The 56,308-nt window shown below is 69.1% G+C and carries 50 protein-coding genes and 5 pseudogenes; 34 read left to right on the plus strand and 21 right to left on the minus strand.

Annotated features, from left to right (window positions below; genetic code table 11):
• The first annotated feature begins 100 nt into the window (after positions 1-100).
• The 5 genes from dnaA (at position 101) to recQ (ending at position 7,008) form a co-directional block, all read left to right on the plus strand.
• Entirely contained in the window at positions 101-1,606 is a 1,506-nt protein-coding gene (gene dnaA, locus MSPGM_RS00005) for a chromosomal replication initiator protein DnaA (RefSeq protein ID WP_003598298.1), read from the plus strand.
• Between the two features lie 322 nt (positions 1,607-1,928).
• Positions 1,929-3,050, plus strand: coding sequence for a DNA polymerase III subunit beta (gene dnaN, locus MSPGM_RS00010; RefSeq protein WP_003598299.1), 1,122 nt, complete (start codon positions 1,929-1,931; stop codon positions 3,048-3,050).
• A gap of 40 nt (positions 3,051-3,090) precedes the next feature.
• Positions 3,091-4,248 carry a DNA replication/repair protein RecF gene (recF, locus tag MSPGM_RS00015; protein WP_012751942.1) on the plus strand — a complete coding sequence of 386 codons (1,158 nt, stop codon included), beginning with the start codon at positions 3,091-3,093 and terminating at the stop codon, positions 4,246-4,248.
• A 7-nt stretch (positions 4,249-4,255) separates the two neighbouring features.
• Complete coding sequence (locus MSPGM_RS00020) at positions 4,256-4,870, plus strand: LysE family translocator (RefSeq protein ID WP_003598302.1); 615 nt, start codon at positions 4,256-4,258, stop codon at positions 4,868-4,870.
• Between the two features lie 290 nt (positions 4,871-5,160).
• Positions 5,161-7,008 carry a DNA helicase RecQ gene (gene recQ, locus MSPGM_RS00025; RefSeq protein ID WP_003598304.1) on the plus strand — a complete coding sequence of 616 codons (1,848 nt, stop codon included), beginning with the start codon at positions 5,161-5,163 and terminating at the stop codon, positions 7,006-7,008.
• Between the two features lie 56 nt (positions 7,009-7,064).
• Here recQ and MSPGM_RS00030 read toward each other — a convergent pair whose 3' ends face one another.
• Positions 7,065-7,403: a hypothetical protein gene (locus MSPGM_RS00030; protein WP_003598305.1), complete on the minus strand. Its 339-nt coding sequence runs from the start codon at positions 7,401-7,403 to the stop codon at positions 7,065-7,067.
• A 315-nt stretch (positions 7,404-7,718) separates the two neighbouring features.
• On the opposite strand from MSPGM_RS00030, the gene MSPGM_RS00035 reads away from it, so the two are divergent.
• From MSPGM_RS00035 to MSPGM_RS00075, 9 genes are all read left to right on the plus strand, one after another.
• Positions 7,719-8,405 carry a hypothetical protein gene (locus tag MSPGM_RS00035; protein ID WP_003598308.1) on the plus strand — a complete coding sequence of 229 codons (687 nt, stop codon included), beginning with the start codon at positions 7,719-7,721 and terminating at the stop codon, positions 8,403-8,405.
• A 107-nt stretch (positions 8,406-8,512) separates the two neighbouring features.
• A complete protein-coding gene (locus MSPGM_RS00040) occupies positions 8,513-10,714 on the plus strand; it encodes an ATP-dependent RecD-like DNA helicase (protein ID WP_003601039.1) in 2,202 nt (733 codons plus the stop codon).
• 143 nt (positions 10,715-10,857) lie between these two features.
• Positions 10,858-12,042, plus strand: a complete 1,185-nt coding sequence (locus MSPGM_RS00045) for a hypothetical protein (RefSeq protein ID WP_003601038.1) — start codon at positions 10,858-10,860, stop codon at positions 12,040-12,042.
• Between the two features lie 190 nt (positions 12,043-12,232).
• Entirely contained in the window at positions 12,233-14,458 is a 2,226-nt protein-coding gene (purL, locus tag MSPGM_RS00050) for a phosphoribosylformylglycinamidine synthase subunit PurL (RefSeq protein ID WP_261926052.1), read from the plus strand.
• Between the two features lie 27 nt (positions 14,459-14,485).
• Positions 14,486-14,722, plus strand: coding sequence for a BolA family protein (locus MSPGM_RS00055; RefSeq protein ID WP_003601036.1), 237 nt, complete (start codon positions 14,486-14,488; stop codon positions 14,720-14,722).
• 73 nt (positions 14,723-14,795) lie between these two features.
• The gene (gene grxD / locus MSPGM_RS00060) at positions 14,796-15,131 is read left to right on the plus strand and encodes a Grx4 family monothiol glutaredoxin (RefSeq protein WP_003601035.1); all 336 of its coding nucleotides are present in this window, start codon (positions 14,796-14,798) and stop codon (positions 15,129-15,131) included.
• A gap of 72 nt (positions 15,132-15,203) precedes the next feature.
• Positions 15,204-16,106, plus strand: coding sequence for an NAD(P)/FAD-dependent oxidoreductase (locus MSPGM_RS00065; protein WP_012605201.1), 903 nt, complete (start codon positions 15,204-15,206; stop codon positions 16,104-16,106).
• Between the two features lie 108 nt (positions 16,107-16,214).
• Positions 16,215-17,099 (plus strand): SMP-30/gluconolactonase/LRE family protein, encoded by an 885-nt coding sequence (locus MSPGM_RS00070; protein ID WP_003601033.1) that lies wholly within the window; start codon positions 16,215-16,217, stop codon positions 17,097-17,099.
• Between the two features lie 185 nt (positions 17,100-17,284).
• A complete protein-coding gene (locus MSPGM_RS00075) occupies positions 17,285-17,500 on the plus strand; it encodes a hypothetical protein (RefSeq protein ID WP_003601032.1) in 216 nt (71 codons plus the stop codon).
• A gap of 27 nt (positions 17,501-17,527) precedes the next feature.
• Here MSPGM_RS00075 and MSPGM_RS00080 read toward each other — a convergent pair whose 3' ends face one another.
• From MSPGM_RS00080 to MSPGM_RS00090, 3 genes are all read right to left on the minus strand, one after another.
• Complete coding sequence (locus tag MSPGM_RS00080) at positions 17,528-18,376, minus strand: hypothetical protein (protein ID WP_315974124.1); 849 nt, start codon at positions 18,374-18,376, stop codon at positions 17,528-17,530.
• 369 nt (positions 18,377-18,745) lie between these two features.
• A complete protein-coding gene (locus MSPGM_RS00085) occupies positions 18,746-20,791 on the minus strand; it encodes a PAS domain-containing hybrid sensor histidine kinase/response regulator (protein WP_003601029.1) in 2,046 nt (681 codons plus the stop codon).
• Positions 20,791-22,317 (minus strand): ATPase domain-containing protein, encoded by a 1,527-nt coding sequence (locus MSPGM_RS00090; RefSeq protein WP_012751946.1) that lies wholly within the window; start codon positions 22,315-22,317, stop codon positions 20,791-20,793. Before MSPGM_RS00090 ends, MSPGM_RS00085 begins: the two co-directional genes overlap by 1 nt.
• Between MSPGM_RS00090 and MSPGM_RS00095 the strand changes: the two genes are divergently transcribed.
• Both MSPGM_RS00095 and MSPGM_RS00100 read left to right on the plus strand, forming a co-directional pair.
• On the plus strand, positions 22,253-22,675 hold the full coding sequence (locus MSPGM_RS00095) for a hypothetical protein (RefSeq protein ID WP_209688736.1): 423 nt from the start codon (positions 22,253-22,255) through the stop codon (positions 22,673-22,675). The genes MSPGM_RS00090 and MSPGM_RS00095 overlap by 65 nt on opposite strands.
• A gap of 28 nt (positions 22,676-22,703) precedes the next feature.
• The gene (locus tag MSPGM_RS00100; protein WP_003601025.1) at positions 22,704-23,909 is read left to right on the plus strand and encodes a DUF2252 family protein; all 1,206 of its coding nucleotides are present in this window, start codon (positions 22,704-22,706) and stop codon (positions 23,907-23,909) included.
• Positions 23,910-23,939: 30 nt separating this feature from the next.
• On the opposite strand, the pseudogene MSPGM_RS00105 reads toward MSPGM_RS00100, so the two are convergent.
• The 3 genes and pseudogenes from MSPGM_RS00105 to MSPGM_RS00115 all read right to left on the minus strand — a co-directional run.
• Positions 23,940-24,937, minus strand: a pseudogene (locus MSPGM_RS00105) (SDR family oxidoreductase).
• 122 nt (positions 24,938-25,059) lie between these two features.
• Positions 25,060-25,746 (minus strand): GntR family transcriptional regulator, encoded by a 687-nt coding sequence (locus tag MSPGM_RS00110; protein ID WP_012751948.1) that lies wholly within the window; start codon positions 25,744-25,746, stop codon positions 25,060-25,062.
• A 5-nt stretch (positions 25,747-25,751) separates the two neighbouring features.
• A pseudogene (locus tag MSPGM_RS00115) lies at positions 25,752-26,123 on the minus strand (malonate transporter subunit MadM); the annotation flags it as partial.
• A 270-nt stretch (positions 26,124-26,393) separates the two neighbouring features.
• Between MSPGM_RS00115 and mdcA the strand changes: the two are divergent.
• The 7 genes from mdcA (at position 26,394) to MSPGM_RS00150 (ending at position 32,422) form a co-directional block, all read left to right on the plus strand.
• The gene (gene mdcA, locus MSPGM_RS00120; RefSeq protein WP_261926054.1) at positions 26,394-28,040 is read left to right on the plus strand and encodes a malonate decarboxylase subunit alpha; all 1,647 of its coding nucleotides are present in this window, start codon (positions 26,394-26,396) and stop codon (positions 28,038-28,040) included.
• Between the two features lie 7 nt (positions 28,041-28,047).
• Complete coding sequence (gene mdcC / locus MSPGM_RS00125; RefSeq protein ID WP_003601015.1) at positions 28,048-28,356, plus strand: malonate decarboxylase acyl carrier protein; 309 nt, start codon at positions 28,048-28,050, stop codon at positions 28,354-28,356.
• A gap of 2 nt (positions 28,357-28,358) precedes the next feature.
• Complete coding sequence (locus MSPGM_RS00130; RefSeq protein ID WP_003601014.1) at positions 28,359-29,291, plus strand: biotin-independent malonate decarboxylase subunit beta; 933 nt, start codon at positions 28,359-28,361, stop codon at positions 29,289-29,291.
• Positions 29,278-29,994: a biotin-independent malonate decarboxylase subunit gamma gene (mdcE, locus tag MSPGM_RS00135; RefSeq protein ID WP_003601012.1), complete on the plus strand. Its 717-nt coding sequence runs from the start codon at positions 29,278-29,280 to the stop codon at positions 29,992-29,994. Before MSPGM_RS00130 ends, mdcE begins: the two co-directional genes overlap by 14 nt.
• On the plus strand, positions 29,987-30,646 hold the full coding sequence (gene mdcG, locus MSPGM_RS00140; RefSeq protein WP_012751949.1) for a malonate decarboxylase holo-[acyl-carrier-protein] synthase: 660 nt from the start codon (positions 29,987-29,989) through the stop codon (positions 30,644-30,646). Before mdcE ends, mdcG begins: the two co-directional genes overlap by 8 nt.
• 61 nt (positions 30,647-30,707) lie before the next feature.
• Positions 30,708-31,502: a triphosphoribosyl-dephospho-CoA synthase MdcB gene (mdcB, locus tag MSPGM_RS00145; protein ID WP_261926422.1), complete on the plus strand. Its 795-nt coding sequence runs from the start codon at positions 30,708-30,710 to the stop codon at positions 31,500-31,502.
• Complete coding sequence (locus MSPGM_RS00150) at positions 31,499-32,422, plus strand: acyltransferase domain-containing protein (RefSeq protein WP_003607003.1); 924 nt, start codon at positions 31,499-31,501, stop codon at positions 32,420-32,422. The genes mdcB and MSPGM_RS00150 overlap by 4 nt, the downstream gene beginning before the upstream one ends.
• A 137-nt stretch (positions 32,423-32,559) precedes the next feature.
• On the opposite strand, the gene gspD is transcribed toward MSPGM_RS00150, so the two are convergent.
• From gspD to gspG, 9 genes are all read right to left on the minus strand, one after another.
• Positions 32,560-34,938: a type II secretion system secretin GspD gene (gspD, locus tag MSPGM_RS00155; protein ID WP_012751951.1), complete on the minus strand. Its 2,379-nt coding sequence runs from the start codon at positions 34,936-34,938 to the stop codon at positions 32,560-32,562.
• Positions 34,939-35,029: 91 nt separating this feature from the next.
• Positions 35,030-35,899, minus strand: a complete 870-nt coding sequence (locus tag MSPGM_RS00160; RefSeq protein WP_158022349.1) for a general secretion pathway protein GspK — start codon at positions 35,897-35,899, stop codon at positions 35,030-35,032.
• Positions 35,900-35,913: 14 nt separating this feature from the next.
• Complete coding sequence (locus MSPGM_RS00165) at positions 35,914-36,525, minus strand: prepilin-type N-terminal cleavage/methylation domain-containing protein (RefSeq protein WP_012751953.1); 612 nt, start codon at positions 36,523-36,525, stop codon at positions 35,914-35,916.
• Positions 36,518-36,913, minus strand: coding sequence for a type II secretion system protein J (locus MSPGM_RS00170; protein WP_012751954.1), 396 nt, complete (start codon positions 36,911-36,913; stop codon positions 36,518-36,520). Before MSPGM_RS00170 ends, MSPGM_RS00165 begins: the two co-directional genes overlap by 8 nt.
• Entirely contained in the window at positions 36,910-37,383 is a 474-nt protein-coding gene (locus tag MSPGM_RS00175) for a Tfp pilus assembly protein FimT/FimU (RefSeq protein ID WP_012751955.1), read from the minus strand. Before MSPGM_RS00175 ends, MSPGM_RS00170 begins: the two co-directional genes overlap by 4 nt.
• The gene (locus MSPGM_RS00180; protein WP_012751956.1) at positions 37,380-37,958 is read right to left on the minus strand and encodes an SCO family protein; all 579 of its coding nucleotides are present in this window, start codon (positions 37,956-37,958) and stop codon (positions 37,380-37,382) included. The genes MSPGM_RS00175 and MSPGM_RS00180 overlap by 4 nt, the downstream gene beginning before the upstream one ends.
• A gap of 167 nt (positions 37,959-38,125) precedes the next feature.
• The gene (locus MSPGM_RS00185) at positions 38,126-38,395 is read right to left on the minus strand and encodes a hypothetical protein (protein WP_003603858.1); all 270 of its coding nucleotides are present in this window, start codon (positions 38,393-38,395) and stop codon (positions 38,126-38,128) included.
• A 122-nt stretch (positions 38,396-38,517) separates the two neighbouring features.
• Positions 38,518-42,396 carry an RICIN domain-containing protein gene (locus tag MSPGM_RS00190; protein WP_261926055.1) on the minus strand — a complete coding sequence of 1,293 codons (3,879 nt, stop codon included), beginning with the start codon at positions 42,394-42,396 and terminating at the stop codon, positions 38,518-38,520.
• Between the two features lie 486 nt (positions 42,397-42,882).
• Positions 42,883-43,326: a type II secretion system major pseudopilin GspG gene (gspG, locus tag MSPGM_RS00195; RefSeq protein ID WP_003603860.1), complete on the minus strand. Its 444-nt coding sequence runs from the start codon at positions 43,324-43,326 to the stop codon at positions 42,883-42,885.
• Positions 43,327-43,523: 197 nt separating this feature from the next.
• Here gspG and MSPGM_RS00200 point away from each other — a divergent pair, with 197 nt between their 5' ends.
• Together MSPGM_RS00200 and MSPGM_RS00205 are read left to right on the plus strand one after the other, a co-directional pair.
• Positions 43,524-44,420 carry a hypothetical protein gene (locus MSPGM_RS00200; protein WP_012751959.1) on the plus strand — a complete coding sequence of 299 codons (897 nt, stop codon included), beginning with the start codon at positions 43,524-43,526 and terminating at the stop codon, positions 44,418-44,420.
• On the plus strand, positions 44,410-44,886 hold the full coding sequence (locus tag MSPGM_RS00205) for a prepilin peptidase (RefSeq protein WP_003603862.1): 477 nt from the start codon (positions 44,410-44,412) through the stop codon (positions 44,884-44,886). The genes MSPGM_RS00200 and MSPGM_RS00205 overlap by 11 nt, the downstream gene beginning before the upstream one ends.
• A gap of 31 nt (positions 44,887-44,917) precedes the next feature.
• On the opposite strand, the gene MSPGM_RS00210 is transcribed toward MSPGM_RS00205, so the two are convergent.
• From MSPGM_RS00210 to MSPGM_RS00220, 3 genes and pseudogenes are all read right to left on the minus strand, one after another.
• Positions 44,918-45,625: a type II secretion system F family protein gene (locus MSPGM_RS00210; protein ID WP_410007718.1), complete on the minus strand. Its 708-nt coding sequence runs from the start codon at positions 45,623-45,625 to the stop codon at positions 44,918-44,920.
• A pseudogene (locus MSPGM_RS00215) lies at positions 45,614-46,131 on the minus strand (type II secretion system F family protein); the annotation flags it as partial. The pseudogene MSPGM_RS00215 and the gene MSPGM_RS00210, both read right to left, overlap by 12 nt.
• Entirely contained in the window at positions 46,131-47,864 is a 1,734-nt protein-coding gene (locus tag MSPGM_RS00220; RefSeq protein ID WP_003603864.1) for a GspE/PulE family protein, read from the minus strand. The pseudogene MSPGM_RS00215 and the gene MSPGM_RS00220, both read right to left, overlap by 1 nt.
• 191 nt (positions 47,865-48,055) lie before the next feature.
• On the opposite strand from MSPGM_RS00220, the gene MSPGM_RS00225 reads away from it, so the two are divergent.
• From MSPGM_RS00225 to MSPGM_RS00235, 3 genes are read left to right on the plus strand one after another with little or no spacing between them, the layout of a single operon-like run.
• Positions 48,056-49,147, plus strand: a complete 1,092-nt coding sequence (locus tag MSPGM_RS00225; protein ID WP_012751961.1) for a hypothetical protein — start codon at positions 48,056-48,058, stop codon at positions 49,145-49,147.
• 2 nt (positions 49,148-49,149) lie between these two features.
• The gene (locus MSPGM_RS00230) at positions 49,150-49,674 is read left to right on the plus strand and encodes a GspMb/PilO family protein (protein ID WP_012751962.1); all 525 of its coding nucleotides are present in this window, start codon (positions 49,150-49,152) and stop codon (positions 49,672-49,674) included.
• Positions 49,671-50,174, plus strand: a complete 504-nt coding sequence (locus tag MSPGM_RS00235; protein WP_012751963.1) for a hypothetical protein — start codon at positions 49,671-49,673, stop codon at positions 50,172-50,174. The genes MSPGM_RS00230 and MSPGM_RS00235 overlap by 4 nt, the downstream gene beginning before the upstream one ends.
• 263 nt (positions 50,175-50,437) lie before the next feature.
• On the opposite strand, the pseudogene MSPGM_RS00240 reads toward MSPGM_RS00235, so the two are convergent.
• Positions 50,438-50,779: pseudogene (locus MSPGM_RS00240) on the minus strand (DUF4186 family protein); the annotation flags it as partial.
• A 762-nt stretch (positions 50,780-51,541) separates the two neighbouring features.
• Here MSPGM_RS00240 and MSPGM_RS25445 point away from each other — a divergent pair.
• From MSPGM_RS25445 to MSPGM_RS00260, 6 genes and pseudogenes are all read left to right on the plus strand, one after another.
• Positions 51,542-51,912 (plus strand): annotated as a pseudogene (locus MSPGM_RS25445) (hypothetical protein).
• A gap of 88 nt (positions 51,913-52,000) precedes the next feature.
• Positions 52,001-52,432, plus strand: coding sequence for a universal stress protein (locus MSPGM_RS00245; RefSeq protein WP_261926058.1), 432 nt, complete (start codon positions 52,001-52,003; stop codon positions 52,430-52,432).
• A 138-nt stretch (positions 52,433-52,570) separates the two neighbouring features.
• On the plus strand, positions 52,571-52,741 hold the full coding sequence (locus tag MSPGM_RS25325; RefSeq protein ID WP_315974125.1) for a hypothetical protein: 171 nt from the start codon (positions 52,571-52,573) through the stop codon (positions 52,739-52,741).
• Positions 52,742-52,950: 209 nt separating this feature from the next.
• A complete protein-coding gene (locus tag MSPGM_RS25450) occupies positions 52,951-53,304 on the plus strand; it encodes a GCG_CRPN prefix-to-repeats domain-containing protein (protein WP_410007701.1) in 354 nt (117 codons plus the stop codon).
• Positions 53,305-53,669: 365 nt separating this feature from the next.
• Entirely contained in the window at positions 53,670-54,035 is a 366-nt protein-coding gene (locus tag MSPGM_RS00255) for a PRC-barrel domain containing protein (RefSeq protein WP_209688138.1), read from the plus strand.
• Positions 54,036-54,164: 129 nt separating this feature from the next.
• Positions 54,165-55,046 carry a DUF4344 domain-containing metallopeptidase gene (locus tag MSPGM_RS00260; protein ID WP_209688137.1) on the plus strand — a complete coding sequence of 294 codons (882 nt, stop codon included), beginning with the start codon at positions 54,165-54,167 and terminating at the stop codon, positions 55,044-55,046.
• Positions 55,047-55,272: 226 nt separating this feature from the next.
• On the opposite strand, the gene MSPGM_RS00265 is transcribed toward MSPGM_RS00260, so the two are convergent.
• Complete coding sequence (locus MSPGM_RS00265; protein WP_261926059.1) at positions 55,273-56,178, minus strand: adenylate/guanylate cyclase domain-containing protein; 906 nt, start codon at positions 56,176-56,178, stop codon at positions 55,273-55,275.
• Positions 56,179-56,308 lie beyond the last annotated feature (130 nt).

Consider the following 56,308-nt stretch of genomic DNA (forward strand, 5'->3'; position numbering starts at 1 on the left):
ACTCTCGGCGCCGCCCCGATCGGGCGGCGCCTCCTCTCGTGTGGCGTATGCGTACGCGTCCCCTCCGGTCTGCCGGCTGAGGATGCGAGGAGACACGGTGATGCACCTCGACGGCAGCATGTCGGACGGCGATGGCGGAAACGGCAGAGGAAGCGTCGATCTTCCCGCCGCCTGGACGCGGGTGAAGCGGCGGCTGCGGGCGGAGCTTGGCGAGGACGTCTTCGCAAGCTGGTTCGCCCGCCTCGAACTGGAGACTGTGGACGGGGGGGTCGCCCGCCTCACCGTTCCGACCCGGTTTCTCAAGAGCTGGATCGAATCGCATTACATCGACCGGGTGCTGACGACCTTCCGCGCCGAGGCCGATGGCGTCAGCCGTATCGAGGTCGGCGTGCGCGGCCCCTCCGGCCCGGCCCGGCCGACTGCCGGCGTGCCGGCGAAGCCGAACGCGACGAGCGGGCCGCTGAACCGTCTCCACGCGATCGCGACGCCCGCGGCCCTCCAGGGGCCCGGCCCGATGATCGAGACCGAGATCGCCTCGCCCCGCGGCGATTCGGCCTCGGTCGATCTCAACGGCGCGCCGCTCGATGCGCGGCTCTCCTTCGCGAACTTCGTGGTGGGCCGCTCCAACGCGCTGGCCCATGCCGCCGCCGAGCGAATCGCCCGCAGCGACAGCGACGGCGCGCTCTACAACCCGCTCTACGTCCATGCCGGCGTGGGCCTCGGCAAGACGCATCTGCTTCATGCGGCCGGACACGCCGCCCGCGAGGCCGGCCGCCGGGTGATCTATCTCACCGCCGACCGCTTCATGTACGGCTTCGTCAACGCCCTGAAGACGCAGAACGCGCTGGCCTTCAAGGAGCGCCTGCGGGCGATCGACCTGCTCATCCTCGACGATGTGCAGTTCATCCAGGGCAAGTCGATCCAGACCGAGTTCGGCCACACCCTCAACGCGCTGATCGATTCGGGGCGTCAGGTGGTGGTCGCCTCCGACCGGCCGCCGACGGAGCTGGAAGCGCTCGACGAGCGCGTGCGCTCGCGCCTCGCCGGTGGTCTCGTCGTCGAGATCGGCGGACTCGATGAGGGGCTTCGTGCCTCGATCCTCTCCGCCCGGCTCGATGCCGTGCGCCAGAGCCACCCGAACTTCGAGGTCTCCCCGGCCGTGTCGGCCTATGTCGCCCGGGCGATCACGGCCAATGGCCGCGACCTCGAAGGGGCGGTGAACCGGCTCCTGGCGCACGCGACCCTGACCGGCGCGCCGGTCACGGTCGAGACGGCCGAGACCGCGATCCGCGACCTCGTAAAGAACCGCGAGCCCAAGCGGGTGAAAATCGAGGACATCCAGAAGCTGGTGGCTTCGCGCTACAACGTCTCGCGTTCCGACATCCTGTCCGAGCGCCGCACCGCCGCCGTGGTGAAGCCGCGCCAGATCGCGATGTATCTGTCGAAGGTGCTGACCCTGCGCTCCCTGCCCGAGATCGGCCGTCGCTTCGGCGGGCGCGACCACACCACCGTGCTGCACGCGGTGCGCAAGATCGAGAAGCAGATCGGTGAGGATGCGGTGCTCGGCGATGAGGTCGAGCTGCTGAAGCGCATGCTCCAAGACTGAGAGGCGGCTCTGGGCGGGGTCGGGTGCGTCCCGGTCTCGCCTTGAGGACGTTTTATCTCGGCCGCGGATCCTGCCCGGTCCGGGTTGCCCTCCCGAGCCGCGCGCCGTCGCGGGGCGGGACAGTGCGAAGGCCGCCCTTGCCTTCGTGGGGGCGCTTCGCCAAGCTGCCGGCCCCGTTCCGCTTCGGAGTGCCTCGCGAAACGTCCGGTCGTCGACCGTTTCTCCGGTCGCGATGGTCGAACGGGCGTTGGGTGGGCGATATCCTTATCCGGCCTGATCGACCGCGGGCGGGCCGATTGTTCAAGAGACGACGGGTTTTCCGATGAGAGTCACAGTCGAGCGCGCGGCCCTCCTGAAATCGCTCGGCCACGTGCACCGGGTGGTGGAGCGGCGCAACACGATTCCGATCCTCTCCAACGTCCTGCTGCGCACCGGCGAGAACGGCCTTCAGCTTAAGGCGACCGACCTCGATATCGAGGTGACCGAGACCGTGGCCGCCGACGTGCTCGATGCCGGCGCCACCACGGTGCCGGCCCACGTCATCTACGATATCGTTCGCAAGCTGCCCGAGGGCGCGCAGGTCTCGCTGGAGACCTCCGGTGAGACGGGCCAGATGACGATCCGTTCCGGCCGCTCGCGCTTCGCGCTGGGCGCCCTGCCGGAGGGCGATTTCCCCGATCTCGCCGCGGGCGAGCTGCCGCATTCGTTCGCCATTCCGGCGGCCGAGCTGAAGCAGCTCATCGAGAAGACGCAGTTCGCGATCTCCACCGAGGAGACGCGCTACTACCTCAACGGCATCTACTTCCACACCCTCGAGGTCGAGGGCGCGCTGAAGCTGCGCGCGGTGGCGACCGATGGGCACCGGCTCGCTCGCGTCGAGACCGAGGCGCCCGAGGGCAGCCGCGGGATGCCGGGCATCATCGTCCCGCGCAAAGCCGTCGCCGAGATCCAGAAGCTCGTCGACGATGGTGGCGAGAGCGTGCAGGTCGAGCTGTCCCCGGCCAAGATCCGCCTGACTTTTGCGGGTGGCGTGATCCTGATCTCGAAGCTGATCGACGGCACCTTCCCCGACTATCAGCGGGTGATTCCCACCGGCAACGACAAGCGCCTGACGGTCGAGCGCGACGCCTTCGCCAAGGCGGTGGATCGGGTCTCGACCATTTCCTCCGAGCGCGGCCGCGCTGTGAAGCTCGCCGTGAGCGAGGGGCGCCTCGCTTTGTCCGTGACCAACCCGGATGCCGGCTCGGCGACCGAGGAGCTCGATGTCGATTACGAGGCCTCCGCCCTCGATATCGGCTTCAATGCCCGCTACCTGCTCGACATCACTGCGCAGCTCCAGGGCGATACGGCCCTGTTCAAGCTCGCCGATCCGGGCTCGCCGACGCTGATCCAGGACCGCGACGGCGCCCCGGCGCTTTATGTGTTGATGCCGATGCGCGTGTGAGTCCGCTTCCGGCCGCGGCCGGATCGGATATATCGCTCACATGGACATACTGCCGGGAGGCCCCCGCCTCACCCGCCTGATCGCCCGCGACTTCCGCAACCACGTCGATCTCGATCTTGCCACCACCCGCCGCTTCGTGGCGCTGGTCGGCGAGAACGGGGCGGGCAAGACGAACATCCTCGAAGCGGTCTCGCTGTTCTGCCCCGGTCGCGGCCTGCGCCGGGCCGATCTCGCGACCATGGCGCGGGTCGGCGGACCGGGCGGATTCGCCGTGTCGGCGACGCTCGAAGCGTCGGAGGCCGAGCACCGGTTCGGGTCCGGCTACGAGCCGCCGGGCTATGATGGGCGCGGCACGCGGGTCTGCCGGATCGACGGCGCGAACGCACCCTCCCCCGTCGCCTTCTCGGAGTTCCTGCGGATCGTCTGGCTGACGCCGGACTTTGATGGGCTGTTCCGCGGCGCGGCCGGCGACCGGCGCCGCTTCCTCGATCGGCTCGTCCTTGCCGTCGATGCCGGCCACGGCGCCCGCGTCTCGGCGATGGAGCGGGCCCTGCGCTCGCGCAACCGCCTGCTCGACGAGCGGCCCGATGACGGCCGCTGGCTCGATGCGGTCGAGCGTGAGGTGGCCGAACTCGGCGTCGCCGTGGCGCTCGCCCGGCGCGAGACGGTGGAGCGCCTCGACAGGCTCATCGCCGAGACACGGGACGATGCGGCGCCCTTCCCCTGGGCATCGCTCCGGCTAGAGGGCGATCTTGACGATCTTGTCGCGGTCTGGCCGGCTTTGGAGGCGGAGGATCGCTTTCGCCGGGCGCTGATGCAGGGCCGCCACCGCGACCGCGCCGCCGGCCGCACCCTGATCGGACCGCAGACCACCGACCTCGTCGTGCGCCACGGCCCCAAGGACGTGCCCGCCGCCACGGCTTCGACCGGCGAACAGAAGGCCCTGCTGATCGGCCTCGTGCTCGCCCATGCCCGCCTGGTGCGCGCGATGAGCGGGCTTGCGCCGCTCATCCTCCTCGACGAGGTCGCCGCGCATCTCGATCCGCGCCGCCGCGGCGGGCTGTTCGATGCGCTCGAAGCCTTGGAGGGACAAGTCTGGATGACAGGCGCCGACCCGGCCCTCTTCGCCGAGCTGGAAGGCCGGGCCGATATGGTTAACATTGCAGACGGGCGCATCGTCGCGTCGGACGTCGGTTGAAACGCAAATGCCGCTGTCGAGCCTCGCGCTCTTTGCTGCCGTCTACGCGGTTGCGGTTGCCTCACCGGGGCCGGGTGTTTTCGCCCTCGTCGCCCGTGTGCTGGCGCGTGGAACCCGCGGCGTTCCCGCCTTCATCGCGGGTTTCCTCGTCGGCGACTTGCTTTGGTTCTCGATCGCAGCGACCGGCTTCGCCCTGCTCGCTCAGAGCTTTGCCGCCCTCTTCATCGGGATCCGCTATCTCGGCGCAGCCTATCTCGCCTACCTCGCGTGGCGTGCGTGGACTGCACCGGTCGAGCCCGTCTCGGGTCAGCCCGTGCGCGGCGACAGCGGGCCGCGGCTCTTTCTTGGTGGCCTGGCGTTGACGCTCGGCAACCCGAAGGTCGTCTTGTTCTTCCTCGCGCTGCTGCCGACCGTAATCGATCTGGAGCATCTGACGCCGCTCGGAATGATCGAGATCGCCACGACCATCGTGGCCGTCCTCAGCGCGACGCTCACCGCCTACGCGGTTGCCGCAGTCCGGGTTCGACGTCTCTTCGTCTCGGTCGGCGCACGGCGGGCAATCAATCGCGGCGCCGGCACGGTGATGGCGGGGGCAGCCATCGCTGTCGCGGTGCGGTCCTGACCCGGTTGCCGCAGTCCGGTCGTGTCGTGGCGGAGGCGACCCGTCGTCCGCGAACGACGGTCCACGGAGGCGTAGTTCGTCGGCGAGCGCCACACGCATGGCTTCGATCTTGCCAACCCGCAACCGAGCCGCCAACTGCTCGGCGACCCGGTCGGTCTCGTCGTCGATGGTCAGGGGCATGGTCTCAGGTCTCGGCTGCAGCCGTCGCGTTGCCGTTGTAGGCTCGGCATCAACCTGAACCGACACGCTCCGCCTCGCGGTCCCGTCCAGAAGCCAGCCATCGAGAAACCATGTCTAGACGCCTCGACGAGGCCCGCGCCGCGCTGAAAAAAACCTTCGGCTACGACGATTTCCGTCCCGGCCAGGACGAGGTGATCGGCGCCGTGCTCGACGGCACGGACGTGTTCGCGGTGATGCCGACGGGCTCGGGCAAGTCGATGACCTATCAGTTGCCGGCCCTGGTCGATGCCGGGCTCACCGTCGTGGTCTCGCCGCTGATCGCGCTGATGCACGACCAGGTGCAGCAGATGCACGCCTTCGGCATTGAGGCCGCGACCCTCAACTCGACGATCGCGGAGACGGCGTCGCGGGAGACGTGGCGCAAGATCCGCTCCGGTGAGCTGCGGCTGCTGTTCGTCTCGCCGGAACGTCTGCTGATGGACGGCTGCATGGAGGCCCTGCGCGGGGCCGGCGTGCGGCGGCTCGCGGTGGACGAGGCGCACTGCGTCTCGCAATGGGGCCACGATTTCCGCCCCGAATACCGCGAGATCGCCCGCGCCCGCGAGGCGCTCGGCAACGTGCAGACCCTGGCGCTCACCGCCACCGCCGATGCCGCGACCCGTGCCGAGATCGCCGAGCGGCTGTTCCCGGCGGGACGGCCCCCGAGAACCTTCGTCCACTCCTTCGACCGGCCCAATATCCGGCTGACCTTCCAGCCCAAGGACAACCCGACCCGCCAGTTGGAGCGCTTCCTGCGCGACCGCCGCGCGGAGAGCGGCATCATCTACTGCTCCTCGCGCAAGCGGGTGGAACAGCTCGCCGACACGCTCAAGGGGGACGGCTTCAACGCCCTGCCCTACCATGCCGGGCTCGACCAGGGCACGCGGGCGAGGAACCAGGACACCTTCCTCCAGGAGGACGGCGTGGTGATGACCGCCACGATCGCCTTCGGAATGGGCATCAACAAGCCGGATGTGCGCTACGTCTGCCACTCCGACATGCCGACCAACATCGAGGGCTACTATCAGGAGATCGGCCGCGCCGGCCGCGACGGGCTGCCCTCCGACACCCTGACCCTCTACGGCCTCGATGACATGGCGCTGCGCCGCCGCCAGATCGACGAGAAGGAAATCTCAGAGGAGCGCCGCCGGGTCGAACGGCGCAAGCTCGAGGCGATGATCGCCCTGTGCGAGGGCGCTGCCTGCCGCCGTCAGTCGCTGCTCGGCTATTTCGGCGAGGCGAGCGAGCGCTGCGGGCGCTGCGATCTCTGCCGCGGCGGCATCTCCCTCATCGACGGGACGGTGGCGGCCCAGAAGCTGCTCTCCGCCATCGTCCGCACCGGGCAGCGCTTCGGCGCCGCCTATGTCTGCGACGTGGTGCATGGCAAGGAGAGCGAATCCATCCGCCGTAACGGCCATGCCGCGCTCAAAACCTTCGGCGTCGGCAATGACAAGCCGGTGGCGGCGTGGCGCGCCCTGTTGCGCCAGCTCTTCGCGGCCGGAGCGGTGGCCGAGAACACCGACGGCTATGGCGGCCTCGTGATGACCGAGAAGGGCGAGGCCATCCTGTTCGGCCGCGAAACGATCGAGGTCAGGCCCGATCCGGAGCCGAAGAAGGCCGAGCCGAGGAGTCGCCGCGCCACGCCGCGCGACGACGAGGCGAATGCGCTGAGCGAGGCGGACGAGGCGCTGTTCCAGCACCTGCGGGGCCTTCGCGCCACCATCGCGCGGGCAGAAGGCATCGCCGCCTTCATGGTGTTTCCCGACCGCACCCTGATCGAGATGGCGCGCGCGAAACCCGTCGATCTCTGGGCGCTCCGAACCGTCCATGGCGTCGGTGAGCGCAAGCGCGAGGCCTATGGCGAGCGCTTCACCGACACGATCCGTGAATTCCTGTCCGACGCGAAGCGCGCCGGCTGACCGGGGGCAGCGCAATGGCGCGTTGCCCCTTAGTTGCCCCCTCATGCGAGCAGGGATCAATCGTAGGTGAAGCCCTTGTCCTTCATGTAGACGTTGGACACGCCCTTGCACCAATCGAGCTTGAAATCGTCCGAGCCGTAGTCACGCCACTTCACGCGGAACGGCACGACGCAGTCGCCATCGTTGCTATTCCAATCCAACGACGCCGACTGGCCGGGATTGATCGATCCGCCGATCCAATTCCGGCTCCAGCGTCCGTTCTGATACGTATAGAACCCGGTAATCGAATAGCCTTCCGCACGGTTGTGCAATTTGAAGGCATAGTCGCTCGCCATCGCTAGGGAAGGTAAGGCAACCAATCCGGCTAAAGCGGTAGCGAAGATAGACTTAATCATTTTATATCCAGATTTTAGACTCGATAAAATGATAAAGTCATATCCGTATCCATCCGTAAATTGATGAAATGACCACGGATTGACTGAACGTCCCAAAATTTGATTGGGCTCGGCGCAGCGGTCTTACGTCTTCACTGAATCCCGTCGGGGCGAACCGCATCGCAGCGTCGCGACCTCCCGCCGCAGGCCCCACGGTTTGCATCGGGAAAAGTTATCCACATATTATCCACAAAGAGAACATATAGCGAACATCCGCCGTCGCGAAGAGCGGCGTGCTCCCACTCACGGGCCCTGTCCACAGTCTGGGGACGCACCATGAGAACAGCCGACAAGCAGATTGCCGACATCCTCGTACGCTTCGGCGAGCCCTTCGCGGGCAACGTCTGGCGCGTGCAGGGCACCGCCGTAATCTACCACAAGACCCTGGAGCGGATCGCCGCCCACACGAAGATCCGCTTCGATCCGCCGACCCTGCTGCGCAGCGAGCGCGACGAGGCGGTGATCCTCGTCACCGGTCACATGCCCGGCGAGAAGGCCGGCGAGGAGCGGGTCGAGTGGTCGATCGGCGAGGCGCTGGTCAACGTGAACTATCGCGTCTCCGGCCGGCAAGCGGCCTATGTCTACGCCATGGCAGAGAAGCGGGCGAAGGACCGGGTGATTCTCAAGCTGATCGAGCTGCACGGCCTCGTCTATTCCGAGGAGGAGGCGGACGAGTTCCGCCAGAACCAGCCGATGGCGATCCGCGCGGTGGACGAGGATTTCGACGCGCCGCCGGCCTTCGACGAGGTGACCGAGCAGGAGGCCGACCTCAAGCGCCTGATCGACGAGGCGGAATCGATCAACGCAGTGACCGACCTGATGCTCGACGAGCGCACGCAGGGCATCCTCAACGCCATGCCGCACGGCACCCGCGAGGAGGTGCGCGACTACGCCAAGGCCCGCCTGCGGGCGCTCGGCTGGCCGCCGGCCAAGAAGGGCGGACGCGGCAGCCGCGCTGCGTAAGGGGATTCCGAAGGGCAAGCCCTTCGGCGAGGGAGCGGCGTATCCTAGGGCTCTGCCCTGGACCCGCGAAAGGACTTGTCCTTTCAAAACCATGACGGATCGAGCGCATGAATACGCCCCTCCGCTCCTCGGCCATCGATGGCGCCGCTTCCCTCGACATGCTCGCCGGCTCGGTCGAGCGGGTGACGTTCCACAGCGCCGAGACCGGCTTCTGCGTCCTCAAGATCCATGCCCGCGGCCGGCGCGACCTCGTGCCGGTGGTGGGTCACGCCCCGGCCATCGCCGCGGGCGAGTGGCTGACGGCTTCCGGGCGATGGGTCACGGACCGTGAGCACGGCCTCCAGTTCCGCGCCGACACGCTTCAGGTGACACCGCCGACCGGGATCGAGGGCATCGAGCGCTACCTCGCCTCCGGGCAGATGCGCGGCATCGGCCCGATGATGGCCAAGCGCATTGTCGCCCGCTTCGGCGAGGCGGTATTCGAGATCATCGAGGCCGAGCCCGCCCGCCTCACCGAGGTCGAGGGCATCGGCCGCAAGCGCGCCGCGCGCATCGTCAAGGGCTGGGCCGAGCAGAAGGCCGTGCGGGAGATCATGATTTTCCTGCACGCCCACGGCGTCGGCACCGCGCGGGCGACCCGGATCTTCCGCACCTATGGCGGGGATTCCCTGAAGGTCATGGCCGAGGATCCCTATCGCCTCGCCCGCGACATCCGCGGCATCGGCTTCCGCACGGCGGACGCCATCGCCTTGCGCCTCGGCCTCGCCCGCGACGCGCCGCAGCGGCTCGCTGCCGGTGTCTCCTACGCCCTCCAGACGGCGATGGATGAGGGCCATTGCGGGTTGCCGGTCGAGCGGCTGGTGCGCCTCGCCGCCGAGCTTCTCGACGTCGCGCCCGATCTCGTCCGGCTCGCCGCTGCGCTCGTCCTGCGCGAGGGCCGCGAGGTCGTCGCGGATACGCTGCGCGGCGAGCCCTGCCTGTTCCTCAAGGGCCTGCACGGCGCCGAGCGCGTCATCGCGATGCGGCTGGCCGAGCGCGCCGCCGGCCCGCCACCCTGGGCCGCGATCGACTTCGCTCTGGCCAGGCCCTGGGTCGAGGCGAAGACCGGAAAGACGCTGTCCGCCTCGCAGGCTGAGGCGGTCGGGCTGGTGCTCCGTTCGAAGCTCTGCGTTCTCACCGGCGGGCCCGGCGTCGGTAAGACCAGCACCCTCGACGCGATCCTGCGCATCCTTACCGCCAAGGGCGTGCGGGTGCTGCTCGCCGCCCCCACCGGCCGCGCGGCCAAGCGCATGGCCGAGCAGACGGGGCTGGAAGCGCGCACCCTCCATCGCCTGCTGGAGATCGACCCACGCAACGGCGGCTTTCAGCGCAACGAGGACAACCCGCTCGATTGCGATCTCCTCGTCATCGACGAGACCTCGATGGTCGACGTGCCGCTGATGCATGCCCTCCTCAAGGCCGTGCCGGAGCGGGCGGGCCTGATCCTCGTCGGCGATGTCGATCAGCTTCCCTCGGTCGGGCCCGGACAGGTGCTTGCCGACGTGATTGCCTCCGGAACCGTGCCGGTGGCGCGCCTCACCGAGATTTTTCGCCAAGCGGCGCAGAGCCGGATCGTTGTCAATGCCCACAGCATCAACACTGGGCGGATGCCGGCCGCGCCCGCCAAGGGCGAGGACAGCGACTTCTACCTCATCGACATCGAGGACGCGGACGAGGGCGTGGAGACGCTGATCGAACTCGTCACCCGCCGCATCCCCCGCCGTTTCGGCCTCGATCCCACCCGCGACATCCAAGTGTTGACGCCGATGATCCGCGGCTCGCTCGGCAGCCGCAACCTCAACAACGCTCTTCAGCGCGTGTTGAATCCGTCGCCCTCGGCGGAGGTCGAACGCTTCGGCTGGCGCTTTGCGCCCGGCGACCGGGTGATGGAGACCCGCAACGACTACGACCGCGACGTGTTCAACGGCGACCTCGGCACGATCAGCGCCATCGATGCGGAGGACGAAGCGCTCGTGGTCGATTTCGACGGGCGCGCGGTGATCTACCCGTTCAATGAACTCGACACGCTGGTGCCGGCCTTCGCCACGACGATCCACAAGGCGCAGGGCTCGGAATATCCGGCCGTGGTGATCCCGGTGGTGACCCAGCACCGCACGATGCTGGCGCGCAACCTGCTCTATACCGGCGTCACCCGCGGGCGCCGCCTCGTTGTGCTGATCGGCCAGCGCCGTGCCCTTGCGATGGCGGTCCGCGAAGGCGCCTCGCGGCGGCGCTGGACCAAGCTGCGGGAGTGGCTGGACGCCGCCTGAGGCCGGGCTGTCGGCGTTTTGCCCTCGCCCCGGCCCCGCCGCATCGTGTAGGCAGCGGGCGAAGGGGCGCGTCGTCCGCACGCCCCGCCTTCAGTCGAGACAAACGGCGGTCCGCCATTCCTGAATCCGAAGACGCGCATCCGGTGCGGCAGGTGTTCTACCTGCCCGGTTTCGATCCCCGCGAACCCGAGACCTATTGGGGTCTGTTCCGCCGCGAGAGCCGCATCACGGCCGAACGGCGCGGTATGGCGATCGCGGTCGGCGACCCCGTCCGCTCCGCCGACGGCATCAGCCTCGATTGGGACGTGGACAGCAAGGCTGAGGGGGAAGCGATGCGGGTGCGCTACAGCCTCCTGCGCTGGGACGACATCGTCCGCGACCGGTTTCCCCGCTCCAACCTGCGCCGGCTCGCGAGCCTGCCGGGTCTGTGGTGGCGGCTGTGGCGCTCCGGTTACCTGCGGAAGTTCCAGCGCGAGGCGCGGCGCTTCTATCGGGTCATCGTCAGCGTCCACCAGTTCTATCTGGTCTTCGTTCTCGCGAGCCTCGCCCTCGCCCTTGCGGCGGTGACGCTGACACCGCTCACCGCGTTGCCGACGCTCGCCGGCATCGCCCTCGTCCCGCTGCTCGCCTACGCGATCCTGGCTTTGGTGACTCATCTCACCCGGGGCAAGCCGCTCTACGTCACGCATCTCGTCGATGACACCGCCTTCACCCACGATCACGCCTCGGGGCGCGAAACGGCGATGCGCGAGCGCCTGACGCCCTGGGCGGAGCGCATCCGCGCGGCGGAGGGGCGGGCCTCCGAGATCGTGGTGATCGGCCATTCCTCGTCGAGCTTCCTCGCCTTCGAGTGCCTCGACCGTATCCTGAAGGCCGATCCCGAATTCGGCCGTCGCGGCACGCCGGTGACGCTCGTGACAATCGGCAGCGTCATTCCCTGGCTCACCCTCGACCCGCTCGCCGAGGAGGCGCGGGGCTCCCTCAGCCGGATCGGCGGCGATGCGGCGATCGGCTGGCTCGACATCCGAGCGAGCTGGGACTGGCTCTCGATTCACCTGCGCGACCCGGTCAGCGCCTCGGGCCTACCCGCGCCGCCCCCTGGCCGCTTCGCAGTAATGCGGGTCGAGATCGAGGATCTGATCGAGCCGGCGCTCGTGGCGCGGCGGCGCTGGAACCTGTTTCGCATGCATTTCCAGCTCCTGATGTCGAGCCGGGAGCGGAAGGCCTTCGACTACGTCGCCTTCGTCGCCGGGCCGGAGCCCGTCCACGCGGCGGTGGAGCGGTGCCGGACGCAGCGGCCTGTGACGGCGAGCGCCGAATTTACGTAGGGAAAAGGCGTAGACGGCTTGTGCGCAATCCGACCATGGCTGTGCGCGCCCTTTGCAGCCGGTCCTGATCCGCTCTAGAGCGATGCGCGAAGTCATTTTCGTCGCAGCAAGCCCGTTCGGCTTGCCATCGACCGGTTCCGGTTGAGGGATCGGATCGATCTGCGGCAACGGTTTGGGACAGGGCCTTCGGATGTTTCGCAACGATGTTCCGATCACACCCGAGCTGGTGCGCCAGCACGGCCTGACACCCAACGAGTACGAGCGCTTCCGCGCCCTCGTCGGCCGCGAGCCGACGCTGACCGAACTCGGCATCGTCTCGGCGATGTGGAACGAGCACTGCTCGTACAAGTCCTCGCGCAAGCACCTGCGCGGCCTGCCGACCTCCGGTCCGCACGTGATCCAGGGGCCGGGCGAGAATGCCGGCGTGATCGATATCGGTGATGGCCTCGCCTGCGTCTTCAAGATGGAGAGCCACAACCACCCGAGCTTCATCGAGCCCTACCAGGGCGCGGCGACCGGCGTCGGCGGCATCCTGCGCGACGTCTTCACCATGGGCGCGCGGCCGATCGCGGCGCTCAACGCGCTCCGCTTCGGCTCGCCCGACCATCCGCGCACCCGCCACCTCGTCTCGGGTGTCGTCGCGGGCGTGGGCGGCTACGGCAATTCCTTCGGCGTGCCGACGGTGGGCGGCCTCGTCGGCTTCCATCGGCGCTACGACGGCAACATCCTCGTCAACGCCATGGCGGTGGGCCTCGCCCGCACCGACGCGATCTTCTACGCCGCCGCCACGGGCGTCGGAAACCCGATCGTCTATCTCGGCTCGAAGACCGGCCGCGACGGCATCCACGGCGCCACCATGGCCTCGGCCGAATTCGACGAGTCGAGCGAGTCGAAGCGGCCGACCGTGCAGGTCGGTGACCCCTTCGCCGAGAAGCTGCTGCTGGAGGCTTGCCTCGAGCTGATGGCCTCGGGCGCCGTCATCGCGATTCAGGACATGGGCGCGGCCGGCCTCACCTGCTCGGCGGTCGAGATGGGCGCCAAGGGCGATCTCGGCGTGGAGCTGCATCTCGAAAAGGTGCCGACCCGCGAAGAGGGCATGACCCCCTACGAGATGATGCTCTCGGAGAGCCAGGAGCGGATGCTCATGGTGCTCAAGCCCGGCATGGAAGCCGAGGCGCAGGCCATCTTCGTGAAATGGGGCCTCGACTTCGCGGTCATCGGCCACACCACGGATACGCTGCGCTTCGTGATCAAGCACAACGGCGAGACCGTCGCCGACCTGCCGATCAAGGAACTCGGCGACGAGGCGCCGCTCTACGACCGCCCGCACATCGCCAACACGCATCAGCCGGTCATCGCTGCGGCAAGCGTCGCGGCGAGCGTGCCGAACGCGGAGGCGCTCAAGCGTCTGGTCGGCTCGCCCGAACTCGCCTCGAAGCGCTGGGTCTACGAGCAGTACGACCACTTCATTCTCGGCAACACCGTGCAGAAGCCCGGCGGCGACGCCGCCATCGTCCGGGTCGAGGATGGGCCGAAGGGTCTCGCGATCTCCACCGATGTGACGCCGCGCTACTGCGAAGCCGATCCGGTCGAGGGCGGACGCCAAGCGGTTGCGGAAGCGTGGCGCAACATCACGGCCGTCGGCGCGCGCCCGCTCGCGATCACCGACAACCTCAACTTCGGCAATCCGGAGAAGCCCGAGGTGATGGGCCAGCTCGTCGGCTGCCTGAAGGGCATCGGCGAGGCCTGCCTCGCCCTCGACTTCCCCGTCGTGTCCGGCAACGTCTCGCTCTACAACGAGACCAACGGCGTCGGCATCCTTCCGACCCCGACCATCGGCGGCGTCGGCGTCATCGATGATGTCGAGTGCCATGCCACGGTCGCGCTCAAGCGCGAGGGCGATGTGCTGGTGCTGATCGGGCGCACCGAGGGCTGGCTTGGCCAGTCGCTCTACTTGTCCGAGATCGCCGGCCGCGAAGAGGGCGCACCGCCGCCGGTCGATCTGGCGATCGAGCGCCGCAACGGCGACTTCGTGCGCAGCCTCATCGTCTCCGGCATCGCAGACACGGTGCACGACCTCTCCGACGGCGGCCTCGCCGTGGCTTTGGCCGAGATGGCGATGGCTGGCGGCCTTGGCGCGGCCCTGCCGGCGGCGCCGGAGGGCGTGCCGGTTCATGCCTACCTGTTCGGCGAGGATCAGGGCCGCTACCTGATCGCCGTGCCGGCGGAGGCGGCCGCCGACCTCCTCTACAGCGCCTCGGCGCAGGGCATCGACGCATCGACCATTGGCATCGTCACGGGCGACAGCTTGGTGCTGCCGGGCGAAGAGACCATATCCGTGGCCGAGCTGAAGGCCGCGCATGAAGGCTGGTTCCCCGCCTACATGGCGAGCCAGCCGGCCGCACCTGCGGCGTAACGAGACGAAAGCGAGCGGAGAGCCCCCATGCCGATGGATGCGCGCGAGATCGAGTCGATGATCCGCGAGGCGCTGCCCGACGCGCACGTCGAGATCAAGGATCTGGCGGGCGACGGCGACCACTACGCGGCGACCGTCATCTCCGCCGCCTTCAAGGGCAAGACCCGCGTCGCCCAGCATCAGATGGTCTACGGCGCGCTCCAGGGACGGATGGGGGGCGTGCTCCACGCTCTTGCGCTGACCACGGGTGTCCCGCAGGATTGAGCCGACCTTGAAATTAGACGGTCAGGTCTGATCTGACACCCGACCGAGACGAAGCGACAACGAGGACCGTGCGATGACCGACGTCAACTCCACCATCAAGAACGAGATCGATTCGCAGGACGTGGTCGTGTTCATGAAGGGCACGCCGCAATTCCCGATGTGCGGCTTCTCGGGTCAGGTCGTCCAGATCCTCAACTACCTCGGCGTCCCGTTCAAGGGCGTGAACGTCCTCGACGACATGGCGGTGCGCGAGGGCATCAAGGCCTTCTCGAACTGGCCGACGATCCCGCAGATCTACGTGAAGGGCGAATTCGTCGGCGGCTGCGATATCGCCCGCGAGATGTTCCAGTCGGGTGAGCTGCAGCAGTTCCTGTCCGAGAAGGGCGTGCCGGTGAAGAGCGCCGCCTAAGCGGCGGCACTTTCGCGAAACTCTTTCGCGATCACGAGGCTTGATCCCCGGCGAGTTCGCCGGGAGATCAGCATGCACGACGTCATCATCGTGGGCGGCGGCCCGGCCGGGCTCAACGCCGCCCTGATCCTCGGCCGGGCCCGTCGCACGGTTCTGCTCTGCGATGCGAGCCAGCCCCGCAACGCCGCGACGCCCCTCACCTGGGGGCTGTTTACCCGAGACGGCACCCCGCCCTTCGATCTGCGCGCAAAGGGCCGGGCCGACCTCGACCGCTACGAGACCGTCGAGTGCCGCGACGTCGCGGTGACGGAAGCTGCGCGTGACGCCGACGGCTTCACCATCATCCAGGCCGACGGCACCGTTGAGCGGGCACGCCGCCTGATCCTTGCGACGGGCCTGGCACAGGACATTCCCGAGATCGAGGGCTTCGAGACCTATTGGGGCACCGGCGTGCATTCCTGCCCCTACTGCGATGGATTCGAAGTTCGCGACCGGCCGCTCGTCGTCTACGGCCGCGGGCATGGCGGCTGCGGGCTGGCGCTGGAACTGACCGGCTGGAGCCAAGACGTGACCCTGTGCACGAGCGGTCACGACGGCGATCTGTCCGACAAGGACCGTGATCGGCTCGCCCGCAACGGCGTGCGGGTGATCGAGGCGGAGATCGAACGGCTGGAAGGGGACGGATCGCGGCCGACCTGCCTCCGCTTCCGCGACGGAAGCCAGACGGCTTGCACGGCGCTCTTCCTGATGCCGTTCGCCTGCAGCCCCTCCCCGCTCATCACCCAGCTCGGCTGCGAACTCGACGAGACCCGCAGCGTGGTTCCGACCCGCGAATACGAGAAGACCAACGTGCCCGGTCTCTACGTGGCGGGTGACGCGTCGCGCCGCGTGCAATTCGCCGTCGTGGCCGCCGCGGAGGGCGCGATGGCCGCCTTCGCCATCAATGCCGAGTTCGTCGCGGAAGCGACCCGGTAGAACCGCAGGTTTCGAGCCGGCCCCATCCGATGAGGGAAAAAGCGCGGGCGGGGCGCGTTGATCGAGGCGGGGTTTGAAGATCCCGCCCTTCAGCGTGCCGGAGCCTCGATGACCCCACCCGTCCATCCCCACACGCCGCGCGTTGCGGTCGCCTGCGGCTGCACCCTCGGTGAGGAGGTCGTCTGGGATGCCCGTGACGGGTCGTTGCTATGGGTCGATATCGAGAACCCGGCGATCTGGCGGCATTGGCCGGCGACGGGCGAGACCGTGCGGCTCCCGCTCGACGAAAAGATCGGCTTCGCCGTTCTGACGCCCGATCCGGATCGCGTCGTCGCGGGGTTCAAGTCCGGCGTCGCCGCCCTGCGGCTCTCGGACGGATCACGGACGCCGCTCGTTCGTCCGGACGACTATCCCGCGGGCAATCGGCTCAACAGCGGCAATGCCGGGCCGGATGGCTGGCTCTATTTCGGCAGCATGGACGACGCGGAGGAAGCGCAGACTGGTGGCTTCCACCGCTGGGACGGAGCACGGGTCGAGACATTCGGACGTCGTGCCGCCGTGACCAACGGTCCGGTCGTCAGCCCGGACGGACGGCGCGTCTACACGATCGATACGGCGAACGGCCTCGTGCAGGTTCACGCGCTCGATGACGGGCGGATCGGCGAAGCGCGGCCGCTGATCCGTTTCGAGGAGGGCTGGGGCAAGCCGGACGGCCTGACGCTCGATGCCGAGGATCACCTCTGGATCTGCCACTACGGCGCGGGCCGCATCACCCGTTTCGACCCGGACGGCCTCGTCGTGTACGTCGTGCCGATGCCGACGCCGCTCGTCACGAAATGCGCGTTCGGCGGTGACGACCTCTCGACGCTCTACGTCACGACCTGTCTTCGCGGCCGCGATCCGACGCTCGAGCCGATGGCGGGGCACCTCTACAAAGTCGAAACGGGCTTTCGTGGCTTCCCGGCTAATCTTTTGGCGCTGCCGCAAACCTGAGTTGTACGGCTATTGTCAGTCTGGTGTGCGGCTTCGCACCGCCGTAAGGTCTGCTGCGGCGCAAATATGAAGACACGGTGAAGATTAAAGAACTGGCGGAACTTATCCCCGTTTTGTTGGTTCTTCACGCACGGTCGAGCTTTTGCTCGTAAGCCGCATGCCCTCACCGAGGGTTGGAACAGGTCATGCCAGTCTTCGACGGGAAGTATCTGACCGAGCATGGCGAAAGCGAAGCGCTTCTCGCCATGATTCTCCGCCCGACGCCGAAGGCTCGGGAGGAGGCGCTCGAGCGCGGTCGGATGCGCCTTGAGCGGGCGACCATGCTGGCCGAGTTGGCACCCGCCGTGCCGGGCACGACGCTCGCTGCCGTCAAGCGCGCCGATATCCTACCGGTGGACTGACAGACCGATCACACTGCCGAATCGGCGCTACCACGCCTGAGGCGTGATAATGCCCTGACGGGTGACCACGACCCACTGTCGACCCCGGCGTTCGATCGCCTCGACCCGGCCGATACCGGGCACCGCATCGCCCCGCCCGACTTCGACGAGCCGGCGGCGACGATCCTCAAGCACCGCGACGCCGTCATAGACGTCGCGCAGCGCCCAGCCTTCGAGGGTGTCGGATTTCGGCTTGTCCGGCAGACTTCCGGTCTGTGTCGGCTCCGCCGCGCGCGCCTCGGGCTTCGCCTCGGGCTTCGCCTCGGATTTCGCGGGAGCGGCGGCGGCAACCGGTTGCAGCTTCTTCTCCCATTGCGCGATCGCGCTCGTCATGCGCTCAGTCTGATCACGCTCGACGCGGGCCACCGTTTCGGACAGGTTCGCCAGTCGCTTATCCAGCGTTTGCTCGGTACGGCTGAGCCGATCCGTCACGGTGTGGCCGAGCGCTTTGGTCTCACCGCGTGCTGCTTCGCTCGCGTCACGCAGGGCCGTCACCGTACGGGCGAGCCGGTCGATCTCCTGGGCGAACCTGGCCGCTTCCGAGCGCCCGGCCGACAATTCGGCCTGGACCTGCGCAAGCGCCCCGCCGGATCGCTCTTGAGAGGCTGCCACCAAGCCGAGGCACACGCCGCCAACCAAGGCGGCCACGCTCGCTGCGGCAAGCCGACCGTTGGCTCCGAGGTGGAACGCCTTCCGCGTCGGCGCGGCTGCGGGCGGCGTCGCCTTTGCACCGGCTTTCGGGCCACCGGCGACGGCCTGCTTCAGCATCTCGACGGGCGAGGGCTGCGCGATCGGCTGACCGGTTGCACCTTTGCGCGGTTCGATCGTCTCCGGCATGGCATAGGCTTTCCAACGACGCGGTCGGCAGACCTCGACCGGTGATCCATAAGGGCGCTGGCCCAAAACGATCGGCGTCGTCGAGACTTCACCGCCCGCCCGGCATGCTTCCCCGAGAAGCGCACCGCTGAACACGAAACGGGGCGGTAGCAATCGCCCGAACCACATCCAGTCGGCCATTCAAGAATTCTGTTAAGGATGTTTGTTTACCGAAAGGTTACCGGCGCGGATTCGCTCAAGCCTTGGAGCGTGACGCAATCCTGCATTTCCGACCTCGTTCGACTGTCGAAAACTTGAGGGCGCTGGCGGGCCCGTCCTGCTTGGCGCTGACAGGTCCGGTGATCGGTCCGTGCGACGGCCCCGGAACCGTCAGGCCCTTTCGCCGCCGAGCACGAGGCGGAGCGACCGGGCGAGTTCGTCGCGCCGGTAGGGCTTGTTGAGCACCGGAAGCTCACCCTGGCCGATCACCTGCCCCTCATCGAGATTCGCTACATAGCCCGAGGTCAGCAGGATCTTAATGTCCGGGCGCACCCGCCGCGCCTCGACGGCGAGTTGCGAGCCGTTCATGCCGCCGGGCATGACGACGTCCGAGAACAGGATATCGATCCGCTCGACGCCATGCAGATGCTCCAGCGCCTCGGCCGCGTTGCGGGTGACGATGACCCGATAGCGCAGCTCCTCCAGGCTCTCGACGGCCATGCCGAGCACCTGTTCGTCGTCCTCGACCAGCAGCACCGTCTCGCCCTCCCCGGCCCGACGCAGCGGGATGGCGCCGACCGGTCCGGGCCCGATCTCCTCGCCGGCCGGGTCGGTCGAGCGCGGGAAGTACAGGCTGACCGTCGTGCCTTTGCCGACCTCCGATTCGATCTGCGCGAACCCCTTGGCGCTGCGGGTGAAGCCGTAGACCTGGCTGAGCCCAAGGCCGGTGCCCTTGCCGACCTCCTTGGTGGTGAAGAACGGCTCGAAGACGCGTTGAAGCTTGTCGGGCGGGATGCCGCTGCCGGTGTCCGTCACCGAGATGACGACGTAAGGGCCCGGCGGAACGCCCCGGTCCGCGACCGCCGCCGTACCGAGCCGGACGTTGCGGCTCGTGACCGCGATGCGGGCGTGGCCCCCCCTGCCCTCCAGGGCGTCGCGCGCGTTCACGATCAGGTTCAGCACGGCCGACTCAAACTGGGCCGGATCGATGCGGATCGGGTCGAGGGCCGGGTCGAGATCGAAGGCCAGCTCGACGGCACCGGTCGCCGCGCGCTCGGCGAGCGGCCGGAAGTCCAGCAGCAGCCGGTTCGGATTGAGCGTCTGCGGCCGCAGCATCTGGCGGCGCGAGAAGGCGAGGAGCTGCTGCGTGAGCTGCTCGCCGCGGCGCGCCGCACCCATAGCCGCTTCGGCCAGCCGCTTTACGCGGTCGGGTTGGTCGGGACGGCGCAGCATCATGTCGAGGCCGCCGACGATGACGGTGAGCAGGTTGTTGAAATCGTGCGCGACACCGCCCGTGAGCTGGCCGATCGCCTCCATCTTCTGGGCTTGGCGCAGCGCCTCCTCCGTGACGTGCTGATCCGTGCGGTCCATCAGGATGCCGGCGATCCGCTCCGGCCTATCGGCCTCGCCGGATTTGACCCGCCCCCGCATCGCAATCCAGCGCACCGCTCCATCCGCGCGCCGGATGCGGCATTCGAGATCGAGCCGGCCCGTCTTGGGAACACTCGCGAAGGCGTCCTCGGCCGTCTCGCGGTCTTCGTCGACGACATGGGCCAGGAATGTCTCGCGGTCCCAGGACTGTCCTGTGTCCGCGTAGCCGAAGACGGCATCGAAGCGGGGCGAGCGGCGATGGGTTCCGGCGGCGTAGTCGATGTCCCACGAACTCATGCCGGCGGCATCGAGCGCGAAGGCGAGGGTCTCGTGGGCGGTCTCGACCTCCCGCGTCCGCTCGGCGACACGGCGCTCCAACTCCTCGTTGGCCAGCCGGAGTTGCTCCTGCGCACGCTCCCGCTCCAGCAGATGCTGCCGGGCCTGGTATTGGCGGCGGCGCGCACGCAGGGACGAGACGACCGCGCTGGTCAGAGTCTCGGCGTTGATCGGGCGTTCCAGCAGAACCACGTTGCCGAGCCGCCGCAGCAATTCCGCCGCGCTCTGGGTGCGACGGCCGGCTTGGCGCGTCGCCAGCACGATGAAGGGGAAGTCCGACCAGGGCTGTTGCGCATCGAGCCAAGCGAACACGTCCGCCGTGTCGCCGTCGGCCAGAGCCTCCTCGGTCACGAGCGCAGTTCCGGCCCCCTCGCGCAGCCCCGTCAACCACTCCGCGACGTTCGCGCAGACCGTGGCGTGAATGCCCGAGCGGTCCAGCACCCCCTCGATCACCGCGGCATCGCGCCCGCGAGGTGTCAGGATCAGGACGCGCTCCTCGGTGGATGCCATCAAGCGCCGTCCCCGGTCTCACTCGGCCCCTTCAGCATCTCGACCCGCCCGCGATAGGCCGGCAGGCCGGTGAGCACGCCCTCGAAATCGCTCAACGCCTCGCCGACCCGAAGCCCGTCGGTCGAGAGCCTCAACTCACGGATCGTCCGCTCGTGCGGATTGACGCGGCTCTTCACCACCGACAGCGCCGTGCGGATCTCACCGCTCGCTTCGAAGAACCGGAACAGCAGGATGCAGTCGCTGAGGTAGCTCAGGTCGATGTCGGTCCGAACCTCGCCGATCACGCCGTGCTGCCCGAGCACAAGGAGCGTGGTGACGCCCTTCTGGTTCAGATAGCTCAGGAGTTCGTGCATCTGCAGGATGAGGTGCTCTTCACCCGGCATCGCGTGCAGGTAAGCGTTCAGGCTGTCGACGGCGACGAAGGTGGAGCCGCGCTCCTCGACGGCCTGTCGGACGATCGAGGCGAACTCTCCCGGTGAGAGCTCCGCCGGGTCGATCTGCATGATGGTCAGCCGCCCGGTCCCAAGATGCGGCCGCAGATCCATGCCGAGCAGGGTGGCCCGGGCGATCATCGTCGCGAGCCCTTCGTCGAACAGGTAGTACGTCGCCGTCTCGCCCCGTTCGAGCGCGGCCAACATGCAGCGCAATCCGGTCGTGGTCTTGCCGACGCCGGAAGGGCCGAGCAGGAGCGTGTTGGTGCCGGGCACGAGGCCGCCGCCCAGCAGCAGGTCCAGTTCATCCGAGCCCGTCGATTGCGCCGTCGGATCGAAGGTCGCGCGATGCTCGGCCGCAATGAGTCGTGGAAAGATCTGGACGCCGCCGGTCTCCAGCACGAAGTCGTGGTAGCCGCCCCGGAACTTGATGCCGCGCATCTTCACGATCCGCAGGCGTCGGCGCTCGGAGCCGAACTCGCGCGGGTTCTGGTCGAGGGAGATTACCCCGTGCGCGATACTGTGGAGCTGGAGGTCGCCCGCCTCCGAAGTGCGGTCATCGAGCATCAACACGGTGCAGGCGCGCTTGGCGAAGAACTGCTTCAGCGCGAGGATCTGGCGCCGGTAGCGCAGCGGGTTCTGGGCCAGCAGGCGCAGCTCCGAGAGGCTGTCGAACACCACGCGTTCGGGCTTGAGACTCTCGACCCGCGCCATGACCTCCCTGACCGTCTCGCCGAGCTCGATCTCGGACGGGTGCAGGATTGATTGCTCGCTGTCGGGGTCGAGCCCCATCTCGTTGACGAGCTCGTAGAGTTCGATGCCGTCGAGCGACCAGCCGTGGCTCAGGGCCGCGGCGCGCAGCTCGTCCGCCGTTTCCGACAGCGTCACGTAGAGGCTGCGTCCCTTCCGGGCCGCGCCTTCGAGCAGGAATTGCAGCGCGAGTGTCGTCTTTCCGGTGCCGGGCGTCCCTTCCAGAAGGTAGAGCCGATCGGGCGTCAGGCCGCCGCAGAGAACCTCGTCCAAGCCCGATATGCCGGTCGAGATCCTGGTCTCGGAACCGGATCGGGTGCTTGTCGTGCTCATCGCCTCGTTCATCGGCTCGGACGCCGCTCCTGTACTGTTATGGCCCATCTCGCATGGACGCTCACCGGGCGCCCCACAAACCTGCGTCAGCGCCGGGGATAACGCACGGGCGGCGCGTTCCGATCACTTCCTTAGCGTGTCGGGCGCTACTCTTCCAACGACCCCTGTCGCAGCCATTCAAACCGGTTTGTCCGTCGGCGTCTCCCTCTCGAATGCTATCGAAATTGCTTTTTCCCGCGCATCGACCGGCTCGTCCATGCTCGGCTCGGCGTGCTGGCACGTTTTAGGTGCGACGGTAATCCACAGCGGAGACGATGAGCCGCGCTCCGCTCACCGCCGTGAGCGCGTTGACGCTGAAAGCGGGCGCTGAGCGCCGAACGATCGAATGAAGGTGATTGATGCTCGTGAACGGAGCCTATGGTCCTGAGGAACGTGCTTTGGTGCTGGAGCGGCAACGCACCCTCAAAATGGCCCAATCGGCCCACGCCTATGTCCGGGGCAATACCCTGAAGTTCTACGAGTGGCTCGAGGGTCTCACCCGCGGCACCCTGCCGGAGGGACCGCCGGTCTGGATCTGCGGTGATTGCCATCTCGGAAATCTTGGGCCCCTGGCCGATGCCGACGGCCGCGTCGACATCCAGATCCGCGATCTCGACCAGACCGTCATCGGCAACCCGACGCATGACCTCGTGCGCCTCGGGCTGTCGCTCGCCAGCGCCGCGCGCGGCTCCGACCTCCCCGGTGTGGTGACGGCGCGAATGCTGGAACAGATGCTTCTGGGCTACGCCGCGGGGCTGGGACAGAACGAGACGAACCGGGAGCCCTCCGAACCGGACGCGGTGCGCTCGGTCCGCCGCCGGGCCCTCGGGCGTCATTGGAAGCACCTCGCGCGCGAGCGCCTGAAGGGCGTAGAGCCGGCGATTCCGCTCGGGCGCAAGTTCTGGAAGCTCGATACGGAGGAGCGCGAGGCCCTCGATGGGGTCTTTCAGGAAGACGCGGTGCGTCACCTCGTGTTGGCCCTGAACGGGCGCAGCGACGAGGCCGAGATCCGCCTGATCGACGCAGCCTACTGGATGAAGGGATGCAGCTCGCTTGGCTTCCTGCGCTACGCTGCGCTCGTCGGCATCACCGAGCCCGGGAACAAGCGCCGGCTCGCGCTGGTGGACTTGAAGGAGGCGGTGGCGCCGGCCGCGCCGACCGCGCCCGGTGTGGCGATGCCCTCCGAGCCGGCCGAACGGGTGGTGGCCGGCGCGCGGGCCCTATCGCCGAATCTGGGCGAACGCATGCTGCCGGTTCGGCTGCTGGGCAAGTCGGCCGTGATGCGCGAACTCGCGCCGCAGGACCTGAAGCTCGACGTCGATCAGTTCGGACGTGAGGAGGCGGTCCGCGCGGCGCATTACCTCGCCCATGTCGTCGGAAAGGCGCATGGCCGGCAGATGGATGCCGAGACGCGCGCGGCCTGGCGGACCGAGATCACGCGTGGCAACGACGTGGACGAGGGGGCGCCCTCCTGGCTCTGGTCCAGCGTGGTCGAACTCGCCGGGCGCCACGAGGTCGGATACCTGCAGCATTGCCGCCGCTACGCCGGCCAGGAGGCGGCCTGACGCCGGGACGGGTCGTCCCGGCGTCCGATCTCAGGGTCGGCGCCGGGCGCTCTTTCCTCCCAGCACCAGGGCCGCCGTCGCGGCCAGGCCCGCAGCGAGCCCGGCCGTCGCGAGCGGGTGCAGGGTCGCACGGGTATAGGCGCTGCTGCGCATGACGTAGATCGGCGGATCGCCCCGTTCACGGCCGGCCCCCTGCGGTGCGTGCAGCGCTCCCTTCGGGTTCCTCGGCGGTTCGGCCCGCTTCTGCTGGGCGATGATGGCCGATGCAAGCTCATCGTAGGCCCCCGGCGCGAACTCCTTGCCCATGACGAAGAGCTTGCCGCCGCCACCCACGAAGATGTCCCGCTGCGGATGGACCGCGGCGTGCAGGATCGCGTTGGCGACCTCCTTCGGGGATAGATCGGCGGCGGCAGCGTCGGCTCGCGATCCATGTAGTTGCGGGCCCGGTTCGGCAGCGGCGTGTCGATGGAGGCGGGCTTCACCAGCGTGACCGAAACCGGCGCGCCCTCGGCGATCAGTTCCATGCGGAGCGTATCGGTGAAGCCCTTCACCGCATGTTTCGACGTGGCGTAGAGGCCCTGGAACGGGAAGGCGAGGTCGGAGGCGATGCTGCCGACATTGACGATGGCGCCGCCCCGGCCGCGCAGATGCTCGGCGGCGATCAGCGAGCCGTACACCGTCCCCCACAGGTTGGTCTGGATCAGCCGCTCGTGGTCCTCAATAGCGATCTTGCGAAGCGGTCCGTAGACGGTGAGGCCGGCGACGTTGACCCAGGTGTCGAAGCCACCGAACGTAGCGACGGCATGGTCGGCGATGGCCTGGACATCCTCCCGCCGGCCGACATCTGCGACGACGTAGGTGGCGCGTGTCCCGAACTCCGCGGCGATGTCCGCCAGCACATCCTCGCTGCGGGCGGCAAGCACGACGCGAGCACCGCGCCGTGCGGCCATGCGCGCCGTCGCGAGCCCAATGCCGCTGGACGCGCCGGTGATCACGATGACCTGTTCGTTCAGCGGCTTGTGACCCATTCCAAATGTCTCCCATCCTGCCGCGTCGATGCGGCAGCGATGGGGGTACGCGCGACGGGACGAACTGTTTCGGCCCGCGCGCAAACCGCGCAGGCCGCAGACGTCGGGACACGTCCCGGCACTCAATCGCTCGCGTGGTCGGCTACGTAGCGGCCGAGTGCGCTCGCCGCATTGAGCATGTGGGCCCGCATCCGCCGCGCCGCGGCATCACCGTCGCCCTCCGCGATAGCCTGAAGGATCTCGCCGTGCTCGGCGCGGGAGCGCAGGATGCGCTCGCCCTGGCGCAGTTGCGTCCGGCGGAAAGCCGACAGGCGCGAGCGGATCGCGAGCGCCTGCTCGGCCATGAAGCCATTATGGGTCCCGCGGTACAGGGCTTCGTGGAAGGCGCGGTTGAGGGCGTCGTAGGTGTCGTAGTCCTGGGCCGCCACCGGCTCGGCCGATTGCTCGTGCAGGTCCATCAGCGCGCTGAGTTCGAGCGGCGTCATCCGGTAGGTGGCGAGCCGCACGCACAGGGCCTCGAACTCGGCGGTGGTCTCGAACATTTCCATGATCCGCTCCGGCGTCATGCGGGTGACGACGACGCCGCGCCGGGGGCGCATCTCGACCAGACCGCTTGAGGCGAGTTGGCGCAGGGCTTCGCGGACGGGGGTGCGCGAGGCGCCGAAACGGTCGGCAAGATCCTGCTCGTCCAGCGCAATGCCCGCCGCGAGGACACCGGAGGCGATCTCGTCCGTCAGGGCATTGCGGATCTGGTCGGAGAGGAGGCCGCGTCCCTCGGCCATGCCGTCCATCGCGCCGCCCTCGCCCATCCGCATCACCCCACCAAAGCCCGTACGATCCGGAACAGCAGCAACGGGCCGACGAGGCGGCCGATGCCGGTGTGGAAGGCCGCGGTCAACGCACCAAAGGGCTCGAGCTTCGGATCGGTGGCCGCGAGCCCGCCGGCGACACCGCTGACCGTCCCCATCAGCCCGCCATAGGCCATCGCCGAGTGCGGGTTGTCGAGGCCGATCAGCCACGCGACAAGGGGTGTCCCCACCATCACCCTCACCGCCTTGGTGACGCCCGTGGCGATCGAGAGCGCCATCACGGTCGAGTCGGCGCCGCGGAGGCCCGCCTCGATCACGTCCACCTCGAAGGCGGTGGCAACGATGGCGAAGTCCCGCAGCATCGCCCCGCCCATCAGGATCGGGCGCCCCCCCCGCGGAACCGCCGACGGCTCGACCGGCTTCGACCCCCGTATTCGGCTTCTCGCGCGCCTACGGCATGCAGCGATCACCCGGCGCGTCCTTCCTGTATTCAGGGCTTTGTTTTTGTTGCCCTACCGTATGCAATTTATTGACAAGGGCGCAAGCCAGAATACAAAGAACCGCATTGCGGCGGCTCTCAATATACGGCGACGGTCGGTGCACCGGCCGGCGTATGCGCAGCCAGGCCATCACAGGGAGCGGACCGGATGAGCGGTTGGGGTCGAGAACGGGCGGCCCGCGATGCGCGGATCGAGGCGGGTCGGGCCCACGCCGCGGGCAAGATCGTGACGGCGGCCAACGTGGTGGCTCTCCTGGAGGCGATCCTTCAGCCCGACGACCGGGTCTGTCTGGAGGGCGACAACCAGAAGCAGGCGGATTGCCTCGCGCGGGGCTTGAGCCAGTGCGACCCCGCCCGCGTGCACGATCTGCACATGGTCCAGTCCGGCATCGTGCTACCCGAGCATCTCGACATCTTCGAGCAGGGGATCGCGCGGCGCCTCGACTATTCCTATTCGGGGCCGCAGGGTGCGCGCATCGCCCGCATGCTCTATGGCGGTCATATCGAGCTCGGGGCGGTGCACACCTATCTCGAGCTGTTCGCCCGTTACTTCGTCGATCTGACCCCGAACGTGGCGCTGATCGCCGGCGTCTCGGCCGATCGGGACGGCAACCTCTATACCGGGCCGAACACCGAGGACACGCCGACCGTGGTGGAGGCGACCGCCTTCAAGAACGGCGTGGTGGTGGCGCAGGTCAACGAGATCGTCGATCGCGTGCCCCGCGTCGACATCCCCGGCGACCGGATCGACTTCGTGGTCGAGGCCGACAGGCCGTTCTACGTCGAGCCGTTGTTCACCCGCGATCCGGCGGCGATGACGGAGACGCAGATCCTGATGGCCATGATGGCGATCAAGGGGATCTACGCCGAGTACGGCATCCGCCGGCTCAACCACGGCATCGGTTTCGGCACGGCGGCGATCGAATTGCTGCTGCCGACCTATGCCGAGCGGCTCGGCTTGAAGGGCCAGATCGCCACCCACTGGGCGCTCAACCCGCATCCGACCCTGATCCCGGCGATCGAATCGGGCTGGGTGAAACAGGTTCACTGCTTCGGCTCCGAAGTCGGCATGGACCGCTACATCCGCGAGCGCTCCGACATCTTCTTCACCGGCGCGGACGGTTCGCTCCGCTCAAACCGGGCCTTCTGCCAGACGGCCGGGCTCTATGCCTGCGACCTGTTCATCGGCTCGACCCTGCAGATCGACTTGGCCGGTCATTCCTCGACGGTCACGCAGAACCGCGTGGCCGGCTTTGGCGGCGCGCCGAACATGGGCTCGGACCCGCATGGACGGCGCCACCCCTCCGACACCTGGATGAAAGCGGGGCGCGAGGCGCAGGTCACGGGCGATCCCGCCCTGATGCGCGGGCGCAAACTCGTGGTGCAGATCGTCGAAACCTTCGGCGAGGGGTTGGTGCCGGCCTTCGTCGAACGGCTCGACGCGCTCGAACTGGCGCATAAGATCGGCTTGGAGCTGGCTCCGGTGATGGTCTACGCCGACGACGTCACCCACATCGTCACCGAGGAAGGCATCGCCAACCTCCTGCTCTGTCGCACCGTCGACGAGCGCGAACAGGCGATCCGTGGGGTGGCCGGCTACACCGAGATCGGCCGCGGGCGTGACCGAGCCATGGTCGAGCGTCTGCGCCAGCGTGGCATCGTGCGCCGTCCGGAGGATCTCGGTATCGAACCCCTCGATGCCGACCGCTCCCTGCTCGCGGCGCGCTCGATCAAGGATCTCGTGCACTGGTCCGGCGGGCTCTACGAGCCGCCGGCGAAGTTCCGAAATTGGTGAGGCCGCGATGGAAAAGCTGAGCTTCCGACACACGACGCAGCGGGCCCTGGCCGGCGCGAAGGCCCAGGCCATCACCGGCGTGGTCGCCTCCGGCAACCTCGAAGTGCTGCTGGAGCGCGCGCTGCCCCCGACCGAGTGCACCGTCGAGATCGAGACGCCGATTCGCGGCTACGGCGAGGTCTGGGCGGCGGTGGTCGCGGACTTCGTCTCCCGCGCCCAGCCCGGCGGCCTGCGCATCACGATCAATGACGGCGGCGCGCGCCCCGACACCGTGTCCCTGCGCCTGCTCCAGGGCGCCCGGCTAATGGAGGTCTGACGATGAGCGAACGGACCATCGACCCGGCCGCCAAGGGCTGGGCGACAAGCTGGTACGAGGCGAGCGCCCGCGCACGGCTCGACGGCCTGCTGGATGCGGGCAGTTTTCGTGAGGTCATCGGCCCCGAGCAGCGCCGGATGAGCCCGCACCTGCCTCTGTTCGACCTGCCGCGGGCCTTCGATGACGGCATGATCGTCGGCTCGGGCCGCCTCGACGGCAAGCCGGTCCTCGTCGCCGCGCAGGAGGGCCGCTTCATGGGCGGTGCCTTCGGCGAAGTGCACGGCGCCAAGCTCGTCGGCCTGCTGCGCGCCGCCCTGGCGCTGAAGCCGGACGCCGTGCTGATCCTGTTCGATACGGGCGGCGTGCGCCTGCAGGAGGCCAATGCCGGCGAGACCGCGATCGCCGAGGTGATGCGCGCGATCGTGCAACTGCGCGCGGCCGGCGTGCCGGTGATCGGGCTGATCGGCGGCCGGGCCGGGGCCTATGGCGGCGGCGGCCTGATCGCGGGCACCTGCTCGCGGCTCGTCGTCTCCGAGGGCGGGCGCATCTCGGTCTCGGGGCCGGAGGTGATCGAGACCAACAAGGGGGCGGAGGAATTCGATTCCCGCGACCGTGCCCTCGTCTGGCGCACCATGGGCGGCAAGCACCGCCGCCTCATCGGCGGCGCCGATGCCTATGCCGACGACACCGTCGCGGCCTTCCGCCAAGCGGCCCTGGACCAGATCGGGCGGGCCCCGGCCTTCGACCTCGCCACGCTGGAGGCGGAGCAGGCGCGGTTGGAACAGCGCCTCACGCGCTTCGGCGATTGCCGCGACGGGACCGAGATCTGGGCGCGGCTCGGGGTGAACGATCCTGAGGCGGTGCCGGCCCTGACCACGGCCGCATTCGACACCCTGCTCGCCAGCCTGGGAGAGACGACCCATGACGCTCGCTGAGATCCTGGCCTCGCTGTTTCCGGAGGGTCATTCCGTGACCGTCGCGGACGGACTCGTGAACGGCGAGGGTCCGTTCCGGGACGGCCGGCTGGCGGTGATCGGCATCGACGGCGACACGGCGCTCGGCGTCGACGGCGCCTGCCGACTCGCGGGCTACGTGCTCGACGTGGTGCGCCGGGGCGGTGCCACCCCGATCCTGGTGGCGATCGATTCCGACAGCCAGCGCATGAGCCGGCGCGACGAGTTGCTCGGCCTCAACGAGTACCTCGCTCACCTCGCCAAGACGCTGCTGCTCGCCGACGCGCAGGGTCACCCCACCGTCGGCCTGATCTACGGCCATTCGGCGGCGGGCGCCTTCATCGCCACGGCCCTCGCCACCCGCGTCCTCGTCGGCCTGCCGGGGGCGAACCCGAGCGTGATGGACCTGCCTTCCGTCGCGCGCGTGACGAAGCTGCCCCTCGACCGGCTGGAGGCGATGGCGAAGGACACGCCCGTCTTCGCGCCGGGTCTCGACAACATGGTGCGCACCGGCGCGGTGCAGGCGGTGCTTGACCCCGAGCGGTCGCTGGCAGAGCAGATCGCCGCCGTGATCGACGCGCTGCCCGCCGAGGATACCCGCGACCGGGCCGGACGCGAGCGCGGCGGACGACCGGTGGCCGAGGCGATCGCCGCGCAGGTGGTGCGGGAGGCCGCTTTTGGCTGAGGCGCACCGGCGCCATGACCTCCTCGACGTCGAGCCGGGAGCCTGGGCCGCTGCCGTGATCGCGCGGGCGGATCTCGCAGAGGTGCCGCACGTCGCGGCGTGGGTGAATGACGGCCGGCCGGTCATCCTGCGCCGCTCGCATCCGGGAGAGGATGCGGGCCGCGTGCCGGTCGGCCTGCCCCTGCCGCCCCGCGACGGCAAGCGCCGCATCGGCCTCGCCCTCCCGCCGGACGCGATCCGCCCCCGCGCGCCCGTCCTCCTGTCCGAGGCGCGCGCTGCATGCCCGCCGTCCTGGGCGGCGACGCTCGAAGCGCTGATCGCCCTCGGCGAGCGCCATGGCCTCGCGCCGCGTCCTTTCGGAAGCCTGCTCTGGCAGAGCCTGACCGGCCTCCCCTACCTGTCCGAGGGGTCGGACCTCGATCTGCTCTGGCCGGTTCCCGGCGCGGTTCCCTCTCGGCTCATGGAGGGAATCGCGGCGATCGAGGCGCGGGCGCCGATGCGCCTTGATGGTGAGATCCTGCTGCCCGACGGGGGCGGCGTGAATTGGCGCGAACTGCACGGCGCCGGCCCCGGCGGAACGGTGCTGGTCAAGCACCGCGACCGCCTCGCCCTCCGCGAGGCCGCCGCCCTTCTCGCGGGAGATCCGGAATGAGCCCGCTCTCCGCGCTGCGAGCGCGTCCCCCGAGAATGACGGGTGCCCGGCGGCGGACGCGATCGCGCGTTCCGCGGCGACGGCGCTGCGGCTCGAACTCGAAACCTACCCGAAGCCGGGCCTCGTCAGCCATGTCGATCGCGGCAGCCATGCCGACATGGATGCGGACACCTTCCGGGCGAGCACAGTAGCGATCACGCCTTTCTTCCGCGCCCTCGCACTCGCCGGTGCGGCGGGCGCGCCGATGCCGGCTCTGCGCCGCATCGGCCTTGAGGCGGAGGCAGCGATGCGGGCGGCGACCGGCGGCGTGAACACCCATCGCGGCGCCATCTTCGGGCTCGGCCTCCTCTGCGCCGCGGCTGGCGCCCTGAAGCGGCCGGGGGCCGGTGCGCTCGGCGCCCTCGTCCGCGACCGCTACGGTTTGGCGATCCTCGACGGGCCGGTGCTGCTCCACGCGCCCGGCGCGCGGGCACGCCGCCGGCACGGCGTCGGCGGCGCGCCGGCCGAGGCCGCCGCCGGCTTTCCGAGCCTCTACCGGGTCGCCCTGCCGGCCCTGCGACGCGGCCGGCAGTGTCATCCCGGCGATGCGGAGGCCGCGCGGGTCGAAGCCTGCCTTGCCCTGATCGCGCATGTCGAGGACACGAACCTGCTGCATCGCGGCGGGACGGAGGGCTTTGCCTTCGCGCGGGGCGAGGCTGCGCGGTTCATCGCCGACGGCGGTGTGGCGCAGCCCCGGTGGCGCGCGCGCGCCGAGGCGCTGCATCGCGCCTTCGTCACCCGTAACCTCAGCCCCGGCGGCGCCGCCGACCTGCTCGCAATGACGCTGTTCGTGGAAAGCGTCGAGGCGTCCGCGTGACGCTCGCGGTGCTCCTCTCCGGCCAAGGCGGCCAGCATCCGGGGATGTTCGACCTCACCGCGGAATGGCCCGCGGCCGCGCCGGTTTTCGCGGCGGCCGAATGCGTTCTCGGACAAGACCCGCGGGCACTGGTCCGCATTCCGGGGGCGGATCTGCACGGGAACCGCACCGGGCAGATCCTCTGCTGCGTCGCCGCGCTGGCGGGCTGGACCCTCGTGCAGGCGGCGCACCCCGCCCGCACGATCGTTGCTGGCTACAGCATCGGCGATCTTGCCGCCTGGGGCTGCGCCGGCCGCTTCGACGCCGAGACGATCCTGCGCCTTGCCGCCACGCGCGCCGAGGCCATGGATGCAGCCGCCGGTGACGGCGCCAGCCTTGCCGGCATTCGGGGGTTGCCGATCGCGGCGATCGAGACCCTGGCGGCGGCGCAGGGCTGCGAACTCGCCATCCGCAACGCCAGCGACAGCGCGGTCATCGGCGGCCCGAGCCCGGCGCTCGAAGCACTCTGCGTCGAGGCGCTGGCGGCCGGTGCGCTGCGCGCCGTGGTTCTGCCGGTGCGCACCCCTTCGCATACGCCGCTGCTGCGCGAGGCGAGCCAGCGCTTCGAGGCGGCTCTCGCGGGATTGCAACCACTGCGGCCCCCGCCGGGCGCTCCCCGGCTCATCAGCGGCCTCGACGGCGCGCCCGTCTTCGACGTCCGAGCGGGTTTGTCGAAGCTCGCGCGTCAGATCTCGCACACCATCGACTGGGCGGCCTGCCTGGATGCCTGCCGGGAATATGGCTGCGACACCGTGCTGGAACTCGGCCCCGGCCATGCCCTCGCGACCATGGCCCGCAACGCGATCCCCGAGGCGCGGGTCCATGCCCTCGACGAATTCCGTTCGGCCTCCGGCGTCACCGAATGGATCGGGGGACGATGAGCGCGGTGCGATCCGCGGGCGCGTTCCGGCTTCCGCCAGCGTAATCCTTCACCGATCGCGGGATCTGAAACGGTCGGTCTGGCGGCTTTGAAGCGCGAGATTGTCCAAAGCTTGGGCGGGCCGAACTCCTCTGCGGATCAGTCGATCATCCGGCGCAGCACGCCGTCCGGCCCGATCGGCATGGCGGCCATCGGCAGGGGCGCCGGCACCGGGCGGATCGGCATCATCGCCCGGAACTGCTGGCGGAAATCCTCGGCGATGCGGTCGGCCTCGACGGTGCCGCGGATCACCTTCGGCCGGATGAACACGATCAGCTCCGTGCGCACGCGCCCGTCGATGCGGTTGCGGAAGGCGGGTCCGACGATCGGCAGGTCGCCCAGCACGGGCACGCTCTCGTTGGTGATCTGTGCCTTCTCCTGCACCATGCCGCCGATGGCGAGGCTGTGGCCGTCGTTTATCGCCACGCTGGTCGCGACCCGGCGCTGACGGATCGTCGGCGAGTTGATCTCCGAGGTCGTGGTCTTCACGACGTCGCTGACCTCCTGGTTGATGTCGAGCACCACGAGGCCGTTCTTGTTCACCCGCGGCGTCACCGACAGGATCACGCCGGTATCCTTCATCTCGATCTGGTTGAGGATCGGCGCACCCGCCGCGAACGCGCTCTGGCCGCTTTGGCGCACGATCGGCACCTGATCGCCGACCTGGAGCTTGGCGGTTCGGTTGTCGAGCACGGTGATGTTGGGCGAGGAGATGACGTTGACCCGCGTCACGCCCTGCAGGGCGTTGAGCACGACGTTGAAGTCGGAGGCGTTGAGCAGGTAGTTGAAGCCCGGCACGCCCCGCGCGGCGGCCTTGATCAGCGCGTCCGTGCCGCTCGTGCCCTGGGCGACGCTGCGGTTGGTGTCCGCCTGGGCCAGGTTGAAGCGCGAACCACTGTTCTTGAGGAACCACTGCACGCCGAACTGAAGCTCGTTGTTGAGCGTCACTTCGGCGATCACGGTCTCGAGCAGCACCTGCATCGGCATCGCGTCGAGCCGGCCGAGGATGCGCAGGATCTTGTCGTACTGGTTGCGGGTGGCCGAGATCACGAGGCTGTTGTTGGCCTCGTCGGCAACGACGCCGATGGCGTCGCGGCGGGCGCCGTAGGCCCCGCCATACCCCCCCGCCATGCCCGCCTCCGCACTGTAGCCGCCACCGTAGGCAGCCGGCGCGGCGCCGTACGCTGCGGGCAGGCCCCCGGTTCCGTCCATGCCGCCCATGGGGGACATGCCCCCCGCGGATCCCGTGCCGGGCATGGACCCGGTGCTTCCGTAGGCGCCCGTGCCTCCGGCACCGCCCGTCGCGGCGTCAGTCCCGTAGCCGGCGCCGTAAGGGGTACCCGCACCGGACTGTCCTGCCGAGCCGCTCAAGCCGCCATATCCCGAGCCGCCGGCGCCACCATATCCGGCTGAGAGTCCGCCTGGCATCGCGCCCGCGCCCTGGGCGAAGCCGCCGCCGAGGCCGGCCTGCGCGGCGCCGGAGCCCGACGAGACGTTCACGGGGGCGCCGGTTTCCGCCGCGACCACACCCTGAAGCACCGCCGCGAGTTCCCGGGCCGAGCGATTCTGGATGCGGTAGACGAAGAGCTGGCGCTCGCGCTCGGCCGCGAGCACCTCCATCTGCTCCAGCATCACGCGGGCGCGGTCGAGATAGACGGCGCGCGAGCTCACCACGAGGATGGCGCTCAGCGCCTCGTTGGGGATGAAGCGGATCACGTCCCCGGTGCCGGCGGCCTCGCCCCCGAACATCTGCGTCATGTCGCGGGCGAGCGTAACGGGGCTGGCGCTGCGCACCGGCAGCATCGCGGTGGACATGCCGCGCATCCAATCGACGTCGAACATCTCGATCGTCTGGCGCAGCGCGCGGATCTGGGTCGCGTCGCCGTTGAGGATCAGGAGATTGCGCGCCCGGTCGGCCCGCAGCACCACGTCGCGGGGTGCGACCGATGTCAGGATCGCCTGCATCTCGACCGCTGAGACCCAGCGCAGGGGCACGGCGACGGCGCCGGCTTCCGCGGCCGGGCCGCGCACTGCGCGCACGGCGTTCGGGTCGGTGGCGGCGGGGGCGATCTGGGCGATGCGTCCGCGGCGGCGCAGCACCAGCCCACGGCTCGCCAGCGCCGCCTCGAACATCTGCAGCAGCGCCTCGCGGGTGACCGCACCGCCGGTCTGGAGCGTGACGGTGCCGGTGGCCTGCGGATCGAGGGTGTAGCCGAGGCCCAGCGTGTCGGCGAGCACCGCCTTGGCGGCATTCGGCAGCGGGGCCTCGACGAGGTTGAGGCTGACGAGGCCGCCGGGGAGCGCCTGCGCCGCGGGAGCCTCCCCGGCGATGAACCGGTCGTTCCCGCGAAGGATGAAACCGCCCGAGGGCCGCGGGCCGTAGCCGGGCCCCGATAACGGCTCGGCGGCGAAGGCGGCGCCAGGCAGGCCGAGAGCCAGCCCGAACGTCAGCGCGAGGACATGTGCACGAATCGCCATGCCTCCGCTCGACCTCGATGCCGCTGGTTGCTGGTGGCGGTGACGCTAGCTACTTATGGTTAACGACCAATTGACATTTGATAAGTTCGGCTCAAGGCTGGATCAGCGCGGCGGCGAGCGGCCCGCAGGCGGGATGGGCCAGGCCGCCCACCAGATCCGGCCCGTCCGGCTGCCAGGACAGGACCGGCGTGCCGGTGCCGCTCGCGGAGATGATCGCGCTGCGCAGGGCGCGTCCCCGTCCGTCCGAGACGGTGGCGCGGATCTCGACATACTGGCCGGAGGACAGGGCCGCGTGCGGGCGCAGCCGGTCGCCGGCGACGCCTTCCGCCAGGGCGCGAACCGGCGCGAGGCCGGGGTCGAGGCCGCCGCCGGGATTGTAGATGGTCAGGGCCCCGCGCGAGAGCGCCACGCGCTCCGGCGTCATCGAGGGCAGACGCTCAATCTCGTCGATGCTGGTGAAGGGTGCGTTGCGCGGGCCGTGGCTGAGACCCCGCGCGGCGTATTGCGGGCGCTCCGCACCGCCGGGCTCTGGGTCGTCGTCGGCGTCGCGGTAATCCATCACCTCGGCCGCGAGCCGCAGGGCGTCGGCATCGCCGATGCCGAGCGCGCGGAAGGCCGCTTCGAGCAGCGGGCGCGGGGCGGCGTTGAGATCGATCAGGCCGGCTTGATCCTGAAGCGCCAGCACGAGGCGCCGCCCCTCAGGCAGGCCGCAGGCGATGGCGGCCCCGTTGCGCGGCAGGCCGAGCCCCGGCATCCCGCGGGTCCGCTCCAGCACGATCCCCGTGGCCACGAGCCGGGCGGCACCGTCGGCCAGACCCTGAAGGCGCAGGCCGCGGGTCTGGCTTTCGGCCACCGCCGTGCGGGTTCGGTGACGGTCGGTGGCGATGAGCGCGGCGGCGGACACGACGATCATCACCGCGAGCACCGCGGGCAGGACGAAGCCCTGCTCGCCCGATGCCACGGATCGGCGCGGCCTCACTGGCCGACGCCGAGCGGCACGAGCAGCGGCGACCAGCGCCGCCGGTCACCGGGGGGGAAATCGAGGCCGATCTCGATCATCGTCGGCGGCCGGTCGCGGCGGCCCCATGCCGGCTGCCAGCGCGGCTGCGGATCGGTGTGGTCGCTGCCGAAGTAGCGCAGGCGCAGGGCCGCCGCCCGGCTCACCAGCACTTCCGGCGGGCTGGCCCCGTCCTCGCCCAGGCTGCGGGCTTCCACGAGATCGATCGTGCCGTCGTCGCGGCGCAGCGCCCACACGGTCTGCCGCACGGCGCCGCCCCGCTCGGCATCACGGCTGGCCAGCACCATGCCGGAGAAGCGCTCCGGTTCGCCCCGGAACGGCGGGCGCCGCCCGTCGGTGCCGCGCCCCACGAGGCGGCTCAGGGAGGTGCGCAGGTGGTCGCGGACGATGTCGAGGTCGGTCTCGGCCGCGAGCCGTCCGCCGAACCGCGACAGCAGGCCGGCGGTGCCGATCGCCTGCAGCAGCAGCAGGGCGACGAGCGACATTAGCGCGAGCGAGACCAGCATCTCGACCAGCGAGAAGCCCGCCTCGCCGGGCCCGGCCGCCGCGCCGGCACCGGCCTCAGCCACCGAGGCCCGCCGCCAGAACGGTCTCGTAGACGATCGCGCCGTGCGGGCCGTCGCGGGTCAGGCGCAGGTGCCAGACCGGCGGCACGTCGCGCCAGCCGAGAACGGGGGCGACGTCGGTGACGGTGAGCACCCACGGGCTGCCGTCGGAGAAGCGGCCGCTCTCCTGGCCGGGCCGAAGGCTGCCGAGGGCGAAGCGCAGCCAGACGATGCCCTGGGCCTCGTCGGAGGCGCGCAGAGCCGCCTCCACCCCGGCGCCCTGCCGCGTCAGCGACGCGGAGATCTGGAGCGCCGTGACGGTGCACAGGGCGACAATCGCGAAGGCGACCAGCATCTCGACGAGGGTGAAGCCGTCCTCGGCGCCCTCGTGGATCGAGCGGTGCGGCGTCATCGCGGCGCCTCAGCCTCGGTGACCCGCTCGGTGACCCGACCGGTGAGGCTGCTGACCGACAGGAGCCGCGCACCGGCACGTCCGTCGAGGCGGATCGCGCCGCCGGTCGAGCCGCCATCGGCGAGGAAGCGGATTTCGCCCGGTCCGGCCCGGCTCGCCTCGCTCCGCAGCACGGTGACGGCGAGATCGGCGGCGGCGATCGGCGCCGCTCCGGGGCGACTGCTGACGAAGAGGGCGCGGGCGGGGTCGAAGGTCAGGCTCGCCGGGGCGCCGGTGCGGCGCGCCTGAGCCCGCAGGCGGGTCAGTTCGCCGGCAACGGCGCTCGCCGTGCCGTCGAGCCGCCGGCCGGGCAGCAGGTTGCCGAGCGCAGGCACCGCGAGGCTCGCCACGAGGCCGAGCACTGCCAGCACCACGAGCATCTCGATGAGGCTGAAACCCGCCGTTCCGGAGCGGACCGGCGCACCGGTCACCGCACGGCCTCGGACGGCCGCGCCAGCGGGGCGAGGCGCGCGGCCAGGGCCGTGGGCTCCATCTCCGCCGAGACCCGGTCGGCGATCAGGCCGTTCTCGTCCACCACAAGCACGGCGGCGGTGTGCGCGTAGGTGTAGCGGCCCTCGGGCAGAGCGGTACGCTCGGCGACGACGCCGAAGCTCGCCACCGCCTCGTCAATGGCTGCGCGCTCGCTCCCGAGGGCGACGATGCGTGGGTCGAAGCTCTGCATGTAGGAAGCGAGCGCGGCGGGGGTGTCGCGCTCCGGGTCGAGGGTGACGAAGTAGATCCGCAGATCCGGATCGGCGATCCCGCGCAGGGCAGTGCTCAACTGCGCAAGCGTCGTCGGGCAAATCTCGGGACAGTGCGTGAAGCCGAAGAACAACCCATAGGGCTTGCCCGCCAGCATGTCCGAATCGATCGTGCGGCCGACGGGATCGACCAGCCGGAAATGCCCGGCGAGAAGGCCGGCGCCCGCGGCGGCGGGACCGGGCCGGGCCGATGGTTCGGCCCTCAGGCTCGGTGCCGCCGCCTGCAGGAGGAGGAGTGCGAGCAAGGATGCGGCGCGTGCCCGGTATGGAGCGAGGCGGCGAACGGATCGGTGGCGCGGCGGGGGCGTCATCTTCGGTGCAATCCGGAATCGGCCGCGCCTGATTCGGGCGAGCGGCGTGAGGATAGGCGCAGCGGGTTTCCCCGACCTTGCGGGCGCATCCGTCCCCGTTCTCAGGGGCACTCGTCCTGCGTCCAGGCGTATTCGCCCTTCGCCTCCTTGGCGATCGCGGCGCAGGCGCTCTCGGGCACGTCGCCGGTGCAGGATCGACCGCCGAGCCGGTCCGTCACGCGGCAAGCGCCCTTCGGCAGCGCCGGGGCCGGCTGATCCTGGCGCGTCGCACTGCCGCCCTGGGGCGCGGCGACCTGGGCGGACACCGCGAGCGGCGCCAGCAGGGGGACGACGAGGAGAGCCGCCCCGGCGAGGCCCATGGTTTTCGTCATGATGCGGTCTCCGCTTCTTCGAGACGTCGTTGCGCCGGAGGAAACAACCCGCTCGGCACGAAGGAGCTTTTCAGAACAGGGGTTTGGAGGCCTTCCCGATCGCAATCCGATCGGGAAGGCCGCTAGCGGATCCGCACGACCTTCGCGACGCTCGGCACGCCGGCCTCGTCCATCGCGAACAGCATCCAGGTGCCCGGAAGCAGGGTGCCGGGATCGCTGGGCAGCGTCAGGCGATAGGTGGTGCCGCTGCTGCCGGCCACGGCCAGCGGCACCCGGCGCTGGTCGGTGTTGGTGGAATGGGTGACGCTGCTGAGCCGTACCAGCGAGAAGGTCGCCACGGTCCGGTCGGTGGTGACGCTGAGCGTGCCGCCGACGGGGGCGGAGGCCGGCGCCGCGGTGATGCCCGGCCGGTTCGCCGGCCGGCCCTGGGCGTCGAGCAGGTAGGGCGGGGTCAGAATCTCGAAGTTGAGATGGTCCGCGCCGCCGCATCCCCCGCACAGCCCGCCGCCGCCGAACAGCACGCGCCCGTCGAGCAGCAGCATGCCGATGCTGTGGTAGTTGCGCGGCACCGCCATCGGCGCCATCCGCCGGACCTTGCCGGTCTTCGGCGACCAGATCTCCGGCGTCATCACCGGCAGATTGTCGGTGAACTGCGCCGCCACGATCTGGCCGCCGGCCGTCACCACATCGCCATCGGGTAGGACGACGCTGTTCATGTAGGTGCGGGGGAACAGCAGCGGCGCCGCCTCGGTCAGGGTGACGGGACCGTTGGGGCCAGCGCTGATGTCGATCGTGTAGGCGGTGTCGAGGGAGGGCACGCCGGTATAGGCGGGCGCCCCGCCGGCCTTATAGATCTTGCCGACGTCGTACATGTTGGCGGTGCCGTTGACCGCGAAGCGGTCGCTGCCGCGCCGGCCTACGGAGCGGACGTTGCCGTCGCCGTTGGTGTCGATCCAGTACATCTCGCTCGTCGGGCCGGCCTGGAACACCGAGCCGTTGGCGCCGGCGAACAGCCAGTAGTGGTTGTCGCCGTAGAGGATCGAGACGCTCGGGTCGGCGGTCGCATTGCCCTTGACGTTGCGCAGGACGCGCCAGCGGTTCGACGCCTGCGACCAGACCTCCCCGTCCTTGCCGCCCTGCCCGCCGGACCACGAGCCGCCGAGGGTGAAGGAATCGCCGTTCGAGAGCGTGGCGTTGGCGTTGTAGCCGCGGGTGATGTTCATGTTCGCCGCGCGCGTCCACGTGTTCGCCTCGGGATCGTAGATCGTCGAGGCGCCCGCCGCGATGCCGCCGGTGATCAGGATGCGGCCGTCCGGCAGCACGTTCGTGCCGGGGCAGAACATGTTGTGGCCGGTGTTGCGGATGTAGGTGTCGACCGCCCGGTCGGTGGCCGGATCGTAGAGCGTCGTCCAGGTTCCGTCGGTGGCGCCGGTCTGGAAGGCGCTGCGCTGCTCGGCCGCCCAGAACAGGAGCTTGCCGTTGGGCAGTACCGCCCCCGAGACCGGGACGATGCCGATCTCGCGCGGCGCGGTCCAGGCGGACGGCGCACGCCCCTCCGGCCCGAGGATCGTCCAGCGCTGCGGGTCGGCGCCGTCGCAGTCCCACTGCACGATGGCGCTGCCGGAATTGCGGTTGTCGTTGGCGCCCGTCGGGCTGATGCAGCAGTTCGAGTGGTTGGCGACCACCTCCGTCCACTTCTCCAGCTTGCGCAGGCGGAACAGGGCGTTGGCCGCGCCCGAGCAGCCCTGCTGCACCAGCCGGGCGCCGTTGCCCATGCTGCCGTTCTCGACGGCGAGGCATTGGCCGGTGGTGCCGCTGCGGATCTGGTAGCCGCCCGCGGCCGGCACGAAGGTCCAGTTCTGGCTCGGCAGGTCGCGGCAGATCTGCTGGGTGACGCCGCCCGCGGAATCGATGCAGTTGCCGGAGCGCCGGTTGATCAGCACCAAGGTGCCGGTCGGCGCGCTCTCGCCGGGCATGGGGCCGGCCGTGCCGCCGCCCTCGCTGCCGGCATTGCCGCCGCCCGTGCCGCCTCCGGTGTCGGTTCCGCCACCCGTGCCGCTGCTGGTGCAGCGCAGGGTGTAGACCACGTTGCGGCCCGGAGCCCCGGAATCGCCCCAGGCATCCTGGCGACCGCCGGCGGCGCAATCGCCCGATGTCTGGAGCGCCCGCTCACCCACGGTGTCGCTGTAGTAGACGAGCGGCGTGCCGGTGCGCGACTTGTCCGGGTTGGCCCAGACCCGCATGCCGACGGCCCAGCGTGCACCCGCCGGCACGCCGAGGGGCTGAGACGGGACGTTCATCCCGGCCGGCGTCGTGTTCCAGTTATACGACAGGACCGGCATCTCAGTGCCGACCGAGCCGTCCGCGTTGCGGGTGAACAGGAACAGGTCCTTGGCGTACCAGCCATCGATCAGCGTCGGCGTCAGCGTGATCGACAGGCTCGTGCCGGCGGTCGGCGCAGTGGGCTCGGCTCCGGTCGTGCCGGTCGTGCAGGTGACGGCGTAGACGATGTTCTGGCCAGGGCTGCCGGCGTCGCCCCATTGGTCGCGCCGGCTCCCGGTCCGGCAATCGCCCGCGGTCTGGACCGCACGCTGGCCCGGCGTGTCGCCGTAATAGAGAACCGGTGTGCCGTTGCGCGACTTGTCGCCGTTGCCCCAGACGCGCAGGCCGAAGCCCCAGCTCGTCGCCCCGGCCGGAAGGGTGAGCGGCTGCGAGGGCGTGTTCAGCCCCGCCGTTGCGACCCCGAAATTGTAGCTCACGAGGTTCGTCTGCGAGACGATCGCGCCCCTGGCGTCGCGGGCGAACAGGAACAGCTCCTTGGCGTACCAGCCATTGGCAGCCGTCAGCGTGATCGAGACCTTCGTGGTCGTAGCAGTTGGGGGCGTGGTGCCGCCCGGCCCGGTGCCACCTCCCGTTCCTGTCCCGCCGCCCGTCCCGCCGCCGGTCCCGCCGGTGCCGTTTCCACCCGCGGTGCCGCCGCCGGTCCCCGTCCGACCGCCGGTCTCCGTACCGCCGCCCGTTCCGCCACCGGTTCCGCCGCTCGTGTCGGGTCCGGTCGTCGTGCAGGCCAGCGTGTACAGGACGTTGCGGCCTGCATTGCCCGCATCGCCCCACGCGTCCTGCCGATGGCCGCCGGTGGTGCAATCGCCCGTGCTCTGAAGTGCGCGCTGGCCCGGCGTGTCGCTGTAATACAGGATCGGCGTACCGCGGCGCGATTTGTCGGCGTTGGCCCAGACTCGCATGCCCACGCCCCAGGTCGAGCCGGCCGGCACCGAGACCGGCTGCGAAGGCGTGTTGAGGCCGGCGGTGGTGAAGCCGGAATTGTACGAGGCGACCGTCGCTTGGCGGGTGATCGCCCCGCTGCCGTCGCGGACGAACAGGAAGATTTCCTTGGCGTACCAGCCGTTGATCTCGGTCGGCGTCAGCGTCACCGTGGTGCCGGCCACCGGAGCCGGACCGGCCGGCGATGCGACGGCGGAGAAGGCTTGGTTGGCGCCGCCCCAGCAATCCCACTGGATCAGCTTCGCGCCCGGATCGCGGGAGACGGCGAAGACGTCCAGGCATTTGCCGGAAAAGGCGGCCACGAGGCGCGTGCCGTCGCTCAGAGGTTGAGCCGACCACGTCTGCTGCGTCACGGTCTGGCAGCGGATCTGCCAAACCGCGCTGCCATTGTCCCGCCGCGCCTGCGAATCCAGGCAGAGGCCGGTCGCCTGATTGACGAGGTTGAACCCGTTGCCGGCCGGCTGGACCCGCCAAGTCTGTTCGGGGGCGCCGCTACAGGGCTGCTGCTCGATCTGGACCATCTCGGCCGGATTCGCGCCGGGGACGGCCAAGCACATCCCCGAATGGGCGACCCGGAGCGCGCCCGAATCGGTGCGGGTGCCGAAGTTGATCTCCGCGGATGCGGGGGCCGACAGCAGCATCAGCGCGAGCGGAGCGAGCAGCCACCCACCGCGCAAGCTGCGCGCTATTCCGGTCTGGATTGTCTTGATCAGCCGCATATCCAGTCCTTGACGAGGATCGAATCGCCTTTCGAATGCATGTCTCGGGGAACGACGCCGCTGGTCTCAGCGAATGCCGTCATTCCATCTCGGAACTGTCGATGGCCGGGCGGGTTTGTCACGGACTCGATTAAATTTCCACTAAATGTGGCTGCTTAAGTAGGCAATTCAATGTGGATAGACTGTAGATCGATTGATGGTCGAGTTGCCATTAAATTGCAGGCGCTGTGACAACTGAATTGATAGAAAAACGCCGTGAAGCATCGCGGTGTCGCGTCTGAACGTCTGCGTTCCGGGGCGTACGGGGAACACGCCGCCATGACGACGCCGAGCAGGCCCGTGTCGCATCGGCCTTCCGGAAGACGGGGGATGGCCCGCGGGAACACCGTCCGACGGCTCTCACGGATGGATCACGTCTTGGGTGGCATGAGCGGCTCTGCCGGACGGGGCGGACCATGCCGATGCGATCCCCTGGCGGCGGAGGGTTCAGTTGCTCGTGACGTCGGCCGCGTCGTCGCTTCCGCCGGGCTTGGTGTCGCTGCCCAGTGAGTAGACCTCGTACGGCTTCCCGCCGGCGCCGGGCGCGCGGTAGAGGTAGGGCTGGCCCCACGGATCGTTCAGGCCGCGGCTGTCGCGGACATAGGGGCCGCGCCAAGCCGGTCCGGTCGGCTGGACCAGAGCCTGAAGGCCCTGCTGGCTCGTCGGATAGGTGCCGAGGTCGAGATAGTAGAGTTCGACCGCCTGCGCGATGTTCTTCACTTGGATCCGCGCCGTCTCGCCCTTGGCGCGGCCGAGATAGCCGAGCACCTGCGGCGTGACCATGGTCGCGATCATGCCGATGATGGCCAGGACGACGAGGAGTTCGACCAGCGAAAATCCGGCCTCGCCCGAGCGGGCATCCGCGCGATCCCGCTTTGCCTTGACCACCATCGTCGCCGTCCGACCACCGTTGAGAAGTGGCACCGAGGATGGTGGCCGAAGCCTAATGAACCCCTGCGGGCGCTGCCTCGACGTGTGCGCCCTGGGCGGGTATCCACCTGAATTTTTGATTTTTGTTATTTTCTTCCTGGCATCGTCAGTCGGGGAAGAGGCGGCGGGCGGAGCCCGCGACGGCCACGGAGACGCCCATGCTTCGGTCCGCCGCGATCACGGCTTCCCGGCGCGCGACGCCGCTCGTCCTGGCCGCATTCGCGTTCGGTCTGGCGACCCCCACCCTGGCGTCGGCAGGCCCGGATGCCGTCCTGAGCGTTCCGCTGCCGCCGCCGCTTCCATCGGTCCGCGTGCTTACCCTTCTCGTCGGCCTGCATCTTCTCGGGCTGTGCTTCGGGCTCGGCGGGGCGACAATGCTCGATTTCTGGATCATCCGTTGGATGCGCTGGGGCGGCTTGCCGGTGGAGATCGCGCGCACCTTTCTGTTCGTCAGTAAGGTCGTGTCGGTCGGGCTCGGGCTGCTCTGGCTGTCCGGTCTCGGCTTTCTGGCTGTCTATGCCGTCGAAGCGCCCGAGAAGCTCGCCAATCCGAAGATTGCGGCCAAGCTCACAGTCGTCGCGGTGCTGACCCTCAACGGATGGCTGATCCACGCCCTCGTCCTGCCGGGCGTGCTGCGCGACGTGAGCCGGCCGATGTTCGAGGGCGTTTCGCGCGGTCGTACCGGCATCTTCCTGATCTCGGGGGCCGTCTCCGGCGTCTCGTGGTACGCCGCCTTCGCGCTCGGCATCATGCGCGAGCTGAACGGCCGCGTCGCCGCTGGCCTGCTTCTGGCGCTGTGGCTCACGGCCGTCGTCGCGGCCGCGCTTGCGGCCTACGCCTTCTGGCAGTTCCTGTGCCGCCAGCGTGCCCGCGACGCGGCGATTCCCCTGTACCCGGTCATAGACCTGCGCCCGCGCGACCATGACGGCGCGCTCGCTGTTCCGCCCCATCCGATGCGGGCGGTTCCGCTAGGGCTGAGCTGCGCCCCGGTGAGCCGTATGGCGGGCTTCTCGGCGTGGCGATGGCCGAGACGGGCGAACGACCGTGCCGCCTGACCTGCCCGATCTCGTCCTCGCGCTGCTGCCGCTGCCGCTCACCCTCGCAGCGGCCACGATCGATCTGCGCCGTCGCATCATTCCCGACCAAGTGAACCTCGCCCTGCTCATCCTCGGTGCGGGAGCGAGCGCGCTGCGCGGTCTCGCGCTGCCGCAGATCTTGGCCAGCCTCGTCGCGGCCGCTGGCGCGTTCCTGCTGGCGTGGAGCCTGCGGGCCGCCTATGCGCGGCTGCGCGGCCGGACCGGGCTCGGCCTCGGCGACGTGAAATTCATGGGTGCCGCCGCCGCCTGGACCGGGCTCGCCGGCTTGCCGCTGATGATCCTCGTCGCCAGCCTGAGCGCGCTGGCCGCATTCGGGCTCGCCGTGCTGGCCGGGCGGCGGCTGGACGGGGCGTCCCGTCTGCCGTTCGCCCCCTTCCTGGCCCTCGGGCTGCACGTCGCACTCCTGGCCGGACACGCCGCCTGATCCCGCGCCGTCTCAAGCCGGCCGCGACGGATCACTGCGCCAGTTGGCCGACGCTCATGATCGCGCCCATCACCGAGATGATCAGGCCGCCGATCAAGCCGCCGATGGTCACCGTCACCAGCGGCGTGAGCAGGGCGAGCAGGCGGTCGATGCGCTGGCGCGTCTGCGTCTCGTGCATCTCGGCGGCATGGAGCAGCACCGGGCCGAGGCGGTTCACCTGCTCGCCGCTGCCGATGAGGTTGAGGGTCGAGGGCGCGTGCGGCTTCAGGCTCGACAGACCGGACGCGAGGCTGCCCCCCTCGGTGAGCCGGCGGCCTGCCTCTTCGAGGGCCGCGCGAAACACCCGGTTGCCGGCGAGCGGCCGCGTGGCGGCCACCGCATCCGGGATCGGCACCTCGGCGCAGAGAAGCGTGCCGAGCACCCGGCAGATGCGGCCGAGCTCGATCCCGGTCACGATCTCCCGCACCAGCGGCAGGCGCAGGGCCAGCTGCCCGCGCGCGGCGGCGAAGCCCGGTTGGCGCCAGGATCGGACGAGGCCGAGGACGATCACGGCCGCTCCGCCGAGGAGCCAGGGCCAGAACGCGCCGACCCAATCGCCGAGGGCGGCAGCAACGCGGATGGTGAGCGGCGGGGCACGGCCGCTGCCCTCGAACAGCGGCGCCAGCGCCGGCACCAGCACGACGACGATCATCACCAGCGTGCCGACCGCCATCAGCACCAGCAGCGCCGGGTAGATCATCGCCGAGGTGAGATGGCGGCGCACCGCGTCGCGGCGCTCGATCGAGCCGGTGAGCGAACCGAGCACCGCGACGAGCGTGCCGGTTGCCTCCCCGGCCCGCACGATATCGACCATGTCCGGGGGAAGGCCTGCGGGTGGGCCGCCATCGCCCGCGACAGGGAGGCGCCGGCCACGACCCGCTCCAGGATGTCCGCGAGCACCGGCTTGAGCGCGGCGGAAGCCTGCCGCTCGACGAGACGCAACGCGCGGTCTACCGTCAGACCGGCGCCCACGAGCGTACCGAACTCCCGCAGGAAGGCGAGCCGCGCCGCGTCGTTGACCCGGTCGCGCCCGAACAGGTCGCGGCTCCAGAACGGCGCCGCGCCGCTCGCGGCGGGCTCGATCGCGAAGACCTGGAACCCGTCGGCCCGCAACTGCGCCACCGCCCGCTGGCGGCTCTCGGCCTCGATCCGGCCCGAGCGGGCGCGCCCGTCGGCGGCGTAGGCCTGGTAGGCGTAGCGCGGCATCAGACCTGCCCCTCCAGCACGCGGCCGATCTCGTCGAGGGTGGTGTCCCCGGCGATCACCCGCGCCCGGCCGGTCTCGACCAGGCTCACCATGCCGGCGGCGCGGGCGCTGGCGGCGATGGCTTGCTCGCCCGCGACGTCGGCGATGAGGCCGCGCAGATCCGCGTCGAGCGGCATGATCTCGGACACCACCATCCGCCCGCGATAGCCGGTGCCGTTGCAGGCGGCGCAGCCGCAGGCCCGCTTGAGGCGTAGCGGCGTGCCCGGAGCCACGCCGAGGCGCAGGCGCTCCTGGTCGTCGGCGGGCTCCGGCACCGCGCAGGCGGCGCAGAGCCGGCGCACGAGGCGCTGAGCGACCACGCCGTTGAGGGTCGCCGCGATGAGATAGGGCTCGACGCCCATATCCATCAGCCGCGTCACCGTGGCAGGCGCGGAGTTGGTGTGCAGGGTCGAGACGACGAGGTGGCCGGTGAGCGAGGCCTGCACCGCGATGCGGGCGGTCTCGGCGTCGCGGATCTCGCCGACCATGACCACGTCCGGGTCCTGGCGCAGGATCGAGCGCAGGGCGGCGGCGAAGTCGAGGCCGATGCCGGGATGGGCCTGCACTTGGTTGACGCCGGCCATCCGGTACTCGACCGGGTCCTCCACGGTGACGACCTTGAGATGCGGCCCGCTGATGCGCCGCAGCGCGGCGTAGAGCGTCGTCGTCTTGCCCGAGCCGGTCGGGCCGGTGACGAGGACGAGGCCGTTGGGGCGGTTCGTCATCGCCTCGATCCGGGCGATGGCCGGCGCATCGAATCCGAGCGAGGCGAAATCCTCGATTCGGCGCGATCCGTCGAGAACGCGCAGCACCACGCTCTCGCCATGGGCGGTCGGCAGCGTCGAGACGCGGATATCGACCTCCTGGCCGCGGTCGGGCGCGCGCATGCGCCCGTCCTGCGGCAGGCGGCGCTCGGCGATGTTGAGCCCGGCCAGGATCTTGATGCGGGTGGTGAGGGCGAGCTGCACTGATTTCGCCAGCCGCTCGGCCTCGACCAGAACGCCGTCGACGCGGTAGCGGACCCGCATGTCCGCCTCTTCTGCCTCCAAGTGGATGTCGGAGGCCGAGAGTTCGAAGGCCTTGCGCACGAGGCGCGCGGCGAGCCGCACGATTGGCGCTTGGCTCGCGACGTCGGCGAGCCGAGCGAGGTCGTCGTCGCCCGCCCCGGCCTCGTCGTCGGAGGCGGCGTCGCCGTAGACGGCCCGGTGCGCCCGCTCGAAGCTGCCGGGGCCGACGAGGCGGCATTCGACGGACCGGTCGGTCAGGTGTTCGAGCGCTGCCGGAATTTCGGGGTCGAAGGCATCGACGACGGCGACGACGAGGCGGCCGGGCGCCTCGGCGACGGGCAACACGCGTGCGCGGGCGCAGTAATCGGCGCCGACCAGCTCCGGCAGGACGGGCGTGGCGGGCCAGTCCTCTTCCCGCAGGATGGCAAGACCGGTGGCGTCTGAGAGGGCGGCGACGAGGGCCGCCTCGTGGATGAGACCGAGTTCGGTGAGCAGCACGGGCAGCGGCCGGCGGCCGGGGCGATCAAGAGCGGCCAGCGCGCGCTCACGGCCGGCGGCGTCGAGAACCTCCGATGCGGCGAGCGTTTCGACGAAGGCCTCCGCGGCGCCGCACCCGTGCCGGTCCCGTCCGCGCCGGTCCTGCAGGATCCGCCGCGGACGGCTCTTCGATCCCCAGACGCTCAACATTGTCCGGCCTCCAAGGCAGGTCTTTCGTAATCGCCCTGTCGGCGCAGGCGGGCTGCTCCAATCCACGGCGCCGGGACCGCACCGCGTAAACAGTCGTCGGCGTCGCGGGCCGGCGCATTAAGCTGACATAAACGCCGCCACGCTTAACAACTCCTCTCCGGCGCCCGCGCCGTTCAGGGAGCGCTGCCCCCGTGAGTGCCACCGAAACCGCCGCGTCCGGGCGCGCGCTTTCCTCGCTGCGGGCAAGCGGTCGGGCGGCCCTGCGCGACGGTCTCGATACGGCAGCCCATTGGCTCGGCCTGAGTGACACGCGACGCGACCGCGCCCCTGCTCTCTTGACGATCCACCTCGGGGCTCCCGTGGAAACCGGGCTGATCCTGATCGACCGCCGCGCCGGGGAGGCCCTTTCCCACCGGCTCGATCCGGCGGCCGACGACTTCGGCGAACGGCTGGCGGCGATCCGCGGCGCGCAGGCCGGAGTGCGGGCCAAGATCCTTGTCGATCCGGCCTATTGCTTCGTACGCACCCTGAACCTTCCGAGCGCCGTCCTGCCGCGGATGCGCGCGGTTCTGGCGCAGGAATTAGAGGCGGCGACACCGTTCCGTGCGGAGAGCGTGCACAGCGATTGGTATGTCGAGGGCGAGGATGCGCCAGCGCGCACGATCCGTGTGCGTCACGTCGTGCTCAAGCGGACGCGGCTCGATCCGCTCCTCGCCGCCCTCGCACAGGCCGGCTTCGCCTCCGGTCCGGTGACGGTCGGCGGGGACGAGGCGCGCAGCCTGCCGCTCGATCTCCTCACCGGGGGACACCGGGCGCTCCAGAGTTTCACGGGCGGCGGCCGCGGCGGCGACCTCGCGCTGATCGCCGGCGCGCTCCTGCTCCTGCTCGGTGCCTTCTGCGGCTTTAGAAGGCATCAAGAGGCAACGCTCGCCGCCCTGGACGCCGCCTTCGCCGAGGCGCGGCGGGCGTCCGGTCCGGCGGTCCAGGCGCCCCTCCGGGCGGGGGCCGCCGCGATCCTGGCCGGACGCGCAGCGCCGGTCACCGAGACCTGGGACGCGGTGGCGCATGCCCTTCCCGACATGGTCGCGGCGACGTCGCTGCGCCTCGACGCGGAGGGCGCCTACCTCACCCTGGCGGCCCCGGAGGAGGCCACGCCGCTCGCCGCGCTGGCGCAACTGCCGGGCTTCGCGGCGCCGACCTTGCGCTTGTCCCAACCCGATGCGGATGGGCGGTTGCGGCTCCTCATCGAGCTGCCCCGCGCCGGCCGAGGAGCCCGGCCGTGAAGATGCCGCTCGTGGAGGGCCAAGCCCGGCCGATCCTGTTCGGTGTGCTCGCTGTCGGCCTGATCCTCGCGCTCGTCGCCGGCCCGGTCGGCGAGGCGGTCGAGGCCGCCGCGCAGATCGAGTCGGGCCGCGAGCGACTCGACCGCGCCCGCGCCGCCGCGTCGCGTCCGCCGCTGCCGATCCCGCTCGCCGGATCAAGCGAAGAGGCGCTGCTCGCGAGCTTCCGCCAGCGCCTCGAGAGCCTGGCCGGCGCACGGGCGGCGGTGGTCGAGCGCGCCGACTTCGAAGCCGATCCCGACCGCCCCACCCTGCCGCGCCTGCGCGCCTCGGTCCGGGGCACGGCGGAGGGGCTGCACGGTCTGCTGCAAGCCCTGGAGAAGGAGGCGCCACTCATCGCCGTCGAAGAGGCCGAACTCGGCATCGAGCGCGCGGCGGATCGCGAGACCGGCCGGCCAACGGTGATGCGGGCGAGCCTGACCGCCCGCGGCGTCCTGATCCCGCCGCCGGCGCCGGGAGCGACGCCGTGACGGGAATCCGACGTGCCCTGCGCGCGACCCGCCCGCTGCCGCGTGCCGTCTTGGGGCTCGCCTGTGCCGCGGCGTTGGCTGCCTTCGCTTGGCCGATCGGGGTCGAGCCGGCGCCGGAGGCCCCCGCACGGCCTTTCGACTCGCAACCCGGCGCCGCTTCGAGCGGCGCGGCGTTGCGCCGGCCCCTGTTCGATCCCGGCCGACGCGACTGGACCGCGCGAGGAAGCCGGGCCGCGATCCTCGAAGGCGAGCCCCGCCGCCCGGTGCTGACAGTGCGCGGAATCGTCGTCGATGGCGGCAAGGCCCGTGTGCTGATCGATGACGGGAGCGGCGACGAGCGCTGGCTCGGCCCCGGCGAGGGACGCTACAACTGGCGCATCACCGCCATCGCCCCCGACAGCGTCACGCTCGATCAGAACGGCCGCCCGTTCACCGCCGCGTTCATGGGCCAGCCGGTCACGCTGCGACCGCTCCCGCTGGAGCCGGCCCTTCGGAACTGAGGCGCGGTTACGGAGAGCGGGTGATTGCGCGACCTTCACCCGGCTCAACCACCTGAGTTCCGAAGGGCAGCCCATATAAACAAAAAGCCCCGGACGGCTGTCCAGGGCTCGGCGTCTCGGTGTTTTATTCAAAGGTGATTTGGTAGCGAGAGAGGGATTTGAACCCCCGACACAAGGATTATGATCTGAGTGCGAGCAGAGCTAGATCATTGACATAACAAGCGTCTCCGGTGAGCTGTGTTAGCGGTGCGCTAACTGGCCCTCTAATCCGCGCGCTCCCACGTGAACAGGGGTAACTCTTCTGATACTGTGAGTTGCTCGTTTGCATAGTTGGAGTTCTGCGCGCGCAGCCAGCGCGCGATCGCCTCAACCACATGTGCTTGCTCAGTCGCGCTCAATTGCTGTCCCGACGGAACGCCATGCCATTTGGACAGCATGCCACAGCAGCAAGTTGCTGTGGCATGTTGAGCGACAAAGGCCGGATGCCCGCGAAACGGTGTCTGCTTACCGTTGTTCTTCGGAGTGGCGAGTGCAAGGCGCCGCTTAACGAAATCTCGGATATGCTCCAGCATCGTCGATATGCTGCTCTCGCGAAAATATGCCTCTTCCGCAGGTGTTAGTCAGAAGCGCTGTTGGAACGCAGATCGCGGGAGATGATCGAAAACGTCTTCTTGAGCGCGATCCGAGCGGGTTGAGTCGTCTGGGGTTTCCCATTCGAGGAACTCGCCGGAGAGATCGTCGAAGATGCGCGCCTGCTTCTCAGGGGCGACCCTATGCGGAAACAGCACGAGGTTGCGCTTACACACGCTCCTGTAGGGTGCCAGCATCTTCGGCAGGAGCTTACTTTCGCAACTCGCTCGACATCCACGGGCACCCCGACGCCCTTGCGGAACAGGTCGATATGCGCCTGCGTGGCAATTGCACTGACGTCATAGGCTTCGAACAGCGCACGCTCCATCGCAGTGCGCCTTACTACAGCTTTGCGGGAGTCGCGCCGCATGCCTCCTGTCCCAGTGCCACTGGTCGCAATCTGCCAGTTGCCCTGCGCAGCTTGAGCGCTACAGGCTCCGCGCTCGTCTTCTGACCTCGCCGCATGTCTAACTCCTTCGGTCCTGGCTGATCCTCTCAATCAGCCCGGTCCAAAGCCAGCCGGTCAGGTCACAGGCACAGTCGAGCTAACTGCTCGCGCGCGGGTGACACTCGGACGTGACCCTGAGTGTCCTCCTTGATCAAGCAGCAAGCTCGGCATCAGCGCTAAGCTGCGGGCAGCGATGATAACGAAGCTAAGTGGACCACACATCCACTCGCTTCGATGAGTACGGGTTCGGCTCGCCGCTGATAACAAACGCTAGCAGGGTGAGACGCTGATGAAAGCGCTTCTGATCGCCTCGACGGCTTTCGCTACCTTAATACTGAGTAGCGTAACGGCCGATGCGCGCGGCGTCCGTGGGGCAGGTGTCGGATTCCGAGGTGGCGGCGGCTTCCGCGGCGGTGGCTTCCGCGGGGGCGTGTGGCGCCGGGGTCGGGCGCGGCGGGACCGATCGGCGGGCGACCTGCGTGGGGCGCGAGCCGCCCAGGCTGGGGCGCTGCGGGGCCGATCGATGGACGACCGGGGTCGGGCTACGGCCGCTACGGATACCAAGGCTATGGCTGGGGTGGCTATTGTCCCTACGGTTACGGTCTAGCCGCAGCCGGGCTCGGTGCGGCCGCGGCGGTCGGCTACTACGGGAATATCTAAGGAGGCTGTGGGCCTTACGCCGATTACGATGCATACACCGGCGTGTGCATCCCGTACTGAGGCTTCAAAGTTCCTGGGAGAGATCCCGATGTACCAGCACATTCTTGTCCCAACCGATGGAACGGCACTTTCCACGTCAGCCGTGACTAACGCCGTGTCGCTCGCCAAGACTATGGGGGCAAAGGTGACGGTGCTTACGGTAGTTCACCGGCTCCCAGAAATGGCTTTGGGCGGGTCACACACGTACATGGATGAGTACAGGCGACACGCACAAGCCGACGCCGAGCGCAGGCTCAGTGACGCTGAGCAGAAGGCCAAGCGGGAGGGCGTGTCTTGCGACGCCGTGAAAGTCGAGGATCGGCAACCGTTCGAAGCCATCATCGAAACAGCTGAGGCTCGCGGTTGTGATCTCATCGTCATGGCCTCGCATGGTCCTCGTGGCATTACCGCCCTCTTGATCGGCAGCGAAACTATGAAGGTTCTCACGCATTCCAAAATACCCGTTTTGGTCTATCGCTGATCGCCGGCCCCAGTTTCGTTTCGAAGTCGTTGCGGGTCTTACCGCCGCTACCGTCGTTCGGGTCACGGCAACGGCCTATGCCACGTTGGCCGGCCTGCCGGCGCGGTCGGCCTCTACGCCGCCCAGATTCCCTCTGTCATCTATGGCCTACTCGGTTCGTCGCGCGTCATCAGCATGAACTCTATGATGACGCTGGCCGTCCTGACGGGAGCCGAGCTCGGCAGCGTCGCACCGAATGGCGATCCGGAAAGGCGTCTCATCGCGACAGTAATACTGGTCGCGCTGGTGGTTGCATTCAGTTCTGGTTGATCCTCTCAATCGGCCTGGCTCAAAGCTAGCCGGTCATGTCAATGTCTCATTGAATCAAGCGCCCTTCGCCGCCTCACTTTACTGTTCAGGTCACTGGCGTCCAGGGCTCTCGCTTGAGCCGGGCCGTGGAGTAGGACCGGCTCAAGCGGAGCGCGAACAAGTGGGCGCGTGCCGACCACCATTTGCGCACGTATTGGCTGGAGTGCCCCATGACGAGAGCATCAAGACTGATGACGCTTTGTGCCGCCGCGTTCGTGGTCTTTCTCGGGATAGGACCCCTCCAGCAGGGCCGGATCGGCATCGGCAGAGCCGAAGCCGCAGGCGGCTGCGGGCTTGGCTTCCACCGCGGTCCGTATGGAGGCTGCCGGCCGAATGGCTACGGCGGCTATTACGGCAGGCCCGGCTACTATGGCTATCGAGGCGGGGCCGTGTACGGTTACCGCGGCGGCGCCTACGGCTATCGGGGGGCGCGCGTCCACGGTGGTCGCGCCGTTTACGGCCGTCGGGGTGGCGGCTTCCACGGCGGCCGTGCAGTCCATGGAGGAGGTCGTTTCCGCCGCTAAGCACAACGGCTCGATCCTGCTCTGTAATCAGCTGAGCTGCTTTCGATTGCTGGCCATCTCTGAGCGCTAACTATTGATGCCGGATCGCGGGTCTCGGCGCGGATCATTCCTGGGGTTCCTTTCGATCGAGGCGGCGATGGATGCGATATGTCCGTGGAAGGCGCTGATCCGCTGCTGGAGGGCGCGTAGCCAGAGTGCCGGCACATCGATGTCCTCGGGCAACACTCTAGCCTGCCGCGTTCACGTGCGCCTTCCGCCGCTAGTCGGGCATGACGTCCAGTGCATCGCGGCGGGCAAGCCGGCCCGGAGACGAGGTGCGACGAGAACCACGAAGAAGCTCGCTTGCGACGGAAGAGGGAGAGCGGATGCAGCAGCACCTTCCTGCCTGGGCCTGCGTCCTCGTGATGCTCGCTGGCGAGGCGAGCGCGCAGGAAGCCCGATCGCCCCTGCTCGACGCGGCGGACTCGCGCATGCAGATCGGCGCCGCCTCGCTCGTGCCGACGCTCCGCCGCCGCTGGCTCTATGCTGATCACAAGCTCGTCGTCGGGCGCGTAAAGGATGTGCGGGTCTCGGCCGACGGGACGACGCTGATCGCAGTGGTGGCCCGCCGTCGCTGGCTCGGCGGTGGGGAGGTTGGCATCCCGGTTCCTCTCCTGCGGCAGGCGGACAACGGCCTGACCGTCAGCGCCACACGCGAGACCATCGGGCAGCTTCCACTCTTCAAGCCGTGAGAGCCGAGCCTTGATGACTCGCTGCTCGCGGCGCTGGAGGCGTACCGCAACCAGCCACACCGGCTTCCGCTGCGTTGTCAGGAGGGAGCCATTGCCCGATGATCCAAACGCCATGCAGGGCTTCCCACGATGAGTCCGGCCAACTTGGAACGGCTGATGGGGACGCGGATGCCGGTCCGTGCCTGGCACATCGCCATCCTCTTGGCGGCAACCGTGCTTCCGGTGAGCGCGTCGGCCGGTCCGAGTGGACGCGACGGCGAACGCATTCGGGTCGTCTATGTGGCACCCAAGACGGCCGCCTACCGTGAGATCTACGACACCATGCGCGAGCAGAGGGTGCTGGAGCGGGTCGGCGCCATCATCGGTCTCGTCAGGCTGCCCAATCGACTGACTTACCGGCTGACCGAATGCTCCGGCGAGCGCAACGCTTGGTACGCGCCCGAGAACTGGAGCGTGACCGTCTGCTACGAGCTCCTCGACAGCATCGTCCAGGCCGCACCGCGAACGAAGTCGCCGGCCGGGGTGACCCGGCAGGATGCGATCCACGGCCCGGTCTTCCAGATCCTGCTACACGAGAGCAGCCACGCCCTGTTCGACCTTTTGCAGGTGCCCATCCTCGGACGCGAGGAGGACGCGGCTGACCAGGTCGCCTCGCTGATCCTCCTGCACCTGTCGCCCGCCGATGCCCGCAGGGTCGTGAACGGGAGCGCGTACTTCTTCGCGGCGACAGCCAAGGCGGAGCCAATCGACAAGGGTGCCTTCGCCGACGTGCACGGGCTGTCCTGGCAGCGCTTCTACAATCTCGCCTGCATGGCCTACGGCTCGGACCGGAGACGGTACCGCGCCATCGTGGCCAAGGGCTACTTGCCGAAGGAGAGGGCCAAGGGCTGCGGCGAAGAGTACGGCCAGGTCGACTTCGCTTTCCGGACGCTCATCGGATCTCACCTGCGCGTGCGACCCGCGGGCGGCCAGCGGCTGCGGCGGGCCTTCCGGTCTGCGTTCAAGTCCTGAGGAGCGCGGCGATGCCCTTCATCGACCCCTTCACCTGAATCTTCCTAGAGGCGTATCCGACCCCATTGCATCAGGACGGCGGCTCTCGGTCTTTGTTTCAACGCGCATTCTTTCGACGGATCGGTGACCACTTCATCGGAATGCATTCTGGAGCCAATGCAGATCAGGTAGGATCATATGTATCGTAGCGTGCTTTGCTGCGCTGAAACCTGGATCATGCCGCTGCTTAATCTTCACCGATCGACCGGCGCAGCCCCACAACTTCCAGCGCCTCGCCGCGTCCGCGCAGAGAGTGCCGTCCGAGGTTGGTGACCGTTACGCCCTCGGGTACCGGCCCGAGGCGGGCGAGGAGTTCGGCCGAGACGACGACAGGCTCATCGAGTGCTTTTGCCAGGCTCTCAAGTCTGGACGTCGTATTGATAACATCGCCGAAGTACGTGATTTTGTGCCGGTCGACGCCAATCTCGCCCGTCATCACCGGCCCGCAGTGAAGCGCAGCGCGGAACCGGGGCACCTCGCCGAACCTGCGACGCCATTCCCCCGCGTCTCGCTCCACCTGGTCGAGGAACGTGAACAGGCAGCGGATGGGAGCCGCATCCTCCAGATCCGGGCCCATACGCCACGTAACCAACGCCATATCACCCACGTAATCGTCTATCGAACCCCGATAGAGTTCGACAGGTCTGGCAAGAACCTCGAAGGCGTGACCTAGGTAGAGCATCGCTTCAAGGTCGCCACGTTCCTCTGCAAAGCGCGTTGAGCCGATAAGATCGAGAAATAGGAAAACCCGCTCCTCGCGGCGTGGCTTATGGTAACGCCCCAGCAGGAAGCTGATGAACATCCGCGGTCCAATCAGGTCGCGCATGCGGAGGACTGCCACGAGAAGTGCCGCTGTGACGAAGGCGTAGGTGAGTTTTTGAGCAGTCGGAGCAACGTCGAGGATTGGGGTACTCGCAATGCCGACCGCCCATGGAACGGTTCCGGCCACAGTCGTTCCGACGACGAACGTGCAGCCGAAGATCAGGAGTGTGGCGGCAAAGAAGATTGGCGTCGCCGCCCGCCGAACGCGGGCACGCAGGCCGGGCAAAAGTTTTCCGCGCTCGTAAAGAAACAGTGTGAGGCTGAAAAACATCCCATAGATTGTATTGATGAAAGGGCGTCCGGTCTCGAAGGCCCCCGCGAAGACCCATCCGGCGCATGCCCCGAATATCGCGACCGCAAGGAAAAGCGGGAGCGCGCGTCTGGCCACGGCGACTGCCGCC

The sequence above is a fragment of the Methylorubrum sp. GM97 genome (assembly GCF_024347855.1).
In the GTDB taxonomy this organism is placed as follows: Bacteria; Pseudomonadota; Alphaproteobacteria; order Rhizobiales; family Beijerinckiaceae; genus Methylobacterium; species Methylobacterium extorquens.

What these genes read in the sequence shown, in the direction of transcription:
- MSPGM_RS00085 (WP_003601029.1), bottom strand. Translation starts at nt 20,791, where the DNA reads ATGGCATCCACCGAGGAGCGCGTCCTGATCCTGACACCTCGCGGGCGC.
- MSPGM_RS25450 (WP_410007701.1), top strand. Translation starts at nt 52,951, where the DNA reads ATGACGAGAGCATCAAGACTGATGACGCTTTGTGCCGCCGCGTTCGTG.
- MSPGM_RS00065 (WP_012605201.1), top strand. Translation starts at nt 15,204, where the DNA reads ATGCACGACGTCATCATCGTGGGCGGCGGCCCGGCCGGGCTCAACGCC.
- MSPGM_RS00220 (WP_003603864.1), bottom strand. Translation starts at nt 47,864, where the DNA reads ATGTTGAGCGTCTGGGGATCGAAGAGCCGTCCGCGGCGGATCCTGCAG.
- dnaN (WP_003598299.1), top strand. Translation starts at nt 1,929, where the DNA reads ATGAGAGTCACAGTCGAGCGCGCGGCCCTCCTGAAATCGCTCGGCCAC.
- MSPGM_RS00260 (WP_209688137.1), top strand. Translation starts at nt 54,165, where the DNA reads ATGAGTCCGGCCAACTTGGAACGGCTGATGGGGACGCGGATGCCGGTC.
- MSPGM_RS00090 (WP_012751946.1), bottom strand. Translation starts at nt 22,317, where the DNA reads ATGAACGAGGCGATGAGCACGACAAGCACCCGATCCGGTTCCGAGACC.
- MSPGM_RS00070 (WP_003601033.1), top strand. Translation starts at nt 16,215, where the DNA reads ATGACCCCACCCGTCCATCCCCACACGCCGCGCGTTGCGGTCGCCTGC.
- MSPGM_RS00255 (WP_209688138.1), top strand. Translation starts at nt 53,670, where the DNA reads ATGCAGCAGCACCTTCCTGCCTGGGCCTGCGTCCTCGTGATGCTCGCT.
- MSPGM_RS00075 (WP_003601032.1), top strand. Translation starts at nt 17,285, where the DNA reads ATGCCAGTCTTCGACGGGAAGTATCTGACCGAGCATGGCGAAAGCGAA.
- recQ (WP_003598304.1), top strand. Translation starts at nt 5,161, where the DNA reads ATGTCTAGACGCCTCGACGAGGCCCGCGCCGCGCTGAAAAAAACCTTC.
- grxD (WP_003601035.1), top strand. Translation starts at nt 14,796, where the DNA reads ATGACCGACGTCAACTCCACCATCAAGAACGAGATCGATTCGCAGGAC.
- MSPGM_RS00055 (WP_003601036.1), top strand. Translation starts at nt 14,486, where the DNA reads ATGCCGATGGATGCGCGCGAGATCGAGTCGATGATCCGCGAGGCGCTG.
- dnaA (WP_003598298.1), top strand. Translation starts at nt 101, where the DNA reads ATGCACCTCGACGGCAGCATGTCGGACGGCGATGGCGGAAACGGCAGA.
- MSPGM_RS00030 (WP_003598305.1), bottom strand. Translation starts at nt 7,403, where the DNA reads ATGATTAAGTCTATCTTCGCTACCGCTTTAGCCGGATTGGTTGCCTTA.
- MSPGM_RS00210 (WP_410007718.1), bottom strand. Translation starts at nt 45,625, where the DNA reads ATGATCTACCCGGCGCTGCTGGTGCTGATGGCGGTCGGCACGCTGGTG.
- MSPGM_RS00020 (WP_003598302.1), top strand. Translation starts at nt 4,256, where the DNA reads ATGCCGCTGTCGAGCCTCGCGCTCTTTGCTGCCGTCTACGCGGTTGCG.
- mdcE (WP_003601012.1), top strand. Translation starts at nt 29,278, where the DNA reads ATGACGCTCGCTGAGATCCTGGCCTCGCTGTTTCCGGAGGGTCATTCC.
- MSPGM_RS00100 (WP_003601025.1), top strand. Translation starts at nt 22,704, where the DNA reads ATGCTCGTGAACGGAGCCTATGGTCCTGAGGAACGTGCTTTGGTGCTG.
- MSPGM_RS00095 (WP_209688736.1), top strand. Translation starts at nt 22,253, where the DNA reads ATGCCGGTCGAGATCCTGGTCTCGGAACCGGATCGGGTGCTTGTCGTG.
- mdcC (WP_003601015.1), top strand. Translation starts at nt 28,048, where the DNA reads ATGGAAAAGCTGAGCTTCCGACACACGACGCAGCGGGCCCTGGCCGGC.
- MSPGM_RS00200 (WP_012751959.1), top strand. Translation starts at nt 43,524, where the DNA reads ATGCTTCGGTCCGCCGCGATCACGGCTTCCCGGCGCGCGACGCCGCTC.
- recF (WP_012751942.1), top strand. Translation starts at nt 3,091, where the DNA reads ATGGACATACTGCCGGGAGGCCCCCGCCTCACCCGCCTGATCGCCCGC.
- purL (WP_261926052.1), top strand. Translation starts at nt 12,233, where the DNA reads ATGTTTCGCAACGATGTTCCGATCACACCCGAGCTGGTGCGCCAGCAC.
- MSPGM_RS00190 (WP_261926055.1), bottom strand. Translation starts at nt 42,396, where the DNA reads ATGCGGCTGATCAAGACAATCCAGACCGGAATAGCGCGCAGCTTGCGC.
- MSPGM_RS00185 (WP_003603858.1), bottom strand. Translation starts at nt 38,395, where the DNA reads ATGACGAAAACCATGGGCCTCGCCGGGGCGGCTCTCCTCGTCGTCCCC.
- MSPGM_RS00040 (WP_003601039.1), top strand. Translation starts at nt 8,513, where the DNA reads ATGAATACGCCCCTCCGCTCCTCGGCCATCGATGGCGCCGCTTCCCTC.
- MSPGM_RS00170 (WP_012751954.1), bottom strand. Translation starts at nt 36,913, where the DNA reads ATGACGCCGCACCGCTCGATCCACGAGGGCGCCGAGGACGGCTTCACC.
- MSPGM_RS00245 (WP_261926058.1), top strand. Translation starts at nt 52,001, where the DNA reads ATGTACCAGCACATTCTTGTCCCAACCGATGGAACGGCACTTTCCACG.
- MSPGM_RS00265 (WP_261926059.1), bottom strand. Translation starts at nt 56,178, where the DNA reads ATGTTTTTCAGCCTCACACTGTTTCTTTACGAGCGCGGAAAACTTTTG.
- mdcA (WP_261926054.1), top strand. Translation starts at nt 26,394, where the DNA reads ATGAGCGGTTGGGGTCGAGAACGGGCGGCCCGCGATGCGCGGATCGAG.
- gspG (WP_003603860.1), bottom strand. Translation starts at nt 43,326, where the DNA reads ATGGTGGTCAAGGCAAAGCGGGATCGCGCGGATGCCCGCTCGGGCGAG.
- gspD (WP_012751951.1), bottom strand. Translation starts at nt 34,938, where the DNA reads ATGGCGATTCGTGCACATGTCCTCGCGCTGACGTTCGGGCTGGCTCTC.
- MSPGM_RS00035 (WP_003598308.1), top strand. Translation starts at nt 7,719, where the DNA reads ATGAGAACAGCCGACAAGCAGATTGCCGACATCCTCGTACGCTTCGGC.
- MSPGM_RS00130 (WP_003601014.1), top strand. Translation starts at nt 28,359, where the DNA reads ATGAGCGAACGGACCATCGACCCGGCCGCCAAGGGCTGGGCGACAAGC.
- MSPGM_RS00110 (WP_012751948.1), bottom strand. Translation starts at nt 25,746, where the DNA reads ATGGGCGAGGGCGGCGCGATGGACGGCATGGCCGAGGGACGCGGCCTC.
- MSPGM_RS00080 (WP_315974124.1), bottom strand. Translation starts at nt 18,376, where the DNA reads ATGCCGGAGACGATCGAACCGCGCAAAGGTGCAACCGGTCAGCCGATC.
- MSPGM_RS00230 (WP_012751962.1), top strand. Translation starts at nt 49,150, where the DNA reads ATGCCGCTCGTGGAGGGCCAAGCCCGGCCGATCCTGTTCGGTGTGCTC.